This is a genomic window from Microbacterium sp. GQ128 (genome assembly GCF_059758615.1).
This window is the reverse complement of sequence record NZ_JCAXDY010000006.1, coordinates 112,225-168,823: the sequence shown is the minus strand read 5'-3', so window position 1 is coordinate 168,823 and position 56,599 is coordinate 112,225. Positions and strand designations below refer to the sequence as shown.

Here is a 56,599-nt window from a genome sequence, read left to right as displayed (position 1 = left end):
TCGTGCGCAACCTCGCCCCGCTCGGTTTCGACATCACCGTGTGCGCCTCGTCGTCGGAGGCGGCTGCGGGTGCGGACGTCGTCACGACCTGCACCGCCGACAAGGCGGTCGCGCAGGTGCTGGCCGACGCTGACGTCGTCCCCGGCATGCACATCAACACCATCGGCGGTGATTGCCCCGGCAAGACCGAGCTGGATCCGCGCATCCTCGACCGCGGGCCGGTCTTCGTCGAGTACACGCCGCAGACGCGGGTGGAGGGGGAGATCCAGAACGTCGCCCCCGAATTCCCCGTGACTGAGTTCTGGCGGGTGCTCGACGGCACCGCGCCCGGTCGCACGGCGGCGGACCAGGTCACGATCTTCGACTCGGTCGGTTTCGCGATCGAGGATTTCTCGGCTCTGCGGCACCTGCGCACCGACCTCACCGGGGCCGGCCCGGGTGTGGAGATCGACCTGGTCGCCGCCCCGGAAGACCCGAAGGACCTCTTCGGCTTCGCCACGGCGCCGGTCCCGGTCGCCTGAGAACACCCCCGCCTCCCCTCCTTCCTGATCGGAGCAGCATGACCGACCCCCTGACCCTCCGCGGCGTCCGTCCGTACGGCGGCGGCGACCCCATCGATGTCCTCATCCGCGACGGCCTGGTCGCCGAGATATCCCCGGTCGGCACGGCCGATCCGATCGGCGAGGTCGTCGACGCGGACGGGCGCTGGATCGGCCCCGGCCTCTGGGATTCGCACGTGCACTTCACGCAGCACGTGATCCGCCGTCGCCGGGTCGACCTCACCGAGACCCGCAGCGCGGCTGAGGTGCTCGCGGTGGTGCGCCGTGCCCGTGCGGAGGGGGCGCCAATGAGTAACGGGATGCTGATGGGGTACGGGTTCCGCGACGGACTGTGGCCCGAACCCGCATCGCTCGACGCGCTCGACGCGGCCGTGTCCGACGTCCCGGTCGTGCTGGTGAGCGGCGACCTGCACTGCGGATGGATGAACCGCGCGGCGGAGGCGGCCTTCGGGCTGCGCCTCGACGAGACCGGTCTGCTGCGCGAGGGGCCTTGGATCCAGCTGCTGCACTCGTTCGACCAGGCCGGCGAGCTGCCCCTCTCGGCGTATCGCGAGGCCACCGACGATGCCGCGGCCCGTGGAGTGGTCGGTGTGGTCGAGTACGAGAACGCCGACAACCTGCGCGACTGGCCGGAGCGCACCGCGCGGGGAGTGGATGCCCTTCGCCTCCAGATCGCCGTCTGGTCCGATCGCCTCGACGGCGTGATCGCGCGAGGGGTGCGCACGGGAGACATCGTCGACGAGCGGGGTCTGGTCGAGTTCGGTCGGCTCAAGGTGATCGTCGACGGCTCGCTGAACACCCGCACGGCGTGGTGTTGGGATCCGTACCCCGGCATGGACCCCGCCCATCCGCACGCCTGCGGTCTGGAGAGCGTGCCGATCCCGGAGCTGCGTCGGCTGCTCGAGGCGGCCGGGGCGGGCGGGATCGGCGCGGCCGTGCACGCGATCGGCGACCGGGCGAACACCGAGGTGCTCGACACGTTCGAGGAGCTCCGGATGACCGGCGTGATCGAGCACGCGCAGCTCGTGCGGGAGCAGGACTTCGCCCGGTTCGCGCAGCTCGGCCTGATCGCGAGCGTGCAGCCCGAGCATGCGATGGACGACCGAGACGTGGCCGACCATCACTGGGCGGGCCGCACCGATCGTGCCTTCGCCTACGGGTCCATGCACCGCTCGGGTGCCGAGCTGCGGCTCGGCTCCGACGCTCCGGTCGCGCCGCTGGACCCGTGGATCTCGCTCAGCGCCGCGACAGCTCGCAGCCGGGGTGGTCGTGACCCCTGGCATCCCGAGCAGCGGCTTCCGATCGACGTGGCGCTCGCGGCATCCTCGCGCAGCACCGTCTCGGTCGGACAGCGGGCGGACCTGGTGCTGACCGAGCGCGATCCCTTCGCCTGCGACGTCGATGAGCTGCGCGGGATGCCGGTCGCGGCGACCCTGCTCGGCGGCCGCTTCACGGCGAACAAGCTCTGAGCGGGCAGGGAACAGGCTTCGCCAGCGCCGCCCGGGGTTCGTCACCCCGGCGCTACAGCCGGTCCACGCCCGTCACGGTCACGACGGCCTGACCTGCTTCGTCGGAGGCAGCCAGGTCGATCGTCGCGGTGATGCCCCAGTCGTGGTCGCCGGCGGGGTCGTCGAAGATCTGCCGCGCGGTCCAGGCCGTGGCACCCTCGGTGAGGATGAGCAGCTTCGAACTGCGGGCATCTCCGCCGGTGAGGATCTCGTCGTGGTCGTCGTAGTAGCCGTCGAGGGCATCCGACCAGGCGTCGGCGCCGAAACCGGGGTCGAGCTCGGCCAGGGCGTCCACGTCTTCTCGCGCCGCGAGCTGCACGCGGCGGAACAGCTCGTTGCGCACCAGGATGCGGAACGCGCGGATGTTGCTCGTGAGACGCTTGGGGGCCGGGGGGACGATCGGCTCGTCAGGCGCGTGCGGATCGAAGCGGCCGTTGTCGACCCCGGCGATCAGCTCTTCCCACTCGTCGAGCAGGCTGGAGTCGACCTGGCGCACCAGCTCGCCGAGCCACTCGATGAGGTCGCGCAGATCCTCGTCCTTGAACTCCTCCGGGATGGTCTGCGAGGCCGCGCGGTAGGCGTCGGAGAGGTAGCGCAGCACCACGCCTTCGGAGCGAGCGATCTTGTAGTAGGCGACATATTCCCCGAACGACATGGCCCGCTCGTACATGTCGCGCACGACCGACTTCGGGTGCAGCTCGAAGTCGCGGATCCACGGCTGCGCGGCGCTGAACGTCTCGAATGCCGCTGTCAGCAGCTCGTCGAGCGGTTTCGGGTACGTGATCTGCTCGAGCAGCTCCATCCGCTCGTCGTACTCGATACCCTCGGACTTCATCGCGGCGACCGCTTCGCCGCGGGCGAGGAACTCCTGCTGGCTGAGCACGGCACGAGGATCGTCGAGGGTCGACTCCACGATCGAGATCATGTCGAGCGCGTACGAGCCGGTGCCAACCCCCTGGGTCGCTGAGCTGGTCGAAGCGTCGGGGTCGAGCAGCTCGAACGCGGCGAGGGCGAACGGCGACAGCGGCTGGTTGAGCGCGAAGTTCGGCTGCAGGTCGACCGTGAGGCGGATGTCGCCCTCCGGAGTCTTCTCGACGATGCCCGATTCGCGGAGCGTGCGGTAGATGCCGATGGCGCGGAGCGCGAGCTCGCGCTGCCGATTCCGCGGCTCGTGGTTGTCGTATACCAGCGATCGCATATTCGCGAAGACGTCACCGCCTCGCGCGATCACGTTGAGCATCATGGCGCTCGTGATCTGCATGTGAGAGGTCAGCGTCTCGGGGACGGCGTCGATGAGCTTGCGGAATGACGGCTCGCCCCACGAGACGAAGCCGTCGGGCGCCTTCTTGCGGACGATCTTGCGCTTCTTCTTCGGGTCGTCGCCGGCCTTCTTCACCGCGGCGACGTTCTCGCTCTCGTGCTCCGGAGCCTGGGCGACGACCGTCCCGGCGGTGTCGTACCCCGCCCGCCCGGCGCGACCGGCGATCTGATGGAACTCGCGGGCGTTCAGCTGCCGCATCCGGGTGCCGTCGAACTTCGTCAGCGCGGTGAGCAGCACGGTGCGGATCGGCACGTTGATGCCGACGCCGAGGGTGTCGGTGCCGCAGATGACGCGCAGCAGTCCGCGCTGGGCGAGCTGCTCGACCAGACGACGGTACTTCGGCAGCATGCCGGCGTGGTGCACGCCGATCCCGGCGCGGAGGAAACGCGAGAGGGTCTTGCCGAACGCGGTCGTGAAGCGGAACTCGGCGATCAGTGCCGCGATCGCGTCGCGCTGCTCACGGGTGGCGACCTTCGTGCTGGAAAGTGCCTGCGCCCGCTCCATGGCCGCAGCCTGCGAGAAGTGCACGACGTAGATCGGCGCCTGCCCGGTGTTCAGCAGGTCGTCGAGGGTCTCGTGGATCGGCGTGGTCTCGTAGAAGAAGTGCAGGGGGACGGGGCGCTCGACGCCGGTCACGGTCGCCGTCTCGCGGCCGGTGCGACGGGTCAGGTCGGCGGCGAGCTCGGTCACGTCGCCGAGGGTCGCCGACATCAGGATGAACTGCGCCTGCGGAAGCTCGAGCAGCGGCACCTGCCAGGCCCACCCGCGGTCGGGGTCGGCGTAGAAGTGGAACTCGTCCATCACGACCTGGCCGACGTCGGCATCCGTGCCCTGGCGCAGCGAGAGGTTCGCGAGGATCTCGGCGGTGCAGCAGATGATCGGGGCATCGGCGTTGACCGAGGAGTCGCCCGTGACCATACCGACGTTCTCGGCGCCGAAGACGTCGACCAGCGCGAAGAACTTCTCGCTCACGAGCGCCTTGATCGGGGCGGTGTAGTAGCTGCGCCGGCCGGCGACGAGAGCGGCGAAATGCGCGCCGATCGCGACGAGCGACTTCCCGGTCCCGGTGGGAGTGGAGAGGATCAGGTTGTTGCCGGAGACGATCTCGATGACCGCCTCGTCCTGCGCGGGGTAGAGGCTGATGCCGGTCGACTCCGCCCACTCGACGAAGGCGAGGTAGACGGCATCCGGATCCGCGGCGTCCGGAACGAGGGCGGGATCGAGCCGCGGTGGGGAAGTCATGGTCCTTCGATCATCCCCCATGCGCGTGCGCACCGCGTCTCACCCCTCCTGCGCCGGCCGCATCAGGCAATCGCGCGAGATCAGGAGGATATGCCGGTGGGTTGCCTGATGCGGCGGTTTCGCCTGATCTCGCTGACCGGCCGAACGGCCAAGCGCGGCGAATCGCGCGGGAGAGGAACGGTGCCGCGCTCGGCGGGGGAGGAACGGATGCCGCGCTACGCGGTCGCGGCACGCAGGGCGATGCGGATCATGTCGCCGAAGGTCTGCTCGCGCTCCTGCGCTGTGGTCTCCTCGCCCGTGACGATGTGGTCGCTGACCGTGCAGATCGCGAGGGCGCGCCGACCGTAGTACGCCGCGAGCGTGTAGAGCCCGGCCGCTTCCATCTCGACGCCGAGGATGCCGTGCTGCACGAACGGCTCCGTGAGCTCGGGACGGGTGCTGTAGAACTGGTCGCTCGAGAACAGCTGCCCGACATGCACGGTCGACTCGAGGTCTTCCGCCTCGCTCGCCTCCACGGCTGCGCGCAGGAGGCCGAAGTCCGCGACCGGCGCGTAGTCGAGCCCGTGGAAGCGCACGCGGTTGATGCCGGAGTCCGTGGACGCGCCGTTGGCGATGATGATGTCGCGCACCTTGACGCGCTCGGTCAGCGCCCCGCACGACCCGACCCGCACGATCGTCTGCACGTCGTAGGAGTCGAACAGCTCGTTCGCGTAGATCGCCATAGACGGCTGGCCCATGCCCGAACCCTGCACCGAGATGCGGTGCCCCTCCCAGGTGCCGGTGAAACCCAGCATGCCCCGCGTCTCGGAGTACAGCTCGGCGTCGTCGAGGAAGGTCTCGGCGATCCACTTCGCTCGCAGCGGGTCGCCGGGGAACAGGACGATGGGGGCGATCTGGCCGGGCTCTGCGGCGATGTGCGTGCTCATGGCCCCAGCGTAGCCAGCGACCGCAGGGCTAGCCGGGCACGCCGGCGAGCCCGAGGGCGGTGATGAGCTCGTAGGCCGCCGAGCGTGCCTGCACGATCACGGTGCCGACCTGGACTCCCGCCGCCGATACCGACAGGAGCAGTTGGCCGTAGGGTGCGAGGACGAAGCTGAGCAATGACAGCTGGCTCTGCCCGATCGACACCGAGACGACGGCCGACAGGCTCGGTTCCGTCCCGCCGGAGATGATCTCGGCCTCGGCCCTGGCGACGCCGAACAGCGAACCGTTGATCGCCGCCAGCCGCTCACCCGTCTCCTCTCGCGTGCCGACGGAGGCGATATGCAGGCCGTCGGCGGTCGAGAGGACGGCCGTCGTCAGCTCGGGGAAGCGCTCCTGCAGATGGCGCAGTCGGGTGAGTGCAGCCTGGCTGACGACGCTCGACCAGAGCTCCCAGTGGGCCGCGATCTCCGGATGCATGAGCACGGGGTCGCCTCCGTGGGTCGCGTCGTCCCGGCGCGCGGCGTCGTTCGGGAGAGGGGGTTCGTCTGTTCGGATGTGTGTGTTCACGACTCTTCTTCCGGAAGGTCAAGGGCCACGCACGCGACGCGCATCACGCTGTCACGATCGCGGGCGTCGGCGGCATGAACGCGATTCGCGGGGATCCCGTATCGCGCCAGGACCTCGGTGAGTTCCTGGCGTACTGTGCCCATCGCCTCTTCTGCGCAGTGGCTGACGGCGATGACCATTCGCTGACCGTCGCCGGCGAACCGAGGAATCCACGCGGCGGCGTCGGCGGCGAGGTGCGACCGGTCGGCCCGCAGCCAGAGAAGGATGCGCGTGTCTGCGGTCGAGGATCTTCGTCGGGCGGGAGCGAAACGGTCTTGCCCGGGAACCCCGATGAGGGTGACGGAGATCTCGGGCGTGGGTTTCCACGCGCCGTAGTCGAGGCCCACCGTGGTGGTGGTCTTCTCGCCGTCGCCGTACTCCGCCGATCCGGCCGAGATCGGAACGTCGGTGTCGACCGGAGGGACGTCGCTCAGTGCGCGGACGGCCGTCGTCTTCCCCGCGCCGACCGGCCCGGCGAAGATGAGCCGGTAGCGGTTCGGCAGATTCACGTGCCTCCAGCGTGCCCGCCGCATCGGCGTCTCCACCGACGCGGCACGCACCCACGAGATCTCCTCGAGGCCGTCGCTGCGCACGGCCTCGCCGGTCAAGCGTTCAGAGCCGCAAGATGGCGGTTCACTGCGGAGCGGAGAAGTGCGAGGTTCGTCGCCTGGCGATCCGCGGCGAGGTAGATGAACGTCTCATCGGTGATCATCTTGTGCAGGTGCAGCTGCGTGTCGAGGGTGAGCAGCATGTCCTCGAAGGTCGCATCGAGACCGAGCGCCTCGATCGTACGCATCTTGTTCTTGACGATCTCGCTGTTGTAGGCGCTGGCCACATCGAGGTCGAAGTCCGGTCGGACCGAGCTCGAGGCCAGTGGCATCCCGGATTCGAGATCGACGACGGAGGCGCCGATGAAACCGTTGATGTCGTGCGCGATGTCGGTGATGAGTGCGTTCAGTTCGTCTTGCGTAGCCATGATGCTCCCCAGGTCGTGTCGCACGCGCAGAGACCACCCTGTGCAGTCCCCCCAGAGCCCGCGCAACTCATAAAGTGTATAACGTTACTGTCTCATATGCGGAATCGTGGTGGGACACGCCTGTTGATCTCCCAGGCGGATGCCGCGCCCACCCGTTCCGAAGGAGATCTCACGAAATGAAGGAGCGGATCCCGGATGCTCTCCTTCAGAGCGTGAGATCTCCTTCGCGTCGTGTGCGCAGACGGCAGACCGGACGTGCGCTCAGCCCTCGCGGCGTCGCACGATCTCGTCGATCCACAGCGGCGCGAACGGCGAGGTGCAGCCCGGCGCGGTGGGGTAGTCCGCGAGGACCTGCAGGCGTTCGCCGATCTCCCGCGCCCTCGCGCGGTGCTCCGGGTGGAAGATGCCGATGTTGGCCAGAGTCTCGTTCATCGCCCACTGCAGTCGGGACGGCGCATCCTTCAGATCGCGTTCGATCAGGTCGAGCAGGTGCGAGAGGTCGAGGCCATCCGGGTCCTTCATCACGCGCACGGTCGTGAGCGACCAGGCGGCTGCGGCCACTGTGGGGTCGGCATCGTCGAACCAGCGCAGACGCAGCTCTTCGGCGAGCGGCGACTTCTTGGCGACGTAGTTCACGAACCAGTCGTTGACCTTCGGTGGACGGGTCTCGCGCAGCATGGCGTCGAGCTCGTCGGCGGTGAAGTCGCGCGGTCGGCAGATCAGCAGGGCGAGCAGTCGTGCCGGGGTCTCGCCGGTCGCCCACAGCTCCTGCGCGAGCGGCTGGTCGGTCTTGATCCGCTTCGCGAGCGCGCGCATCCGGCTGAGGTTGATGCCGTGGTCATCGCCGCGCTTCTCGTTGGCGGCGCGCATCTTCGGGTCTTCGAGCGCGGCGAGCTCGCCCAGCGCCTCCGCGACGGTCATGTCGGACATGTCACCAGGCTATCCACCCGCCGACCCTCCTCATGGTTCTCGGCGCGAACGGCCCCCTTGCGTTCGAACCGCCCCTTTGCGTGCGTCCATAAAGGGGCGGCTCGCACAGACAGGGGTGGGTCGACCGGAGAGGGAGAGGGGGAGAAGGGGAGATCAGTCCTCGTCGAGCAGCTCGCCCCGGATGCGGCGGAGATCCTCCATGAGCGAGCCGATCAGGATCCAGTGCTGCGACGCCGGCGGGCGGATCACGAGCGGTGCGGTGAGCGCGGGGATGGCGCTGGTCTCCGTGTCGGGCTCGGGCGACGCCTCGGCGACCTGCACGGCGAGGCGCACGTCGTGCCCGGCCCGCCGCAGCTGCTCGGCGATCGCGGCGACCGCGGGCTCCTCGCCGATCGTGTCGTCGTAGTGGTCGAAGTACGCGCGGGTCATGCCGATCGTCTGGGTCACGATCGGTGAAAGGCGCTCCAGCAGCTCCCGCAGCTCCTGCAGTTCGCTGCGATGATTCGAGCGCCGCGGGTTCAGGGTGAGCGACTCCTCACCGGCGGCGATGGATGCGTCGGCGGCATCCTTCATCGGACGCAGCAGCCGCACCTCGAGCATCAGCTCCTGCAGCTGGGCGGCCGTCTGCGGCTCCGGCAGCGCGACGGCGAGGCGGTCGAGGCTGGCGGCGAGCTCTCGCCCGAGCAGTCCGACGTCGCGCCGAGCGGGGGCGACCAGCACCGGAGGCACGATGAGCGCGTTCACGACGATGCCGATCACCACGCCGATCAGGGTCTCCACGATGCGCGCGAAGGCGTACTCCGGGCTGGACGATCCGAGTGCCAGCACGAGCATCGCCGAGATCGCGACCTGGTTGCCGGTTCCGGGCGAGGCGCGGAAGATCCACGCCACCAGCATCGCGACGACGATCGCCAGCAGCACGATCCAGCTCGGCGAACCCAGCAGCAGGCCGAGCGCGACGGCGATCACCACGCCGGCGATCACACCGATGCTGCGCTCGAGTGCCTTCGACAGCGACTGGTTCACGCTGGGCTGCACGACGAGGAGCGCGGCGATCGCGGCGAACACCGGCAGCTGCGCGGGGAACACCCATCCCGCGATGAGCCACGCCGCGATGGTCGCTGCGGCGGACTTCACGACCTGCAGCAGCGGGGAGCGCTGGGAGGCGCGGATCGCGGCGGGGATGCGCATGACCTCAACGGTAGCGCCGCGACGCCGCGGATGATCGACGTGCGATCACGCGGCTGTCAACCCCGTGGCCGATCCTCGCTGCTCCGGGCTGAATGGGACCACACGAACGACGAGAAGTGAGGAGCATCACATGGTGCAGATCATCGAGACCATCGACGTCGACGTCCCCGTCCGCACGGCGTACAACCAGTGGACGCAGTTCGAGAGCTTCCCGAAGTTCCTCGACGAAGTCGAGTCGATCACTCAGATCGACGACACCCACACGCACTGGAAGGTGAAGGTCGGCGGCGCGACCCGCGAGTTCGACGCTGAGATCACCGAGCAGCACCCGGATGAGCGCGTCGCGTGGAACAGCACCGGCGGCGAGACCGAGCACGCGGGTGTCGTGACGTTCCACAAGCTCGACGACACGTCCACGCGCGTGACCGTGCAGCTGGACTGGGCGCCCGAGGGGCTGCTCGAGAAGATCGGCTCCCTCGTGGGCGCCGGCGGGCACGCGGTGAAGAAGGACCTCCAGAACTTCAAGGAGTTCATCGAGGGCCGCGGCGTCGAGACCGGAGCCTGGCGCGGCGACGTCGACGTCTGACCTCGAACCCCAGGTGGCGAGGCCCGGATGCCGTTCAGGCGCCGGGCCTCGTCGCGTCGAGCGCTGTACGATCACGCCATGACGAAGACCACATTCAAGCCGGGCGACGAAGTCATCACTCCGCGTTCACGCGGAAAGGTCATCGACATCTGCGCGACGCCCTCGGGGCAGTTCATCTTCGGCATCGAGGATGAGACCGGAGAGGTCACCTACTTCACCCCCAAGGCTCTACAGCACGCCTGACGAGCCTTCCCCCGGGCTCGGGTCGCGGCCGGGATCTTCCGCGCGTCCGGGGTGCGTGCTTGCATGGGCGCATGGAGCGGGACGAGAAGCTGCGCGGCGAGACGAGGGCCGTCTGGGCGACCGCGGTCTGCTTCGTCGTCGGTGCCGTCGCGGGCATGCTGCTCCTTCGTGGTGACCCACGCCCGCTCACCGGTCCAGGATCGCTCGCGGTGCCGGTCGCGGCGGTCGCCGGCATCGTCGCCGCCGCCGCGTTCCTGACGAGCACGCTGATGCACCGTCGCGCGGAGACCGGGCCGATGCCGCGCTGGCAAGCTGTGGCCTCCGACCTCTCGACCGTCGCGCTCACCGTCGCTTTCGGAGCGGTCACCGTGATGGGTGTCCTGCTCACGGCCGAGATCCTCGCCGTCGGCCTCCAGGGGCTGCAGCTCGCGGCGGTCGGCGGGGGTCTGCTCGCGGGTGTCGCCTCGGCCGTCGGTGGCCGCTTCGCCTTCGGAGCCGGCATCGGACTGCGCACGGCCGACCTGTCTGCCCTCCTGCTCGGATTCCTCGTGATCGGCACGCTCTTCGCCATGGTCACGTCCGCCGACCCGCGCTGGTGGGAGGAGAACTTCTCGCAACTCGGATCCGGGTGGGCCTTCAACGGCACCCTCGTCGTGGCAGGGCTCCTGATCGCGACCGTCGGCTCGTACATCGGCCGTGACCTGCACCGGATGCTCGGCGACTCCGCTCTGCGGCGCATCGCCGCGGTGGTCGCGCTGTGGGCGGCGACCGGTGTCGCGCTCGCCGCCGTCGGCCTGCTGCCGCTGCACCGGCTGCCCCTCCCGCACGACATCGCCGCCTTCGCGACACTCGTCCTGTTCCTCGGTGCCGCGGCCGCCACCGTGGCCGCCATCCCCGGTCCTCCCCGCGCGTTGCTGATCACATCGGTCGGCGTCGGACTGCTCATCGTGGTGGCCGTCGTGCTGTGGGTGCCGTTCGGCCTGTACTCGGCCACGGCGGTCGAAGCCGTCGTCGTCGGGCTCGGACTGCTGTGGATGGCCACGCTCGTGCGGGTGATGGCGATCCTCGTGCCGGCGCAGTCGCGCCCCTCGGCGCGGCGGTCGCCGCTGCGCGCGGAGACGCCGCCCGCCTAGTCGTCGCCATCACCCGGGTGGCGGCATCCCTAGGCATCGGCACCCGAAAGATAGGGAATCCGTCCGATGTCGGTGGGGCACCTCAGAGCGGAGCGTAGGGATACACCACACCGACGAGGAGATCCCATGTTCGAGCACAGTTTCTTCACCGAGCAGTACACCGGTTACCAGCACGAGGAGCTGGAGCGCGCAGCCGCGCGTCGGCGCATGCTCATCGAGCGCGCCGACCAGATCGTTCCTCGTTCCCCGGGGGCGGTGCGTCGGATGCTGCGCCGCATCTTCCGTCCGGACGCGGGGCGATCCGTCACCAGCCAGACCGCGAAGACCCGACCCGTGACGTCCCGCGCCGCGACCGTGTCGACCTCGCATCCGGCCTCCGTCTGCGACCGGACGGCCTCCGTCGCACGGTGAGCGACGCGGCCGTTCGGACCGGATCACGGTCCGCCCCGAATGTCGGCGGAGGGTGGGATCATGAACCCATGCCTTCCTCCGCACCGAGCACCGTGATGGTCGGTCGTGCGGCCGAGCTCGCCGAAGTGCGCCGGCTGTTCGACGGCGTGCGTGAGGGGGTGCCGGCGGCGCTGCTCGTCGAGGGCGATGCGGGCATGGGCAAATCCCGGCTGCTGCGCGAGTTCACCGCCGAGATCGAGCACACCGCCGACGTCCATGTGGGGTGGTGCCTCGACCTCGGCGGTTCTCGCACGCCATACGGCCCGCTCACCGGCATCCTCCGCTCCATCGTCACGCGCATGGGCGTCGAGCGGGTGCGCGAGTCGGTCGGGGTGGGCGCCGAGGCCCTGGCCATGCTCCTACCGGAGCTCGTGGATGCACCGACCGACCGCGAGCGCACCAGCCCCGAGCGACTCCGCGACGCCATCGCCTCCCTGATCGAGGCAGCCGCCGAGCGGGCACCCCAGGTGCTCGTGGTCGAAGACCTGCACTGGGCCGACGATTCGACGCTCGCCATCTTGTCCTTCCTCCTGCGCGCGCTCGACCGTGGGCGCATCCTGCTGCTCCTCACCTGCCGGAGCGACGACGTGCGACGCGGAGACGCGGTGAGCCGTTTCATCGGCGAGGCCACGCGTGCGCGCCTGCTCGAGCGCCTCACGCTCGCCCGGCTCGACACAGCCGCGGTGCGGGAACTGGCCGAGCGGATCAGCGGCCGCCCACTCTCCGAGGCCGCCTTCGATCGCATGCAGGAGCGGGCCGAGGGCGTGCCGTTCTTTGTCGAGGAGATCGCGGGATGCGCGAACGGTCCCCTCCCCGACGGACTCCGCGACCTGCTACTGGCCCGGTTCGACCGTCTCGGCGACGATGCGCAGCACGTCGTCAAAGTCGCCTCCGGTGCTGAGCGTCCGCTGTCGCATCCGCTGATCACCCGCCTCGCCGATCTTCCGGAGCAGCGGCTCGACGAGGCGATCCGCGAGGCGACGCGCAGCGGCATCCTGGTCGTGGCCGATGACGACTACCGGTTCCGGCATGCCCTCCTGCGCGAGGCCGTGCACGACGACCTGCTTCCCGGTGAGCGTGCCCGCCTGCATCGCGCCTACGCTGAGGCCCTCGAGGCTTCGGCTTCGGGCAGCGACGGGGGCGACGACGCTGCCGCGCTCGCGTACCACTGGCAGCTCGCGCAAGACGATCGGAAGGCTCTCGTCGCCGCGGCCGATGCCATGCGCCACGCGAAGGCGCAGTATGCGTTCGCGACCGCCGCCCGCTTCGGCGAGCTCGCACTGCAGCTGTGGCCTCTCGTCGCCGATGCCGCCGATGCCGCGCGCCTCGAGCGCCTCGATCTGCTTCTGGTGCTGGGGTCGATCCTGCGCAACGCCGGCGACGGCGAGCGGGCGCTCGCTGTGGCGAACCTCGCGCTCGCCGAGGTCGACCCCGAGACCGTCGAGCCGCGTCTGCATGCGCGACTTCTGCGCAACAAGGCGCTGTACCTGGTCAACCTCGGCCGCCTCGGGGCGATCCCGCTGCTGCAACAGGCCCTGGCCATCGCCGAGGCGCATGTCGACGACGAGGTCTTCCGGGCCGAGCTGCTCAACCAGCTCGCGAGCCGGCGCATGATCGCGGGCGACCGTGAAGAGGCGATCCGGCTCGCGGATGAGGCCGAGCGTGGGGCCGCAGGGGCGCCGTCCACGGATCAGCTGTCGATCGCGGCGAATGTCCGCGGCGGCTCCCTCGCGCACCTGGGCGAGGTCGAGGCGGGCGTGCGCCAGTATGAACGCGCGCGCGACCTCGCGACGGGCTCGAATGCCGAGATGCGGTACCGCGTCAACTACTCCGACCTGCTGACCCTGCTCGGCCGCTACCGCGAGGCCGTCGAAGTCGCCGAAGAGGGCCTGCGCCGCGCGCGGGAGCTCCGCGTCGAGCGCACCTCGGGGTCGATCATGGCGCAGAACATGGTCGTTCCCCTGCTCGAGCTCGGTGAGATCGACCGGGTGGAGGAGATGCTGTCGCGCGACATGATGCAGGGAACCCTGCGCGTGTTCCGCATGTACATGAGCATGACCCGGGTGCGGGTTCTCGCCTGGCGGGGCAGGACGGACGAGGCCGACGAGCTGCTGCAGGAATGGCTTCCGGCTTTCCACGAGACCGGCATCTCCGAGCGGCAGATCTGGTACGACCGGGTGATGATGACGGTCGCGGTGGCCGAGAGCGCGGGCGACCTCCGCGGAGCGCTCGACACCATCCTCGAGATGCTTCGGGACGAACGGCCGGCCCTGCTGCACCAACGGCGGCTCCTGCTGCAGGGCGGGGCGCTCATCGCCGAGCTGCGGGCAGAGGGCGCCGATGTTGCGGCCGCCGTCGACGCGATCCGCACCGCCTGGCTCGCGCAGCCCGCACAGCTGCAAGACGATGCCTGGTCGACCATCCTCGACGCCCTGCTCGAACCGCACCCCGACTCGCTCGACGCGGCACTGCTGTGCGCCGACGGCGAAGACGTGCCCGTCACCTTCCGCGTCGTGCTCCGGCTCGAGCAGGCGCGCATGCGGGTGCACGAGGGTGACCGACCGGCGGCGTCGGTCGTGCTCGCCGAGGCGGCCGAGATCGCGGAAGCTCTGGGGCATGCGCACCTGCAGGCCGCCGTCGCGCGGTTCGCCACCGACGCGGGGTTCGGGGTGCGCCTCGCGTCGGTGGCGTCCGCCGGCGCCGACCCGCTGACCGCGCGCGAGAAGCAGGTGCTCGAACTCATCGCCGAGGGCTTGAGCAACCGCCAGATCGGCGAGCGGCTCTTCATCAGCGTCAAGACCGTGAGCGTGCATGTCTCGGCGGTGTTGCGCAAGCTCGGTGTGAGCACGCGCACCGAGGCGGCTCTTCTGCAACAGAATCCGACGTTCTCTGCTGCACGTCAGCCAGCCGTGGTACGTTGAGCAAGCGCGCGTATCGGATGTTCCGATTCCGCGTAGGCCGTGCAAACGGCTAAGTCAAATAGAAAGTAGAAACACATGGCCACTGGCACTGTGAAATGGTTCAACGCGGAAAAGGGCTTCGGCTTCATCGCTCCCGATGACGGCTCGGACGACCTCTTCGCCCACTACTCGGCTATCGCCGGCTCCGGTTTCAAGGAGCTCCGCGAGAACCAGAAGGTCGAATTCGACGCTGAGCGTGGCCCCAAGGGCATGCAGGCGGCGAACATCCGCGCTCTCTGAGCGCGCGCTGACTTCCTGAAGCCGGCCGGATCCTCACGGATCCGGCCGGCTTTTTCTGTACCCGCAGCTTTCGCTTCGCGCGAATGGTCCGATTCGGCGGCGATCTGCGACCATTCGCGCGATTCGAAACGAGGTCTGTGGCCAGGACTCGAAGTGAGGCGGACCTAACCTCCGTGTTAGATTAGGCCAGGCTTACCAAAGGCTGGGCGCACCTCTCGCGCCGCCCCCTCACCCCGAACCCCGAAGGGAACGCCTGTGCGCACCTCTCGAATCCTCGCCATCGGCGCGGCCGCTGCACTCGCCGTCGGCCTCTCCGCCTGCGCCTCCTCCGCCCCGGAATCGTCCGGGTCCGCCGGCGGCAACCCGGCCTCGGCCGATGCCTTCCCCGTCACGGTGGAGCACGTCTACGGCGAGACCACGATCACCGAGAAGCCCGAGCGCATCGCGACGGTCGCCTGGGCGAACCACGAGGTGCCGCTGGCCCTCGGCATCGTCCCGGTCGGCATGAGCAAGGCCGCCTGGGGTGACGACGACGACAACGGTGTGCTGCCCTGGGTCGAGGAGAAGCTCGACGAGCTGGACGCCGAGACGCCGGTGCTCTTCGACGAGACCGACGGCATCGACTACGAGGCCGTCGCCGACACCGAGCCCGACGTGATCCTGGCCGCGTACTCCGGTCTCACCCAGGAGGAGTACGACACCCTCTCCAAGATCGCTCCGGTCATCGCGTACCCCGAGGTCGCCTGGGGCACCTCGGTCGACGACATGATCGAGATGAACTCGAAGGCGCTGGGTCTCGAGGAGGAGGGCGAAGCCCTGATCGAGGACCTGCACGCCGACGCGGAGGCCGCTCTCGAGGAGAACAGCATCCTGAAGGACAAGAAGGTCCTGTTCGCGTACCTCGACCCGGCCGACCTGAGCCAGATCGGCTACTACACGGCGATCGACACGCGTCCCGGATACCTTCGCGACAACCTCGGCCTGCCCTTCCCGTCGATCGTGGAAGACACCGCCGACACCGAGAAGTTCGACCTCACGGTCAGCGCGGAAGAGGTCGCGAAGTTCGCCGACGTGGACGTGTTCGTCACCTACGGTGACGACTCGCTGATCGCGCAGCTGCAGGCGGACCCGCTGCTGTCGAAGATCCCGGCGATCGCCGAGGGACGCATCGCGATCCTCCCCAACGCGACGCCGATCGCGGCATCCGCGAACCCGTCACCGCTGTCGATCCCGTGGGGACTCACCGACTACCTCGCGATGCTGGCCGCGCCCCTGTCGAAGTAGCCATTCGATCCGCATCGGCGGAGTGAATCCCCCCGTGACCTCAGCAACCGTCATCGCACCCGCGCCGGGCGCCGCAGACCTGCGACGCCCGGTGCTGGTGCGCACCCTCTGGCTGCTCATCGGGGTCGCGGTGCTCGTCATCCTCAGCATCCTGTCGATCTCGTTCGGCGTGCGCGCCGTCTCGTTCGACGACATCGTCGCGGCGCTCGGCGGCCACACCGACACGATCGCCCAGGCCGCGATCGTCAAGCGCATCCCGCGGACGGTCCTCGCCCTCCTCGTCGGCGCCGCGCTCGCGCTCTCCGGTGCGACCATGCAGGCCGTGACCCGCAACCCCATCGCCGACCCCGGCATCCTCGGTGTCTCGAACGGGGCTTCGCTCGCGGTCGTCTGCGGCATCGCGTTCTTCGGGCTCAGCAACCCCTATGGACAGATGGGGTTCGCGATCGCCGGAGCCGGGATCGCCGCCGTCTTCGTCTACACGGTCGGCTCGCTCGGACGCGGGGGCGCGACGCCGCTCAAGCTCGCGCTCGCGGGTGCCGCCACCTCAGCCGCCTTCGCGTCGCTCATCAGCGCGGTCATGCTGCCGCGCGTCGACCTGCTCCAGACGTTCCAGTCGTGGCAGATCGGCGGTGTCGGCGGGGCGGAGTGGCCGCGCATCGCCCTCACCGCACCCGTGCTGGCCGTCGGCGCCCTGATCTGCTTCCTCAGCGCGCGCGGCATGAACTCCCTCGCCCTCGGCGACGACATGGCCAAGGGGCTCGGCGAGCACGTGTTCCGCACGCGCATGGTCTCGGCGCTCGGTGCGGTGATCCTCGCCGGCGCGGCGACCGCGATCGCCGGACCCATCGGCTTCGTCGGCCTCATCGTGCCGCACATGTGCCGGATGCTGGTGGGCACCGACCACCGCTGGCTGCTGCCGTTCTCGGCCATCGCCGGCGCCGCGCTGCTGACCGCGAGCGACATCATCGGCCGCGTGATCTCGCCGTCGGCGGAGGAGATCCAGGTCGGCATCATCACCGCCATCATCGGCGCCCCCTTCTTCATCTGGATTGTCCGTCGGCAGAAGGTGCGTGAGCTGTGAGCACGACCGAGCACACCGAGCACACCCTCGATCGCGTCGACGAGCCGGCATCCGCCCGCATCGCCCGGATCGTCGCGGGCCGTCGCTCGCGCCACCGCCGGCACGCGATCGCGACGATCGTGCTCGGCATCCTGCTGCTCGTGCTCTTCACGGTCGCCCTCATGGTGGGCAACACCTTCTACTCGCTGGATGAGGTCATCCGCGTGGTCCTCGGCGAGACCGTCCCGGGCGCCTCCTTCACCGTCGGCGACCTCCGACTGCCGCGCGCGGTGCTCGCGGTCCTCACCGGCATCGGCTTCGGCATGGCGGGCGTGTGCTTCCAGACGATGCTGCGCAACCCGCTCGCCTCGCCCGACATCATCGGCATCTCGAACGGCGCCGGGGCTGCCGCGGTGTTCGGCATCGTCGTGCTGTCGGTGAACGGGCCGGTCGTGTCGCTGCTCGCCCTCGGCGGTGCCATCGTCACCGCCCTCGCGATCTACCTGCTCTCGATCAAGGGCGGCTTCGCGGGCACGCGCCTGATCCTGATCGGCATCGGCGTCGCCGCGATGCTGCAGAGCGTCATCTCCTACATGCTGTCGCGCGCCGCGAACTGGGACATCCAGACCGCGATGCAGTGGCTGACCGGAAGCCTCAACAACGCGTCGTGGGAGCGGGTGCTGCCGATGGCGATCGCCGCGGCGATCATCGTGCCGCTGATGCTGTCGCAGGGCCGCGCGCTCGGCGCCCTCCAGCTCGGCGACGACTCCGCGGCCGGCCTCGGGATCCGTGTCGACGCGACGCGCCTGCTCCTCATCCTCGGCGCCGTCGCGCTGCTCGCGTTCGCCACGGCGGCGACCGGCCCCATCGCGTTCGTCGCGTTCATGGCCGGACCCATCGCCGCGCGCATCACCGGGCCGGGAGCGAACCTGCTCCTGCCGTCGGCGTTCGTCGGGGCCGTGCTCGTGCTCGGCGGCGACCTGATCGGCCAGTTCGCCTTCGGCACCCGCTATCCGGTCGGCGTCATCACCGGCGTGGTCGGCGCTCCGTACCTGATCTACCTCCTCATCCGCACCAACCGCTCCGGGGGTTCGCTATGACCGTCTCGCACAGCCTGTCGGCCGAAGGGGTCACGCTCGCCTACGGCGACCGCACCGTCATCGACGGCCTCGACCTGCAGATCGCGCCCGGGCGCATCACGACCATCGTCGGGGCGAACGGATGCGGCAAGTCGACGCTGCTGCGCTCGCTCGCCCGCCTGCTGTCGCCGAGCGACGGGCAGATCGTGCTCGACGGCAAGTCCGTGCACGCCCGACCCACCAAAGAGGTCGCCCGCATCCTGGGCTTGCTGCCCCAGTCTCCGGTCGCGCCCGAGGGCATCGCGGTGGCGGATCTGGTGGGCCGCGGACGGCACCCGCACCAGAAGATGCTCGCGCGCTGGAGCACCCACGACTACGAGGTGGTGGCCGACGCTCTCGACGCGACCGGCATCAGCGACCTCGCCGACCGCAGCGTCGACGAGCTCTCCGGCGGGCAGCGGCAGCGCGTCTGGATTGCGATGGCCCTCGCGCAGGAGACCGACATCCTGCTGCTCGACGAGCCGACCACCTTCCTCGATGTCGCGCACCAGGTCGAGGTGCTCGACCTGCTCACCGACCTGAGCGTCTCGCGCGGCACGACCATCGTCATGGTGCTACACGACCTCAACCTCGCCGCCCGCTACGCCGACGAGCTGGTGGCCATGAAAGACGGGCGTGTGCACGCGACCGGCGCCCCGCAGGACGTCGTGACCGCCGGGCTCGTCGAAGAGGTCTTCGGCCTCGCCAATCAGATCACCATCGACCCGGTCTCCGGCAAGCCGATGGTCACACCCATCGGGAGGCACCATGTCCGCTGAGACGACCACGACCGAGCGTCCGACCTACATCCTCACCCGCGCCGAGGTGCGGGCCGTCGCTCGGGTCTCGCCCTCGTTCGTGCGGGTGACGTTCGGCGGCGACGATCTGTTCGAGTTCGGCACGCCCGGCGAGGTGTTCGACAGCCGCATCAAGCTCGTCTTCCCGCCGGCATCCGGGGTGCTGCCCGAGCTCGACCGAGCCTCGGACAACTGGTGGCAGTCGTACCTCGCGGTGCCGGAGGGGGAGCGCGGCTCGATGCGCACCTACTCCGTGCGCGAGCTGCGGGTCGATCCCGCCGCGGGCACCGAGGTGGACGTCGACTTCGTCCTGCACCTCGAGCCGGGACTCACCGGACCCGCGTCGTTGTGGGCGAGCCAGGCCGCTGTCGGGCAGGAGCTGTACCTCGTCGGGCCGCGTCGCGGAGTGGACGTGGATGCGCACGGCGGGGCCGAGTTCGCGCCGGGACGGGCGGCGTCGGTCGTGCTCGCCGGCGACGAGACGGCTGCTCCCGCCATCGCCCGCATCCTCGAGGACGCGCCTCGCGACCTGCGCGGAGTGGCCTTCATCGAGGTGCCGTCGCCCGCCGACATCCTGCGCATCGACGTGCCCTCCGGTGTCGAGGTGCACTGGCTGCCGCGCGACGCGGGCGACCCGCACGGCCTGCGCCTGATCCCCGCGGTGCTCGCCTACCTCGGTGACGCCGACGCGGCGGACGAGATCCGCGTGAAGGACATCGACGGCGACGACCTGCTCTGGGAGACGCCGGATTACTCCGGTCTCGGCGAGGAGATCGACAGGGCGGATGCGCCGGCCGAGCGCTACTTCTGGATCGCGGGGGAGAGCGGCGTGGTCACCACCCTGCGCCGCCACCTCGTCAAGGACCTCGGCATCGACCGCGGGCAGGTCGCGTTCATGGGCTACTGGCGCCGCGGCGTCGCGATGCGGGGCTGACATGACGACGACAGCGCCCCACGCCCTGCAGGGCGAATCCCTCGTGCTCGGATACGGCCGTGCCCGGGTGGTGCACGACGTGTCGCTGCGCCTCGCGCCCGGGCGGGTGACCGCCCTCATCGGTCCTAACGGCAGCGGCAAGTCGACCGTGCTGCGCGCCCTCGCTCGCCTGCACCGCATCGAGGCGGGGAGTGTGCGCATCGGCGGAGACGAGACGCGCGACGCCACCGCCCTCTCGGCCAAGGAGTTCGCGAAGGCCGTCGCGATGCTCTCGCAGTCGCGGCCGCATCCCTCCGGCATCGAGGTGTCCGACGTCGTGGCGTACGGCCGCCACCCGCACCGGGGTCGCTTCTCCGGTGTCAGCGACGCCGACCGCGCCGCCGTCGCGCGGGCGCTCGAGCTGACCGGGCTCGCCGCCATGGCCTCCCGCCCCGTCGACCAGCTCTCGGGCGGCGAGCTGCAGCGCGTGTGGCTGGCGACCGCGCTGGCGCAGGAGACCGGCGTGCTGCTGCTCGACGAGCCGACGAACCACCTCGACCTGCGGTACCAGGTGGAGACGCTCGACCTGGTGCGCGAGCTCGCCGACGACCACGGCACCGCCCTCGGCGTCGTGCTGCACGACCTCGACCACGCGGCATCCGTTGCCGACGACGTGGTGCTGCTGCACGCCGGTCGGGTGCAAGCGGCCGGCACCCCCGCCGAAGTGTTGACGGGCGAGAACCTCTCGCACGTGTACGGCCTGCGCATCGACACCGAGATCGACGAGGAGACCGGCCTCGTGCGGGTGCTCCCGCGCGGGCGTCACCACGGTCGGCATCGCATCCCCGCGGCATCCTGAACCCCCTCACCCCTCCCGGAGGAAGAACCGAATGAAGAAGAAGCCCCTCGCCCTGATCGGACTGGGTGGCGCGCTCGTGATCGCCCTCGCCGGCTGCGGTACGACGCAGGCCCCCGCCGCCTCCGACTCCGACGCCTCGGCCTCGACGAGCGCGGGCTGCGGCGACGACACCACCGCGACCTCGACGGGTGCCGTCTCCGTCACGGACGACCTCGGCCGCACGGTCGAGCTCGACAAGCCCGCCGAGCGGATCGCGGTGCTGGAGTGGCAGCAGATCGAGGATGCGCTGTCGCTGTGCGTCACGCCGGTCGCGGTCGCCGACGCCGAGGGCTACAGCACGTGGGTCACCGCGGAAGAACTCCCCGAGGGCGTGACCGATGTCGGCACCCGGCAGGAGCCGAACCTCGAGACGCTGTTCGGCACCGAGCCCGACCTCGTGATCGTCGAGGTCAGCGCCGCGGACGACCCCATCGTCTCCCAGCTCGAGGCCTACGATGTGCCCGTGCTCGCGACCGTCGGTGCGGATGCCGCCGACCCCATCGCGAAGATGCTCGGCACGCTCGACCTCATCGCCCAGGTGACCGGCCGCGAGGAGCGCGCCGAGGTCGTCGCCGACGAGTTCCAGGCGCACCTCGACTCGGCCTCGGCCGAACTCGCCGATCTCGACCTGCCCACGAAGGAGTTCGTGTTCTTCGACGGCTGGGTCGACGGCGGCAACGTCGCGCTGCGTCCGTTCGGTCAGGGCTCGCTGGTCGGTGAGATCGGCGAGAAGCTCGGTCTCGAGAACGCCTGGACCGGCGAGGTCGACCCCACCTATGGCCTCGGGCAGACCGATGTCGAGGGCATGACCACGGTCGGCGACGCGAGCCTGTTCTACACGGGCACCGAGGACCCCGAGTCGGAGAGCTTCATCGACGCCCTGCAGGACAACCCGGCCTGGACCTCGCTGCCCGCCGTGGCCGACGACCGCCTCACCGCGTTCCCCGCCGGGATCTGGACGTTCGGCGGACCGCGTTCGACCCAGCAGATCATCGACGGCTACGTCGAGGTGCTCTCGAAGTGACGGGTGCCCTTCGCCTCGACGACGCGGCGGCCACGACGGAGTCGGTGCGCCCGGCTCCCGCCGTCGCGCCCGACGAGGCGGAGGGACGCCGGCCGGGCACCCTGCTGACGGGCATCGGCGTGCTCGTGGCTCTCGCCGTGGTGCTCTTCGCCGTCGCCTGCTGGCATCTCACGCAGGGCACGAGCGGTGCCGTGTTCGCCGACACCGAGGTGCTGTGGGGGTCGCGGGTTCCGCGCCTGGCCGCAGGCATCGCCGTGGGCGTCGCGCTGGGCGTGGCCGGCATCCTCCTCCAGTCACTCGCCCGCAACGCCCTGGCCTCGCCGGACACGCTGGGCGTGACCGCCGGTTCCTATCTCGCGGTCACGGCGCTCGCGGCGTTCGGCATCGCGGTGCCGGTGTGGGCCTCGGGTGCTGTCGCGTTCGCCGGCGGCCTCATCGCCGCGGGGATCGTGCTCGGACTCGCAGGCGGTGCGGGTTCGTCCACCACCCGCCTGATCCTCGCGGGCACGGCCCTGGCCCTCGCGTTCCAGGCCGCCACCTCGACCCTGCTGATCCTGTTCGACGAGGAGACCAAGGGCCTGCTCGCGTGGGGAAGCGGCAGCCTGTCGCAGCTCGGCCTGACCGCGTTCCTGCAGGCGGCCCCGGTCGTGGTCGTGGTGACCGCGGCTGCCCTGCTGCTGGCGCGACGGTTCGACATCCTGGCGCTCGGCGACGACACGGCATCCTCCCTGGGTGTTCCGATCCGCTCGACGCGGGCCATCGGCATCCTGCTCGCCGTCACGCTCACCGCGGTGTCGGTGACGCTCGCGGGGCCGATGGGCTTCGTCGGACTGTGCGCACCCGTTCTCGCTCGCTTGCTGTCTCGTGTGGTGCCGAGCCTGAATCGCCACCTGCTCCTGATCCCGGCCGCCGGGTTGCTCGGAGCGATCGTCGTGATCCTCTCGGATGCTCTGCTGCGGGCGATCATCGGAGCCGAGGCGGCGATCCTCATCCCGACCGGCGTCGCGACGACGCTGCTCGGTGCGATCGTGCTCGTGCTCATGGCTCGGCGCCTGCGTGACGCCGGTCCGACGCGAGAGCCTCCGCGGGTGCGCTTCGGCGTGCGCAGCCGCCTGCGGTTCCGCATCACCATGGTGGTCGTCGTGCTCGGGGTGGTCGGGGTGCTGCTCCTCGGCCTGCTCGCCGGGTACACGTGGCTGCTGACCGGCGACATCGCGCTGTGGGTGCAGGGCGAGGCGCCGGCCGCGATCGCCTTCGCGCTGGACGAGCGGGCACCGCGCATCGTGGCCGCGGTCGTCGCCGGCGGGGCGCTCGCGCTGTCGGGCGCCATCATCCAGGGGGTGAGCCGGAATCCGCTGGCCGACCCGAGCATCCTCGGCGTCACGGGCGGTGGCGGGCTCGGTGCGGTGCTCGTGATCACGAGCGCCGTCTCGTCCACCGCGGGCATGATCGCGGGTGCCATCGCCGGAGCGCTGCTGGCCTTCGCGCTCGTGTACCTGCTGTCGTGGCGCGGCGGGTTGAACGCCGACCGGTTCCTGCTGATCGGCATCGGCGTCTCCTACTTCACGGTGTCGCTCACGACGTTCTTCCTGCTGAGGTCGAACCCTTGGGACACCCCGAAGATCTACACCTGGCTGTCGGGCACCACGTACGGCCGCGTGTGGGAGCAGGTGCTGCCGCTGGCGATCGTGCTGGCCATCGCGCTGCCGTTCGTGGTGATGAGTCGTCGCGAGCTCGACGTGCTGTCCCTCGACGAAGACACCCCGCGGCTCGTCGGCATCCGGCTCGAGCCCGTGCGGCTGACGCTGTTGGTCGTGGCGGCGGTGCTCGCGGCGCTCAGCGTGACGGCCATCGGCGTGATCGGCTTCGTGGGGCTCGTCGCCCCGCACGCGGCACGGGCGCTCGTCGGCGCCAGGCACGCCAGGGTGATCCCGGTCGCGGTGCTTCTGGGCGGGCTGCTCGTCGGGGTCGCGGACACGATCGGCCGCACGGTCATCGCCCCCGCGCAGCTCCCGGCCGGACTCGTGGTGGCGCTGATCGGTGCGCCGTACTTCGTCTGGCTGCTCTGGCGCTCGCGCGACGCGTAGGTGAGGCCAGGGCGCAGCAGGGACGAGGCCCGGCATCCGTGTGGATGCCGGGCCTCGTCGTCACCGAGGGGTTACTTCGCGAGGAAGTCCTTCAGCGCGGCGTTGACCTCGTCGGCGTGCGTCCAGAGCAGGCCGTGCGGGGCGCCCTCGACCTCGACGTAGTCGGCATCCGGCACTGCCTGGTGGAAGCGGCGGGCGGTCGCGTCGATCGGGAGGATGTTGTCCTTCGTGCCGTGCAGGATCAGGGTGGGCTTCGCCGCGGCACGGACGGCCTCGACGTCTCCACGGAAGTCCTCGATCCAGGCCGAGACGACCGCGTAGGCGGCGACGGGCGCGCTGCCGACGGCGACGTTCCAGCTGCCGGTCACGGCCTGCTCGCTGATGCGCGAGCCCAGGTTCTCGTCGAGGTTGTAGAAGTTCTTGTAGAAGTCGGTGAACCACGCGAAGCGGTCGCCCTTGGCGGCAGCCTCGATGCCGTCGAAGACCTCCTGCGGCACACCCTCGGGGTTGTCGTCGCGCTGCACGAGGAAGGGCTCGAGCGAGGCGAGGAAGGCGAGCTTCGCGACGCGGTCGTGGCCGTACTTGGCGACGTAGCGGGCGAGCTCTCCGGTGCCCATCGAGAAGCCGACGAGCACGACGTCGCGCAGGTCGAGGGTCTCGAGCACCGTGTTCAGGTCGGCGGCGAACGTGTCGTAGTCGTAGCCGGCGTTGACCTTGGAGGATCCGCCGAAGCCGCGGCGGTCGTAGGTGATGACGCGGTAGCCCTGGGCGAGGAGCTCGCGGGTCTGACGCTCCCAGCTGTGACCGTCGAGCGGGTAGCCGTGGATCAGGACGACGGGCTGACCCGCACCCTGGTCTTCGTAGTAGAGCTCGATCGGGGTGCTGTTCTCGTTTCCGACGGTGATGTAGCCCATGATCCTGATCCTTTCGGTTGCGGTGAGAACGACCGTTCTCGCTCGATATGAACAATCTAGAGAACGTTCGTTCTCATGTCAAGTAAACTTCTGGGTATGACCGAAGACGAGGCTCGCGAGCGCATCCTGTCCGCCGCCGAAGAGCTCTACTACCGCAAGGGATACGCGGCCGTGGGCATGGACGAGCTGCGCGCCGCGGCCGGCGTGTCGCTGCGACGCCTCTACGCGCTGTTCCCCGCGAAGACCGACATCGTCACCGCCGTCCTCGCCCGCAAGCACGCCCAGTGGGAGTCCGGACTGTCGGGAGCCGTGACGGATGCCGGCGACGACCCGCGCACACGTCTCCTCGCGGTCTACGGGTACCTCGAGAACTGGTTCTGCGCCGACGACTTCCGCGGCTGCGCGTTCATCAACGCGTTCGGCGAGCTCGGGGGCACGAACCCCGAGGTCGCCGAGATCGTGCGCACGCACAAGGCGTCGTTCCAGGAGTACATGGCGGGGCTCGTCGCCGACACCGGTGCGCCCGCGGCACTCGCCGCACATCTGTCGATCCTCGCCGAGGGGGCGCAGAGCACGGCCGCGATCTCGAAGGACCCTTCCGTGGCGGTGCAGGCGCGCGGTGCTGCAGAGGTCTTGATCGACGCGGCCTTCGCCCGGGCCTGAGTCCCGCCCGTCGCTCGGAGCCCGTGCATCCGTAGGACCCGCACGCCTGTCGGAGCCCGTGCATCCGTCGGGAGAATTCGCGGGTGTCGGGGCATCCGACGGCGTTTCTCCCGACAGGTGTGCTTTCTCCCGACGGATGCATGCGTGCGGGCAGCGGCGGGACAGTTTCCTAACTTAGTTAGCGAAACCCTCGGCCGGTGTCAACCCCGATGCATGGCGGCCTCCCGCGCCGTAGGGTCGCGAGCATGGACTCACGTACGAAGGGCATCGGCCGGCAGACCCTGATCATCGCGGCGGCATCGTTCATGCTGATCGCGGCCGCCATCGGCGCGGGAGCCTTCGGCGGAGCATCCGTCGACGACCTGCAGGACGGCGCGCTCTCGGCGCAGGGCTCCTACCTCGCGCCCGCCGGCCCCGCATTCTCGATCTGGTCGCTGATCTACCTCGGGCTCATCGCCTACACGGTGTGGCAGGCGCTTCCGGCGCAGCGGCAGGATGCTCGGCAGCAGGCAGTGGGCGGATGGATCGCCGCGTCGATGGTGCTGAACGGGCTCTGGCTCGTGACCGCGCGCTATCTGACGCTGTGGCTCACGGTCGTCGTGATCGCCCTGCTGCTGGCCGTGCTCGCACGGGTGATCGTCGTGCTCGGGCGCTTCCCAGCACGCAACCTCGCCGACCGCATCCTCACCGACGGGGCGAACGGTCTGCACTTCGGCTGGGTGACGATCGCGACGGTCGCGAACACCGCCGCCTGGCTGACGCAGATCGCGCCCGAGAGCTGGGCGCAGGCGGCGGATGCCTGGGCGATCGCCGTGCTGGTGGTCGTGCTCGTGATCGGAGCCGCTGCCGCGTGGGCGACCGGTCGCATCGCCCCCGCACTCGCGACGGCCTGGGGTCTGGCCTGGCTCGCGGTCGGCCGACTCACCGGGGAGCCCGAGAGCACCCCGACGGCGATCACGGCGATCATCGTGGCCGTGCTGCTCGTCGTCACCGGGGTCGTGGCGGTGCTGCGTCGCGGTGCTCGCACGGCTCAGAGCACGAGCCGGTAGCCCATCCCCGCCTCGGTGAGCAGATGCACCGGCGCCCCCGGCTCCTGCTCGAGCTTCTTGCGCAGCTGCGACATGTACAGCCGCAGGTAGCCCGAGTCGGACACCTGCTCGCTGCCCCAGATCTCCTTCAGCAGATCCTGTCGGGTGACCAGGGCTCCCGGATGCCGTGACAGGTGCTCCAGCATCCGCCACTCGGTCGGCGTCAGGTGCACGCGCGTTCCGGCCCGGGTGACCGTCTTCGTCGCGAGGTCGACCACGACGTCGCCGAACGCCACGGTCGACTCCCCGTTCGCCGGCATCGACCGGCGGGAGAGGGCCCGCAGCCGGGCGAGCAGCTCGTCGACCTGGAAGGGCTTCGTCACGAAGTCGTCGGCTCCGGCATCCAGAGCCTCGACCTTGTCGGCCGACCCGGTGCGGCCGGAGACCACGATGATCGGCACGTTCGTCCACCCGCGCAGGGCCTGGATGACCTCGATGCCGTCGAGACGCGGCATCCCCAGGTCGAGCATGATGAGGTCGGGATGGGTCTGCGCGGCGGCGGCGATCGCGGCGGCGCCGTCGGCCGCCACGACGACCTCGTATCCGTGCGCGGCGAGCGTGATCCGCAGCGCCCGCACCATCTGCGGGTCGTCGTCGGCGATGAGGAGCTTCACTCCGTGCCCTCCGTGTCGGGAAGCCCTGCGCCGAGCGGCAGGGAGATGACCATGGTGAGGCCTCCGCCCGGGGTGTCCTCGGGTGTCAGGGTACCGCCCATGCCCTCGGTGAACCCGCGCGACAGGGCGAGCCCGAGCCCGAGCCCTGTGGTGTTGTCGGTGTCGCCGAAGCGCTGGAACGGCTGGAAGATGCGGTCCCGTCGCTCGGGGGAGATACCGTCGCCGCGGTCGATCACCCGGATCTCTGCGCGATTGCCGAGTGTGCTGGTCGACACGATCACCCGGCTCCCCTCGGGCGCGTGGCGGTGCGCGTTGGCGAGCACGTTCACCAGCACCCGCTGCAGCAGCACCGGGTCGGCGAACACCGGCGGCAGCTCGGGGTCGAGGGCGAGTTCGACGTCGGCCGGGCCCAGCCCGAGCTCGTCGATGGCCGCGAGCACCGTGCCGGCGGCATCCATCCGCGAGGAGGAGACCGCGAGCACGCCGGCCTGCACGCGGCTGACGTCGAGCAGGTCGGTGACCAGCGTCGACAGGGTGGCGAGGCTCTCGTCGGCGGTCGCGAGCAGCTCCTGACGATCGGATGCCGACAGCTCGTGCGCACCGCGGAGTCCGCCGATCGCGGCGACGGCCGAGGCCAGCGGGCGCCGCAGATCATGACTCACCGCCGACAGCAGCGCGCTGCGCACCTGGTCGGTCTCGGCCAGCGCTTCGGCTTCGCTCGCGGTCGCCCGCAGGTCGGTGTGCTCGATCGCGGCCGACAGCTGCGCCACGATCGCGTCGAGCAGCCGACGTTCCGGCCCCGCCAGCGGCTCGCCGTTCAGCTCCAGCACCGCGCGCGGGCCGCCGCCGGGGCGGACGCCGACCGGGATGTTCGTGGCGCGGCCGTCGGCGACCGGCTCCCAGTCGCTCGCGAGCACCTCGCCGTCGGGGGAGAGCACGCGCACGCCGCTGAGTCCGAACGCCTCCCTGGTGCGGCTGACCATGGCCAGTACGGCGTTGTCCCCCCGCAGCACGTTGCCGGCGACCGCGGCGAGCAGCTCGGCCTCGGCGGTGGCGCGTTGCGCGGTGCGGGCGCGTCGGGCGGCCTGGTCGACGATGATGCTCACCAGGATCGCGATGAGCACGTACAGCGCGAGGGCCAGCACATGCAGCGGGTGCGCGATCGTGATGGTGAACAGCGGCGCGACGAAGAGGAAGTCGAGCGTGACCCCCGACAGCACCGCCGCGAACACCGCAGGGCGGATGCCGCCGATGAGCGCGACCACGACCACGAGCAGCTGATAGGCGAGCACCTCGGCCGTGATCGACTCGGGGCTGCGGAAGGTGAACATCAGCCACGACAGCAGCGGTCCGAACACGAGGGCGACCGCGAAGCCGAGCAGCTGCCGCCGCCACCCGAGGGCCCCGCCGGTCATCCGCGGCAGGGCGAGTCGCCCTCCCGCCGCGGCGTGGGTCACGATGTGCACGTCGATGTCGCCCGAGCGCCGGATCACCTCCGAGCCGATGCCGGGACCGGTGAGCGCGGCGGCGAGTCGACTGCGACGGCTGACTCCGATGACGAGCTGCGTGGCATCCACCCCCTGCGCGAACTCGACCAGGGTGGCGGGGATGTCGTCGCCGACGACCTGGTGGTAGCTGCCGCCGAGAGATTCGACGAGGGTGCGCTGCGCGGCGAGCGCCCCCGGAGTCTCGTTCCTCAGCCCGTCCTGGGCCGAGATGTGCACGGCCAGCAGCTCTCCGCCGGCCGAGCGGGCGGCGATCCGCGCACCGCGGCGCAGCAGGGTCTCACCTTCGGGGCCGCCGGTGAGGGCGACGACGACGCGCTCCCTGGCCTGCCAGGTGCCTTCGATCCCCTGCTCGGCTCGGTAGCTGCGCAGGGCGCTGTCGACCTCATCGGCCAGCCAGAGCAGGGCGAGCTCCCGCAGAGCGGTGAGGTTGCCGAGGCGGAAGTAGTTCGACAGCGCGGCGTCGATCCGCTCGGCGGGGTACACCAGCCCCGCGGAGAGCCGGTCCCGCAGCGACTGGGGCGCGAGGTCGACGACCTCGATCTCGTCGGCGGCCCGCACCACGGCATCCGGAATGGTCTCCTGCTGCGCGATGCCGGTGATCTTCTCGACCACGGCGTTGAGCGACTCGATGTGCTGCACGTTGACGGTGGTGACGACGTCGATGCCGGCGGCCAGCAGGTCGTCCACGTCCTGCCAGCGCTTCGGATGCCGCGAGCCCGGGGTGTTCGTGTGTGCGAGCTCGTCGACGAGCGCGATCTCCGGGGCGCGGGCGAGCACCGCGTCGAGGTCGAGTTCGGTCAGGGTGACGCCGCGATGGTCCTCGACGCGGCGGGGCACCTCCGGCAGTCCGACGGTCTGCGCCAGGGTGGCCGCGCGCTCGTGGGTCTCGACGATGGCGATGACGACGTCGTGTCCCTCTTCGCGCAGGCGTCGCCCCTCGGCGAGCATCTCGAACGTCTTGCCGACACCGGGAGCGGCACCCAGCAGCACGCGCAGGCGGCCGCGTCGGGGGTGTTCCGGTGCCGGGCGCTGCGTCCGATCTGCGCTCATTCGCCCTCCTGGCCGTCCAGCGCGAGGTTGAGTTCGGCGACGTTGATGCGCTCCTCGCCGAGGAATCCCAGATCCCGCCCTTGAATCCTAGACTCCACCAGGTCGCGCACCTGCTGTTCGGGCATGCCGCGTTCCTCGGCCACCCGCGGCACCTGCAGCAGGGCGTAGGCGACGCTGATGTGCGGGTCGAGTCCGGAGCCCGAGGCGGTGACCGCGTCGGCCGGCACCTCGGAGGCATCCACACCCTCGCGCTCCGCGATCGCGGCCTTGCGGTCGGCGATCGAGGCGACCAGGTCGGGGTTCTCCGGGCCGAGGTTGCTGCCGCTGGAGCCGGCCCCGTCGTAGCCGTCGCCGGCCGCGGAGGGGCGGGACTGGAAGTACTGCGGCTGGGCATCGCCGTCGGCATCCGTGAAGGACTGACCGATCAGTGCGCTGCCCCTGTCGTCGGGAAGGGGGGAGCCGTTCGCCTGCCCGGGGAGTGCGAGCTGCCCGATGCCCGTGACGAGGAGCGTGTACCCGATGCCGAGGATCAGCGTGAGGACGAGCATCGCGCGGACGGCGACCCCGGTGGTGCGGAGGGCGGTGCGAGTGGAGGACATGAGTGGGTTCCTTTTCCGATCCGGGTCAGAAGCCCGGGATGAGGCTGACGACGAGGTCGATGAGCTTGATGCCGATGAACGGGGCGATCACACCGCCGAGGCCATAGATCAACAGGTTGCGCTGCAAGATCTGCGAGGCGCTCGCCGGGCGGTACTTCACTCCGCGGAGGGCCAGCGGGATCAGGAACACGATCACGATCGCGTTGAAGATGATCGCGCTGGTCACCGCGGATGCCGGTGAGTGCAGCTGCATGATGTTGAGCGCGGCGAGCCCGGGGAAGACGCCCATGAACATCGCCGGGATGATGGCGAAGTACTTGGCGACGTCGTTCGCGAGCGAGAACGTGGTGAGCGCGCCGCGGGTGATGAGCAGCTGCTTGCCGATGCGCACGATATCGATCAGCTTGGTCGGGTCGGAGTCGAGGTCGACCATGTTGCCGGCCTCCTTCGCGGCCGAGGTGCCGGTGTTCATCGCGACTCCGACATCGGCCTGCGCGAGGGCGGGGGCGTCGTTCGTGCCGTCGCCGGTCATCGCGACCAGACGCCCACCCTCCTGCTCGCGCCGGATCAGGGCCAGCTTGTCCTCGGGCGTCGCCTCGGCGAGGAAGTCGTCGACCCCGGCCTCCGCGGCGATGGCCTGGGCGGTCAGCGGGTTGTCGCCCGTGATCATCACCGTGCGGATGCCCATGCTGCGCAGCTCGTCGAACCGCTCGCGCAGCCCGTCCTTGACGATGTCCTTGAGGTGCACGACGCCGAGGATGCGGCCTTCGGCGGCGGGTTCGCCGGACACCTGTCGGGAGTTTGCACGGATGTCGGTCCGTTCCGCGGCGTGTCCGCCGACATCCGTCCGTTCTCCCGACAGGTGGACGGATGCCGGGGCCGGGGCGGGGGCGGATGCGGATCCGGGGGCGGATGCGGCCGGTGTCCGCACGGCCACCACGAGCGGGGTGCCGCCGCTTTCGGCGACGGAGTCCGTGCGGGCGGTGAGCTCCGCATCCTCGGCGTCGAGCCCGAGCCAGGCCCGAACAGCGGAACCGGCGCCCTTGCGAATCTGCGTGCCGTCGGCGAGGTCGAGCCCCGACATGCGGGTCTGCGCGGTGAACGGCACGACCACGGCATCCTCCGGAGCGGTCACGCGGATGCCGGCGGCGGTGGCGAGCTCGACGATCGAGGCACCCTCGGGGGTGGGGTCGGCGAGCGAGGACAGCGCCGCGACCCGCAGCAGCTCGTCGGCGTCGACGCCCGGGAGCGGCAGGACCTCGTGTGCGCGGCGGTTGCCGTACGTGATGGTTCCGGTCTTGTCGAGCAGCAGGGTGGTGACGTCGCCCGCGGCCTCGACCGCACGCCCCGACATCGCGAGCACGTTGCGCTGCACGAGACGGTCCATGCCGGCGATGCCGATGGCCGAGAGCAGCGCGCCGATGGTGGTCGGGATCAGGCAGACGAGCAGGGCGATGAGCACCGGGATGCTGACGGGCGAGGCTGCGTACGAGGCGATCGGGTTGAGGGCGAGCACCACGACCACGAAGATGATCGACAGGCTCGCGAGCAGGATGTTCAGGGCGATCTCGTTCGGGGTGCGCTGGCGGCTGGCGCCCTCGACCAGGGCGATCATCCGGTCGACGAACGTCTCGCCCGGCTTCGAGGTGATGCGCACCACGATCCGGTCCGACAGCACGCGGGTACCGCCGGTGACGGCGCTGCGGTCGCCGCCCGACTCGCGGATCACCGGAGCGCTCTCGCCCGTGATGGCCGACTCGTCGACGGTCGCGATGCCCGCGATGATGTCGCCGTCACCGGGGATCAGCTCACCGGCGGTCACGACCACGACGTCGTCGCGCTGCAGTTCGGCGGAGGAGACCTCAAGGGTCTCGGCGCGCTCGGCGGCGGCATCCGAAGCCGCGTCGTAGCCGACCACCCGACGGGCCATCGTGCTGGTGCGGGTCTTGCGCAGGCTCGCGGCCTGGGCCTTGCCGCGGCCCTCGGCGACCGACTCGGCGACGTTCGCGAACAGCACGGTCAGCCAGAGCCACACCGCGATGCCCCAGGTGAACGGCGCCGGCACCGGGGTGCCGCCCGAGTCGGCGGGGCCGCCGAGGAACGGTTCGGCGATCGCGAGCACGGTCGCGAACGCGGCGCCGACCCACACCAAGAGCATCACGGGGTTGCGGACGAGGGCTGCGGGGTTCAGCTTGCGCAGGGCGCCGGGCAGGGCCGCGACGAGCTGCGACCAGCCGAAGGAGCGCGTCGGCTGCGCGGGGGCGGATGCCGCGGCATCCTGCTGTTCGGAGGGGGATTCAGAAGGCGTGGTGATGAGGGTCATGGTCAGACGAGTCCTTCGGCGAGGGGTCCCAGCGCGAGCACGGGGAAGTAGGTGAGGGCGGTCACGACGACCGTCACGGTGAGGAGGAGGCCGACGAACTGCGGCCGGTGGGTGGGCAGCGTGCCCGAGGTGGCAGGGACCCGCTCCTGCGCCGCGAACGATCCGGCGAGGGCCAGGACGAGCACGATCGGAAGGAAGCGTCCGAGCAGCATCGCGATCCCGAGCGCGGTGTTGAACCACGGGGTGTTCGCGGTGAGCCCGGCGAAGGCGGAGCCGTTGTTGTTCGCGGCCGACGTGAACGCGTAGAGCACCTCGCTCATGCCGTGCACGCCCGGGTTCAGGATGCTGGTGGACTCCACGTCCTCCCGGATGCCGGGGATCGCGAAGCTCAGGGCCGTGCCGCCGAGGACGAGCGCCGGGACGACGAGGATGTACAGGCTGGCGAGCTTGATCTCCCGCGGACCGATCCGCTTGCCGAGGTACTCGGGGGTGCGGCCGACGAGGAGTCCGCCGACGAACACGGCGATGATCGCGAGCACGAGCATGCCGTAGAGGCCCGAGCCGACGCCGCCGGGGGCGACCTCGCCGAGCATCATGTTCAGCATCGGCATCATGCCGCCGAGTGCGGTGTACGAGTCGTGCATCGAGTTGACGGCGCCGGTCGAGGTGAGCGTGCTGGCGCTGCCGAACAGGGTGGACCCGAGGATGCCGAACCGCACCTCCTTGCCCTCCATCGCGGCTCCGGCGAGTTCGGGGGCGCTGCCGCGTCCGGCGAGTTCGAGTGCCGAGAGGGCGAACGTCGAGATCAGGAAGATCGTGGCCATGACCGCGGCGATCGCGTAGCCCTGGCGGTGGTCGCCGACCATGCGTCCGAAAGTGCGGGGGAGGGAGAACGGGATCACGAGGATCAGCAGCACCTGCAGCAGGTTCGTGAAGCCGGTCGGGTTCTCGAACGGGTGCGCGGAGTTGGCGTTGAAGAAGCCGCCGCCGTTCGTGCCGAGGAGCTTGATCGCCTCCTGTGACGCGACGGGGCCGCCCGGGATGGTTTGGGTTCCGCCCGACACCGTGGTCACGTCGGTGAAGCCCGCGAAGTTCTGGATCACGCCGCCCGCGAGCAGCGCCACCGCGCCGATCAGGGCGATCGGCAGGAGGATGCGGCCGAGGCCGCGGATGAGGTCGACCCAGAAGTTGCCGATGGTCGCCGACCCCCGGCGGGCGAGGCCGCGGATCAGGGCGATCGCGATGGCGAGGCCGACCGCGGCCGACACGAAGTTCTGCACGGTGAGGCCCGCGAGCTGCGCGGTGTAGCCCATGGTCTGCTCGGGCGAGTACGACTGCCAGTTGGTGTTCGCGACGAAGGATGCCGCGGTGTTGAAGGCCAGTCCCTCGGGCACGGCCGGGAGACCGAGCGACTGGGGCAGGAATGCCTGGAGTCGCTGCAGCCCGTAGACGAGCAGGAGCCCGACGACCGAGAACGCGAGCACGCTGCGGGCGTAGGCGCGCCAGGTCTGCTCGGAGGAGGAGTCGACGCCGATGAGCCGGTAGACGCCGCGCTCGACGCGCAGGTCCTTCGCCGAGGTGTACACCCGGGCGATGTAGTCGCCGAGGGGGCGGTAGAGGAGGACGAGCACGACCACGACGGCCGTGAGCTGCAGGGTGCCGAACCAGATCGCCGCGCCCATCAGAACCGCTCCGGGGCGACGAGCGCGACCACGAGGTAGACGACGGCGGCGACGGCGAGGACGGCCGCGATGATCTCGAAGACGATCATGCGCGGTCCACCGCCTTGGCGACCAGGGAGACGAGGGCGAACAGCGCGAGAGTCAGCGCGATGTAGATGATGTCGAGCACGGATCCGATCCAACTCCCGCGGGCGGGTGGATCCGGCGATCCTCACGGTTCCCCTACGCCCCCGGTGCGGATGCATGCGGGTTGCTCACAGCATCCGCCTTCCTTCCCGCCGCACTTTCTGTCGCTTTCCCGCGGCGGGAGCGACAGAAAGTGCGACGGGAAGGTGTCGGCAGGGGTCAGACCCGTCGCATCTCCGCCGCGAGCGCGCTGTTCGTCTCGGCGAACCGCGCGGTGATGTTCTCGCGCACCTCCGGCGGCTTGTTCTGGCTGAGCTTGGCGCGCGCGTCGAACCGGGTGACCCGCATCCGCAGGCCGACCGTCCCCTTCGCCGCCCGGCGGGTGCCCGGCTCGTCCTCCGACAGGTGCCGACCGTGCTCGCGTCCGTCCTCGAAGTGGTCGGTCAACCGCGTGAGCATGGCGTAGTTCTCCTCCTCGCTGAGGATCTCGGGGGTGCCGTGGAGGTGCGCGGTCACGTGGTTCCACGTCGGGACCAGGTCGCCCGGCGCATACAGGCTCGGGGAGACGTAGTCGTGCGGCCCCTGGATGATCACGAGCACCTCGTGCCGACCGAGTTCGTGGAGCTCATCGTCGGGGCGTCCGAAATGGCTGGCGATCACGATGTCGTCCTCGTCCTCGATCAGCAGCGCGGGGTAGTGCGAGGCGACCAGTCCGGTGCTCGCCGGGGAGACGAACGTCGCCCACGGGTTGCCGCGGATGAGGCGCTTGACCTCGGCGGGGTCGGTCATCAGGTAGCGGGGGGTGTGGCGCATCAGGACTCCTCTTCTCGGGGCGGTCGGTCGGTTCGGGGGCGGTCTTTCAGGCGGGTGCGCACCGCGAGTGCGGCGCAGAGGATCACGGCGAGTCCGCCGACGGCGGTGGCCCAGCCGATCGGCTCGTGCAGCAGGAGGGCGGCCCACGCGATGCCCATCACGGGCTGGACGAGCTGGATCTGACTCACCTGCGCCATCGGTCCGATCGCCAGCCCGCGGTACCAGGCGAAGAATCCGAGGAACATGCTCACCGCGGCGAGGTAGCCGAAGGCGAGCCACTGCACGGGGTTCGCCGCGGGTGGCTGCTGGATCGCCGACACCACGGTGAGCACGGTCATGAGGGGAGCGGCGACGACGAGCGCCCACGACACGGTCTGCCAGGAGCCGAGTTCGCGGGCGAGCAGACCCCCCTCCGCGTAGCCGATCGCCGCGGCGAGGACGGCCCCGAACAGCAGCAGGTCGGCGGGGGTGAGGGATCCGAGTCCGCCGTTCTGCAGCGCCGTGAACACGACGGCGGCGACGGCGCCGAGGATCGCGAAGACCCAGAAGGAGCGGTTCGGGCGCTCGCCGGTTCGGAGCACCACGGCGACGGCGGTCGCGGCGGGGAGCAGTCCGACCACGACGGCGCCGTGACTGGCCGGGGTCGTGGTCATCGCGAACGAGGTGAGCAGCGGGAATCCGGCCACGACCCCGCCGGCGACGACGGCCAGTCGCCCCCACTGCACCCTGGTCGGGATGCGCTGACGCGTCGCGGCCAGGGCGATGCCCGCGAGGAGGGCCGCGACGACCGCGCGCCCCGCGCCGATGAACAGCGGCGAGAGGCCGTCGATGGCGATGCGCGTGAACGGGAGGGTGAACGAGAAGGCGACGACGCCGAGGAGTCCCCATCCGAGGCCGGCGCCCGTCGATAGCACTGTTGCGCGCGGAGCGATAACGCTACTCTCTACTTTCATGAGTCAGGATAGCAGTGACCGGATCGTCGCCGGTGTCCGTGCATGGATCACCTCCGCCTCCCCGGGCGCGCGAGTGCCGTCGAACCGTGCGCTGATGGCCGAGTATGGCGCGAGCCCGGTGACCGTGCAGAAGGCGATGCAGCAGCTCGTCCGGCTCGGGCTGGTGGAGTCGCGTCCGGGGGCCGGAACCTTCGTCCGCGCACTCCGCACCGCGCGACCGGCCGACTACGGCTGGCAGACCGCCGCACTCGGCACGGCCCCGGCGGGACTCGTGGGCCTGTCGTCCACGCAGCGCACTATCTCCCCCGATGCGATCGGACTCCACTCCGGCTACCCCGCGGTCGAACTGCTCCCGGAGCGGTTGGTGCGACAGTCGCTCGTGCGGGCCGCGCGCACCGACGCGGCGTTGACCCGCTCGCCTGCAGCCGGCCTTCCCGAGCTGCAGGCGTGGTTCGCCGGAGAGCTCGCCTCCACCGCTCCCGCCGGGGTCACGCCCGCGTCGGCGCGCGATGCCCTCATCATCTCGGGCAGTCAGAGCGGGCTGAGCTCGATCTTCCGCGCGGTCGTGGGCCCGGGGCAGCCGCTGCTCGTCGAGTCACCCACCTACTGGGGCGCACTGCTCGCCGCCGCGCAGGCGGGTGTCGTGCTGGTGCCGATCCCCTCCGGGCCGCAGGGCCCCGATCCGGATGACGTGGAGCGGGCGTTCGCGCAGACCGGCGCTCGCGCCTTCTACGCGCAGCCGACGTTCGCCAACCCGACCGGCGCGCAGTGGCCGATCGCGACCGGGGAGGCCGTGCTCGACACCGTCCGCCGACACGGCGCGTTCCTGATCGAGGACGACTGGGCGCACGACCTGGGGATCGATGCCGAGCCGCGCCCGGTCGCCGCATCCGACGACGACGGTCATGTCGTGTACCTGCGCTCACTCACCAAGAGCGCCTCCCCCGCACTGCGCGTCGCGGCCGTGATCGCGCGGGGGCCGGCGCGGGAGCGGATCCTGGCCGACCGCGCGGCCGAGTCCATGTACGTCAGCGGGCTGCTGCAGGCCGCCGCGCTCGACGTGGTCACGCAGCCGGGCTGGCGCACCCACCTGCGCGGGTTCCGCGAGCACCTGCGCGCGCGCCGCGACCTGCTGGTCTCGAGCCTGACCGAGCACGCCCCGTCTGCGCAGGTCGAGAGCGTTCCGGCGGGTGGCCTGAACCTGTGGGTGCGGCTGCCCGAGGGGACGGATGTCATGCAGGTCGTCCGCGACTGCGAGGTGCGGGGCGTGATCATCTCCCCGGGATCCGAGTGGTTCCCCGCCGAGCCCTCCGGCTCGTACGTGCGGCTCAACTACGCGAACGCCGACCCCGCGCGCTTCGCCGAGGCAGCCGGCATCCTCGGTTCGGTGCTCGACGTCGGCTGACGGCTGACGGCTGACGGCTGACGGCTGACTCCGGTCGCACTTGATGCCGGAATTGCTGCGTCAATGCGACATAAAGTGCGACCGGAACGGAGGAGGCCCGGAACGGAGGAGGGCGCCGGGTCACTCCTGCGGCGGACCCGCGGGACGATGCGCGCGGCGTCCGCTCACGACCACCGGCCGCCCGGCGCGCTCCTGACCGGGGAGCGGACGGGAGCGGCGACCGTAGATGAGCTCCGACGAGTCGAGCAGCCAGGGCACGAGGGTGATCGAGACGCCGTGCACGAGCATCAGCTGATTCGCGAGGCGGCGGGCGCGACGGTTGTGCAGGAACGACTCCCACCAGTGCCCCACGATGTACTGCGGCAGGTACACGGTCACGACGGAGGAGCCGTGCTTCTCGCGGTACTGCTTGATGAACTGGGTGACCGGCTGCGCGAACGAGCGGTAGGGAGACTCGACGATCACGAGCGGGATGGGCACGAGGTGGTCGGCCCACTCCTGCTGCAGCGTGGCCGCGTCATCCGACGCCACGGCGACGTGCACCGCGAGCGTCTTGCCGTGCTTGGCCGCGATCGCGTAGTCGATGGCCTTCATGACGGGCTTCTGCAGGCGGTTGACGAGGACGATGGCCACATCGCCGGTGGCGCCGAACTTCGTCGTGTCGTCGATCGCGATCTCGTGTTCGACGTCGCGGTAGTACCGCTTCACGCCCAGCATCAGGAACGCGAGGATCGGGATCGCGAAGAACACCAGGTAGGCGCCGTGCGTGAACTTGGTGACGGTCACGATCAGCAGTACGGCCACCGTCATCACCGCGCCGGCGGAGTTGACGATGAGTCCGACCTTCGCGGAGCGGCGGTCGGATGCCGATGCCCCGTCGATGCCGGAGCCGGCCTTGTCTGCGATCGGCCCCCGCAGCACCCGCCGCCAGTGCCGCACCATGCCGATCTGCCCGAGCGAGAACGACACGAACACGCCGATGATGTACAGCTGGATCAGGGTCGTCAGCTTCGCCTGGAACACCACGAGCACGGCGATCGCCGCGATGCCGAGCAGGATCATGCCGTTCGAGAACACGAGGCGGTCGCCGCGGGTGTTGAGCGACTTCGGGGCGTAGCCGTCGCGGGCGAGCACCGCCCCCAGCAGCGGGAAGCCGTTGAAGGCGGTGTTCGCGGCGAGCAGCAGCACGCACGCGGTCGCGGCCTGCACGATGAAGAAGGCGATGCTCCCGCCGCCGAACGTCGCCGAGGCGATCTGCGCCATCAGGCTCGGCTGCGGGTTCGTGCAGTCGAAGCCGATCAGGTCGCACGGGTTCTCGGCGTAGTGCACGCCGGTGATGAGGGCGAGCGCGGTGAGCCCGGCGAACAGGCAGGCCGCGATCGACCCCATCAGCACGAGCGTCGACTGGGCGTTGCGCACCTTCGGAGCCCGGAACGCCGGCACCCCGTTCGACACGGCCTCGACGCCGGTGAGGGCGGAGCATCCGCTCGAGAACGCACGCAGGATCAGCAGGATCACGGCCGCCTGGCTGAGGCTCTCCGCCTGCACGGAGAACTCCGCGCTCGAGGCGACGGGTGCATCGCCCAGGAACGTGCGGATGAGGCCGGTGACGATCATGATGCCGACCGAGCCGATGAAGACGTACGTCGGGATCGCGAAGACGAGCGAGGCCTCGCGCACCCCGCGCAGGTTCACGACGATGATGAGGATCACGAAGCCGACCGCGAGCTCCACGCGGAACGGGTCGAGCCCGGGCACCGCCGAGATGATGTTGTCGACACCGGATGCGACCGACACGGCCACGGTCAGCACGTAGTCGACCAGGAGCGCTGCGGCGACGATCACCCCGGGGATCTCGCCGAGGTTCTTCGATGCGACCTCGTAGTCGCCACCGCCCGAGGGGTAGGCCTTGATGAGCTGCCGGTAACTGAGCACGACCACGATCAGCAGCACCACGACCGAGATCGCGACGAGCGGTGTGAACGAGAGGAAGGTGAGCCCGCCGATGAGCAGGATCATCACGAGCTCCTGCGGCGCGTAGGCCACCGAGCTCAGCGCATCCGACGCGAAGATCGGCAGCGCCATGCGCTTGGGGAGCAGCTGGTCGTCGACCTGCTGGCTCGTCAGGGGTTCCCCGATGATGATGCGCTTCGCGCGCGGCGGCGCGTCCGCGCCTTCCCTGTTTTCGACTGACACGTCCGGCGACACTACGCCCGGCGACGGCATCCTCACGCGATCCTCACGGAATCCCTACGGCCGGATGCGCGACCCTCACGGAATCCTTACGCCCGCGGGAGGAGGACGGTGAGGGGGAGTGGATCACCGTCCCCCGGTCCGAGGGGCACTGCTGCTGCCGAACGGAAGAGCGGTGCACCTCGACACTCTCGGTCCCGGTGTCCCGGGCGCGAGGGGCCGTCGTCCCGAGCACGGGGGAGACCACGTCCGGGCGCCCGACGGCGCCGCCCGTCGAGTCGTGACGCCCGCCCCTCGCGCCCGGGATGGCCGGACGCCGAGAGTGGCGGCGTGCCCGCTCGGGGCTCACCGACAGAACAGGAGAGACGGATGTCTCAGATCACCGCCGCGCGAACCCGCGGCTCACGCCCACCGGCCGCACCCCGTGCAGGTCGCCTCTGGCTGCTGTGGGGTGTCGCCGCCGGCCTTCTCGGCTTCGCGGCGACGATCCTCTTCGACGTGCGGCCGTGGACCGAGGCCGACTACGAGCGCGGCGGTGTGCTCATCGCCGCCGCCGAGGATATGCCCAACCTCGATCCGATGGGCAACCAGCTCGGCTTCCTCCTCGGGTTCGCCGCCGTCGCCTGCCTTCTCGTGCTGCACGGCGCCTGGCGCGTCCGCACGGAGCGGGTCCGGAATTCGGTGGCCTCCCGCGTCTTCTCCGCGGGACTCGTCACCTCGGCGGCGGGGCTCACGTTCGGGTACGGGTGGAAGGGGTCGCTCGCCCTCTACGGTCACGGCGGCCCGGAGTTCGGGAGCTTCGGCGACGAAGGGCTCCTCGTCTTCTACGCGCTGACCGACTTCGGCGCCTTCATCCCCTGGTTCGGGGTGCTCGTGTCGCTGGGAGCGCTCGCCGCGATGGCCTGGGTCGAGCGCTCGGTGTCGCGCATCCTCGGCACTCTGCTCGCGGGGCTGGTGCTGCTGGTGGTGGCCGGCTACATCGTCACCGGCGTCCCCGGGCTCGCGGGCCCCGTGGGCGGTCTCGGCCTCGCTTTCGCGTCGCTGTGGATGCTGGTCGGCCGCCGCGGCGTCGCGATCGGAGACCACGTGGCGACCCGCCAGGACCTGGCGACCTCCGCGGCATCCGACACCGAGTCCGGCGCGGAGCAGCGGCGCTGATCATCTCAGCCGTGGGTCGGCGGCACGCACCAGCACGAGCGTGCCGCCGTCCGCCGGCTGCTCCCAGGCGATGCGGAGCCCCGCCTCCTGCGCCCACTCGCGCATCGACGCGAGACCGACGCCCGCGCCCGAGGCCTCGCGCATGCCGCGTCCGTCATCGCACACGCGCAGGATCACGCCCTCCTGGCCGCCGAGAGTGACCTCGACGGACGCGGCCTCGGCGTGGCGCACCGCGTTCAGGAGGGCCTCGGCCGCGATGCGCAGCAGGATGCCGGAGCGGCCGGGATCGAGGACGAGGGTGCCCGCGACGGAGAGATGCACCGTGCTTGCCGCCCCGGTGAACGACGTCACGAGGCTGTGCAGCTCGGCCGCGAGGTCGTGCACCTCAGTCGTGCCTCCGCGCGCCAGTCCGGTCAGCGTCACGGTCTGCGCGTCCAGCAGTGCGTCGACTCCGCGCGCGGCGTCCTCCGCTGCCGCGCGATCACCGCGTGCCAGGAAGTTGGATGCGGCGGCGAGTGAGAATCCGGCACCGGCGAGTGCGGGCCCCAGGCCGTCGTGCAGCTCGCGGCGGAGCGCCCGACGCTCGGCATGCCGCGCCTCCGCCGCCCTCCCCCGCGCCTCGTCCAGTGCGGTCGATGCGATGGCGAGGCGCACGACGACGCCGATCACGGGGACGAGATCGGCGATGGCTTCCCGGGCTCGTCGCCCCACGGGCAGCTCCGGGTCCGGGCCGGTGACGGCGAGCACCGTCGTCGCCCCGCTCTGCCCTCCGGGGCGCAGGGTGAAGAGGGAGGGGACGCCCTCCGGTGTGCCGACGAGCACCCCCACGGCGTCATCGCCCGCCGACGGCGCCCCCGGGTCGGCGGTGGTGCTGATGCGCACCGAGCCGAGTCGCAACGTGCGGCGCAGCGCCGAGGCCAGCGCGCGCAGTCCATCGGCGCCGGTGGCGATCTCGCCGACCTCGGCTCCGAGAGTGCGCACGAGACGTTCCGGCGCTCCGGATTCGCCGTAGACGAGCCGGTCGACGCGGCGGTGGATGAGGCGCCTGGCGGGGAGCAGGCCGATCGCGATCACGGCGGCCGTCGTGAAGACCGCGATCGGGGTCGGCGGCGCGATGGTCTCGAGCGTCGTGACGATGAGCAGGTATCCGCCGGCGGCCAGCACCGCGAGGATGCTGGTGGTCAGCACGGCACTGACGGCCACGTCGATGCCGCGAAGACGGTGTTGCAGGCCCATCACCAGCACGGCGGAGGGATAGAAGATCTGCCCGACGATCGGGGCGATGGTGCCGAAGACCCAGATCGGCGCTGCGAGCTGCAGCGACGCGGGCAGCACGGTCACCACGTAGGACGCCGTGAGGAACACGTGGCCGACGAACAGCCACAGCAGCGGCGACCTCTCGTCGCGCTGCGCCCGCATCGCCTGGCGCGCCAGGATCCCGGCGACCACGAGCGACGAGCACAGTGTCAGCGCCGCCGCGACCGCGTACGTGCCCGGGAGCAGGCTCTGATAGTCGGGCCAGGGTGGCGCGAGTGGGTTCTCGAGGGGGCCGTCGCCCTGCTGCGTCAGGGACGACACGGTCGCCACGGCGGCGGCGGCCACGACCACGCGCACCAGCACCCGGCGGAGCACGGATCGTCGTCTGGGCAGGAGCAGCACCGGCACGATCGCCGTCAGGAAGGTCCCCGGCACGAAGGCCCACCCGCCGGCATACGCGAGCAGTCCCGCTCCGGGGAGCGAGGGATGCGCGAGCGACAGCAGACCGTACTGCACCCCGAACGCCGCGAGTCCGGAACCGACCGCGTGCACACCGAGCAGGATCGCCACCGGCTGCGGGCGGCGCAGCAGCAGCACGGCGGCGAGCGGCGCGTAGACGACCGCGACGGTGACTCCGATGTCGTCGAAGCGCGCCTGAGCCTCCGGCGGCGCCGGGGAGAGGAAGGTGCCGGCGACGGGGGCGGCGGGGAGCTGGAAGATCCAGGCCAGGGCGACCGACGCGGCAGCCAGTCCCCACGCCGGGATCAACACGGCGAGTGCGGCGAGGGTCCGTGCCGGTGCGGGGCGGTTCATGCCTTCCCCGTCACGGTCAGAGTGGTGGTCGACCCGTCGCCGCCGTCGTCGCCGTCGGTGCGGTATCCGGCCTCTTCCGCCCGTGCTCGGATCGCACCGAGTATCGGTCGGACGTGCTGTCGGGCGCCGAGCAGCCGCAGCTGCCACCGGTCGTCGGAGTCCACGACGACTTCGATGCGCTCGATGCCCCCGCGTCGCCGCGCGCGCAGGACCGCCTCCGCGACGAGGTGGTACACCGCCTCCGGGCGCTCGGGCTCCTGTCGCACATCCGCGAGAAGGGCTGGGTGTTCGAAGCGTGCCGCAAGATCGGCGAGGGCGCCCGGCAGGTCGCCGGCATCCAGCGATCCGGGCAGGAGCGTACGTGCGAGGTCTCTCACGTCGGTCGTGGCCGCCTGCAGCGCCACGGTGGTCCGGGTAAGGAGCGCCCCGGGATCCGCGGCTCCCGGCAGGCCCTGCAGGTCGCGGCGGATGCTCGCGAGCGCCGGAACGATCCCGGCCTCGATCTCGGCGCGGGCGAACCGGCGCTCGCTCGCGGCGATGCGTCGGGCCCGGTCCCGCGCCTCGCGAAGCCCCTCGTTGACCTCGGCGAGGAGCACGGCGACGCTCAACACCCCGCCGATCCGGCGCAGCGCATCGATCGTCCGCGGCTCGGGGCGACGACCTGCGGTTCCGCACACCTCCACCGTTCCGCATGGTCCGTCTGCCGCGACGAGGGTGATGGTCTGCCGGGTCGCCGGATCGATGCGCCCGGCCTCGACCCGGGACCCCTCTCCCGTCGAGGAGGTGATGGCGACCCCGCCGAGCCGCAGGGACTGCCGGAGGGCAGCAGCCAGGGCGCCGAGCGACCCGGTGTCCCCTCCCACGATCTCCTCGCTGACCGTCCGGAGCAGTGCGCGGGGATCGGCCGATCGTCCATAGAGCAGCTGGTCGACCGCACGCTGGATGCCGCGGCGGGCAGGCTCGGCGCCGACGGCCAGGAGCACGACGGCGATCATCCCTCCACTGGTGGGAGTGAGCGGGGCCAGTTGGGCGGCGCTCGCCGCGACCGCGCCGTACGCGACGAGCAGGGCGGACACCAGCAGCACCCCGACCGCGAAGCGCGCACGCGGCGGGTCGACGGCATCGGGAGCACGCGCGATCGCCGTGAGGAGGAAGGATGCCGCCGCGAACAGCACGCCGGCGGGGAGGAACGCTGCGGCGAACGCCGTGCCGATGAGGGAGGGTCCGCTCTCGTCGCCGACGATGTAGCCCCCCACGCCCGAGAGCAGGAGTGCGAAGTGCGCGATGGCGAGCCAGAGCGCGGCTTCTCGATCCGGGGAGGGACGACGAGCCGCCGCCCACAGGATCATCAGCCCGGATCCGAGCGCGAGCGCGAGCCACACGATCCACAGTGCTGCGGCGAGCGGGACGGGCCGACCCTGCTGGAGCTCCGCGGCGCTCGTGACACCGATCGCGGTGGAGAGCAGGGCCCCGGCGACCAGCAGCGAGCGTGACCGGAGCATGACGGCCGCTCCGAGAACGCCCGCGACCGTGAGGCCCCCCGGCATCCAGGCGACGCCGAGGATGTCGAGCCAGGCGCCGCCGTCGATCCCGGTCGCGCGGAGTCCCGAGGCGAGGGTGGACAGTCCCGCACCGACGGCCGTCACCGCCAGGGCGATCGGGAACAACGGACCGCCGCGCCCCCCGTGTCCGCCTCGGGCCGGGAGCAGGGCTGCGGCACCGCCGAATCCGAGCGCGGCGCTGAGGGTGCCGACGGCCTCGATGCCGGAGGCCGAGAGCAGGCACAGCGCCATGCCGGCGAGGGCGGGCAGCCACGAGAACACGAGCAGGAGAGCGACGGGCAGCGTGCGGGTGGCGCGCGGCGGTGCCTCCGTCGTCGTGCGTGCGGCGGCCGTCATGGGCACGGGCGCTCCTCTCTGCGCCTCAGTGTGCCCGAGCGATGGCCGGCGAATCCAGCATCCGACGCGTCCCGGGTCGCATCTCCCGTGACGTCGGGACGCGGCCCCCTCTCGATCGGGACATCGGGACGCCTATCGTCGGCTCTGGTCGACGATGTCACGTCGACGCGAGGAGGGACCATGCGCGGTCGAGCGGGGCGAACCGTGCCAGAGCGGACGCAGACCGCGGTCGGCGTCCGTCGGCGTGCTGGGGGACGCCGATCCGGGTGGCTCTCGACGGCTTCGAGCCGGTCGGGCGACAACGGGGACTCGGCGGGAGCAGATGGGGCTGCTCCCGCCGAGGATGCTCCGAGCCCGAGCCCGCGCCGGCAGCCACCGGAGCGCAGCGGTGATGCGCGACGGACGGGGGACCGCTAGCGTGAGCGGCATGCCGGAGCAGCCGATCGATGCGGATGCGTCGGAGCTCGAGGGCTCCGTGCGCATCTTCGTGGTCGACGACCATCCCGTCTTCGCGTACGGCATGTCGAGCTTCCTCGAATCGATCGAGGGCTTCGAGGTGGTCGGTCGGGCGGGCACGGAAGACGACGCCGTCGAGGGGGTCCTGGCCGCGCAGCCGGACGTCGTGCTCATGGACGTCGATCTCGGCGCGGGGTCGGGTGTCGAGGCCACGCGCCGCATCGTCCGCGCCGCCCCCGGTATCGGGGTGCTCATCGTCACGATGCTCGGCGACGACGACTCCGTGTTCGCCGCGCTGCGCGCCGGAGCCCGCGGCTACCTGCTTAAGAGCGCTCTGCCCGACGAGATCGAGCGCGGGTTGCGGGCGGTGGCTGCGGGCGACGTGCTGCTCACCGCGGAGGTCGGGCGGCGGGCGATCGACCTGCTCTCCGGGGCACGCACGACCGGGCCGGTGGTGTTCCCCGAGCTCACGCACCGGGAGCGCGAGGTGCTCGACCTCATCGCCCGCGGGCTCGACAACCAGGCGGTCGCCCGCCGGCTGGTGCTCTCCTCGAAGACGGTGCGCAACTATCTGTCCGGTATCCTCGCGAAGCTCGCGGTCTCTGATCGCAGCGCGCTCATCGTCCGGGCGCGCGAGGCCGGACTCGGCCAGGACGCCGCCGCGCCGCATCCCGACCCGGACTGAACGCGCAGCTACACTGGCACGCTGTGGAAGATCAGGTGCTGCTCGGGTTCATCGCCATCGCGATCGGAGTGGCTTTCGGCATCCTCCTGTTCGTGCCGTTCGTGGCGATCAGCTACCGCCGGCGCGGGCGGCTCGGCCTCGGGCGCACGCTGCTCTGGCTGTCGGCCCTGATCTACTTCTGGGCGATCTGGACGTACACCCTGCTTCCGCTGCCCGACCCCGACATGATCCGCTGCATCGGGGCGATCACCGATCCGATGTCGGTCGTGCGCGACGTGCAGAAGGCGTTCGCGGCGCCGGGCAACCCGCTGCGGCAGCCCGCCCTGCTGCAGCTGGTGTTCAACGTGCTGCTGTTCGTGCCGCTCGGCTTCTTCGTGCGGGTGCTCGCCGGCCGCGGCATCCTGACGGCGCTCGTGGCCGGGTTCGGACTCTCGCTGCTGGTCGAGACGACGCAGCTGACCGGCGTGTGGGGCGTCTACCCCTGCGCGTATCGCTTCTTCGACGTGGGCGATCTGATGACGAACACCCTCGGCGCCGTCGTCGGCTGCACCGTGGCGCTCATCGTTCCGCGGTCGATGCGCGGCGCGGAGGCGCGCCCCGACGCCGACCTGCCCCGTCCGGTCACCCGAGGCCGCCGTGTGCTCGCGATGCTGTGCGACTTCCTCGCCTACGGGTTCGTGAGCATGGGAGCGGGCGTGATCGTGCAGGTGTGGCTGGAGTTCGTCGTGGAGGATCGCGCCGCGGTTCTCGACGGCAGCCTCGCGTCGGCGGCGGCCACGATCGTCCCGTCCGCGCTGTTCCTGGTGCTCATCCTCATCGGCGGGCGTTCGATCGGCGACGTCGCCGTGCAGCTCCGCTACGCCGGGTCGCGTCTGCCGGCACCGTTCGCACGTCTTCTGCGCTGGGCGGGTGGCATCGGCGGTATCAGCGCTCTTCAGCTGCCGGGCGGGATCTTCGGGTTCGCGGCGGCCGTCCTGTTCCTCGCCGCGGTCATCCTGCCGTTCACCACCCGCGCCGGGCGCGGGCTCCCCGGCATCCTCTCCGGCCAGCACCTGCAGGATGCCCGAACCCCCGCCTCCTAACCCCACCCCCATCCCTCGCCCCACCCCGCCCCATCCCTCGCTTCCGGTCGCAGTTTGTGTCGGAACGGCGGCTCGATACCGACAGAAAGTGCGACCGGAGCGCCCGGCGGCGCACCCGCATGGGAATCGTGAGGACATCGGACTTCCACAGCGGTTTCCGATCACGAACGCGTAACGTCGATGCCATGTCGACCGTTCACGTCACCGAGGACACGATCAACCAGGCCCGCGAGTTGCGTGACGAGCTGCAGCGGTTCCTGCGCGAGTACGAGTTCGGGATGCGCGAGGTCGAGACGAAGATCTCGATCCTCCGCGACGAGTTCACGCACGACCACGCGTACAACCCGATCGAGCACGTGAAGAGCCGACTGAAGTCGCCGGACAGCATCGTCGAGAAGATCGCCCGCAAGGGGATCGACGAGCCCGACTTCGACCGCATCCGCGCCGAGATCACCGACATCGCCGGCGTTCGCGTGACCTGCAGCTTCGTCGCCGACGTGTACCGTCTGTTCGACCTGCTCACCGCGCAGGATGACGTCACCGTGCGCACCGTCAAGGACTACATCGCGCACCCGAAGGACAACGGCTACAAGAGCCTGCACGCGATCATCGAGGTTCCCGTGTTCCTGTCGACGGGCGCGCTGTCGGTCCCGGTCGAGGTGCAGTTCCGCACGATCGCGATGGACTTCTGGGCGAGCCTCGAGCACAAGATCTACTACAAGTTCTCGAACCAGGTGCCCTCTCACCTGGTCGACAGCCTGTCGGATGCCGCGGATGCCGCCGCCGAGCTCGACAGCCGCATGGAGCGCCTGCACCGCGAGGCGCACGGCATCCCCCTGCGCCAGCTCGCCCCGCCGCCCCCTGCGCCGCGGGGTCCCGCCGCGCCTCCCGCCTCCCGGGTCGTCGGGGTCTAGTCCGCGGTACGGTCGATCTCGATGACTTCGACGACTTCGACCGCTCCGCCCGACTCCTCTCTGCGTGAGGATGTCGGAGAGCTCCCGCTGCTCGACGGCGGCGACCCGCGCTGCGAGTGCGACCACGGCGCCGGTGACGATTATGCGGCGTGTGGAGCCAAAGCCCGCTGGCGGGTCACGGTCGAATGCACGTGTGGCGGCGCGCATCCGCGCCGCGTCGAGCTGCTGTGCACGCAGTGCCTGGCCAATCGGCGCCGTGAGCTCGAGCGCGAGTCGATCACGATCCGCGCCATCTGACGCCTGCCGCGGCCGATCGCATTTCCCGCGGATGTTTCGCGGCAGAACGGCCGACGGAAGTGCGAATCACCGACGGGAGCGCAACCCGCGCTGGCTCGGATGAGGGGGCGAGGTCTCGACCTGGGTGGTCGCGGGGGCGCGACCCGGCGGTGCCCCCGACTCAGAGGATCGTCGTGAGCGTCCCGCCGTCGGCGCGCAGCGCGGCGCCGTTCGTCGCCGAGGCGCGCGGGCTCGCCAGGTACGCAGCCAGGTGCGCGATCTCCTCGGGCTCGATGAACCGCTCCAGCAGCGAGGTGGTGTTGCGTGCGGCGATGGCCTGCTTGAGGTCGGCCGGATCCATGCCCTGGGCGCGGGCGATCTGCTCGACGGCGCGTGCGACGCCCTGCGAGTAGGTCGGTCCGCCGACGATGCTGTTGACGGTCACGCTGGTGCCGCGCGTCGACTTGGCCAGGCCGTTCGCGAGGGCGAGCATGGCCGCCTTGGTCGCGCCGTAGTGCGTCATGTCGGCGGGGACGTCGATCCCCGACTCGCTCGACACGAAGAGGATCCGCCCCCAGCCGCGGGTGAGCATCCCGTCGAGTACGTGGCGGGAGAGGCGGACCCCGCTCATGACGTTCACGTCGAAGTACCGCTGCCACTCGTCGTCCGAGATCTCGGTGAACGTCCGCACGTCGAAGATCCCGACGTTGTTGACGAGGATGTCGATCTCGCCGAGCTGGCCCACGAGGTGCCGCACCTGAGCGGCGTCGGCGAAGTCGGCCGCGATCCCCGTGACGTCGACACCGGGTCGGAGGGCGCGCAGTTCCTCGGCCGAGGTGTGCATGCGCTGAGCATCGCGGCCGCTGATCACCACGTCGGCGCCGGCGCGGACGAGTTCCGCCGCGATCGCGTATCCGATCCCCTCGGTCGATCCGCTGATGAATGCGCGCTTGCCGGTGAGTTCGAGTTCCATCTGGGTCTCCTCTGTGGATTGACTTTCCTGAGCAAGTCAAAATGACTTTCCTGGTCAAGTCAAATCGCGAGAACCTATACGCTGAGAAGATGACGACGAACGGTGCGATCCCGCCACTGACGGGCGAGGAGCTCGACACCTGGTCGGCCGTGGCGACGGTGCTCGAGTGGCTGCCTGCGGCGCTCGACGCCCAGCTCCAGCGCGATGCGCAGCTCACGCATTTCGAGTTCGGCGTGCTCTACGCGCTCGCCCATGCCGAGGAGGGTCGACTGCGGATGAGCGTGCTTTCGTCGTACGCGAACAGCACGCTGTCACGGCTCTCCCGTGCGGCCACGCGCCTCGAGACGAAGGGATGGATGCGGCGCACCCCCGACCCGAGCGACGGCCGATTCACCCTCGCGGTCATCACCGAGAGCGGTCGCGCCAAAGTCGACGAGGCGGCTCCCGGTCACGCGGAGCTGGTGCGCGAACTGGTCCTCGATCGGATCACGGCAGCGCAGCGCCGGCAGCTGCGGGAGATCTCGCGGCGGATCGCCGGTGCACTCCGCGACGAGGGTGGATGGCGCCCGCCAGCCTCTCCCGACTCGGCCTGACGCCCACTCTCGCGGGGCGCCTGCCGCGGCCGATCGCACTTCCCGAGGCCGTTTCGTGGCAGAACGGCAGACGGGAGTGCGATTCACCGACGGGAGTGCGAATCACGCGCGCCCGCTCTCGCGGGGCGCCTGCCGCGGCCAATCGCACTTCCCGCGGCCGTTTCGGGGCAGAACGGCCGACGGAAGTGCGAATCACCGACGGGAGTGCGAATCACGCGCACCCGGGGCGTCGCAGCCCTCACTCTCCAGACGCCGCACCGAGCTCGGCCGGGTGGGTGAGCCGCCACCACTCGGTCGGCGGATCGATGCTGCCCGTGATCGCGACCGGGGCGGTCACGGTCTGCGGCCCGGCGGTCCAGGTGATGCTCCCCACGACCGTGCCGTCGCGGTAGGTCGGCGGAGTCTTGATGTCCATCGTCGCGACGATCGGGGTGTCCGACCAGGTGAAGATCGTGGCATCCTCGCCGATCACGAGCTGGGCCGTGGATCCCCAGGGTGTCGTGATCGTGCCGATCTCCTGTCCGGATGTCGCGACGGGCACCTCGTGGAAGCCGGCACGGATGCTGTCCAGCGCGGCGAGCACGCTGCTGTTCACGGACTCGCGCGTCGGTCCTCCGAGGATGACGCCGGTCACCGCGAGCGGGTCGGCGGTGCCCACGACGAGTGTCGCGGTGTAGAGCAGGCTGTACGTGCCCTGGCCCAGGGTGCCGGTCTTCAACCCCGTGATGCCGCTGGTTCCGAGCAGGCCGTTGGTGTTGTACAACTGGCCGGCGCCCGGGAGCGAGATCGACGGGGTCGCCACGATCTGAGCGATCGTCGGATTCGCCGCGGCGAGCTTCCCGATGGCCAGGAGGTCGGCGGTCGTGCTCGTGTTGCGCGGGCTGATGCCGGTGGGCTCGGTGATCGTGGTGCCCGTCAAGCCGTGGGCGGAGAGCCAGTCGCGCGTCGCGCCGAGGAACGCGTCCTGCGATCCGAAGATCCGGGACGACAGCGCCTCGGCGTAGTTGCTCGCCGAAGGGATCAGCATCGCGGCGAGGGCATCATGCAGCGACATCGAGGTGCCCGTGGGCATGGGGGCGATGGTCGCGCCGAGCACGTAGTACTCGTCGTAGAGATCATTGTCGGACTCGTCGAAGGTGATCGTGGGTCCGGGGTCGTCGGCGGAGGAGAGCGGCACGGCATCGAGGATGACCAGCGCGGTGATGAGCTTCGTGATGCTCGCGATGGGGAGCGGGTCGCCGGTTCCGCTCGACGACCAGATTCCGCTCGCCCCCTCGCCCAGATACGCGTCCGCGCCGGAGATGCTGATCGCCGATGAAGCGGCGGGGGCCGCGGCGATGGACGCGGCCGCGCCGGCAGGCACCGGCGGAATCTGCGAGGTCACCTTCGGCGGATTCACGGGAGCGGCGAGAGCCCACGCGATGTAGCCTCCGGTCGCGGCCAGCAGCAGGACGAAACAGGCGGCGGTGATGATGAGCCCCCGGCGTCTGCGTCGCCTGTGCGCCTCCGGGTCGCGATCACGAGGGGAGACGAACTCCTGCTCGTGGGTCATCAACTCCGCGAAGTCGGACAGCTCGTCCGTCGGTCGGTCCGGCCCCGTCAACGAGAGAGCCCGTCACCGAGCGCGTCCGGCATGAGCACGAGGTACCTCCATGAAAGTCCGCTCCGACCTCGAGGCAGAGCCCTTCCGAGGAACCATGTGTGGTCATCATGGCGGACATCCGCCGCCCCGCGCTATCCGCCATTCGGGGGACACGCGCTCCGGCCCTGGGTCTGAGTCCGGATCGGGGGTGCACCGGTTGCGGCCATCCGCGCTTCCGTCGGCCGTTTCGCGCCAGAACGGCCGACGGAAGCGCGATCCACCGACGGAAGCGCGGGCCGGGCCGGGCCGGGCCGGGCCGCGGTCCGCAGCCGCAGCCGAGCCCGCGGCTCTAACCCAGGAACTCCCGCGCCGCGGCCGACAGTGCCGTGACGCCGACCTCGATGGTCGGGTGGATCTCCGGGGCGAAGAACGGGGAGTGGTTGGTCGGGATGTCCTTCTCCAGGCGCCCGGCCGCGCTCGCCTCGGCGAAACGGACCGGGTCGATGCCGCCCCAGAACCAGAACACCAGCGGCACCCCGGCATCCCGCGCGAACCACGACACGTCCTCGCTGCCGGTGAACATGCCGGGGTCGATGACGGATGCTTCGCCCAGGGCACGCTGGAGCGCTGCGGTCACGCGTGCCGTGGCATCCTCGTCGTTGATCGTGGCCGGAAGCGTGTGGTCGGTGCGGATCTCGGGCTCCCGCTCCGCGCCGGAGGCGGTGGCCTCGGCCCGCACGATGCGCTCGACGCTCGCGAGCACCTTCTCGCGCGCCTCTTCGTTCGGGTAGCGCAGGCTGAGTTCGAGCTTCGCCTCCGCGGGGATGATGTTGTTCTTGAGGCCGGCGTGGATCGAGCCGACCGTCACGACGGCGACGCCCTGCGGGTCGATCTCGCGCGAGGTGATGGTCTGCAGGCGCATGACGGTCGCCGCGGCCATGACCACCGGATCGATCGTGGCGTGCGGGCGGGAACCGTGGCCGCCGCGTCCGTGCAGCGTCACGGTCAGGCCGTCGGATGCCGCCATCTGCGTGCCGCTGCGCACACCGATGATGCCGGCGGGCAGCGGGGTCACGTGCTGGCCGAGCACGACGTCGGGCTTCGGGTAGCGGTCGAGGATGCCGGCGTCGAGCATCGCGCGCGCGCCGGCGCCGTACTCCTCGGCGGGCTGGATCACCACGACGAGGGTGCCCGACCACTGATCGCGTTTGGCGACGAGCTTCTCGACCGCGCCGATCATGGCGGTGACGTGCATGTCGTGGCCGCAGGCGTGCATGACGGGAACGGTCGTGCCGGCGGGGTCGACGCCGTGGGCGGTGCTCGCGTAGGCGAGACCGGTCTGCTCCTCGACCGGCAGCGCGTCCATGTCGGCGCGCACCCACACGACCGGCCCGTCGCCGTTGCGCAGCACGCCGATGACGCCCGTGACGCCCACGCCCTCTTCGACCTCGAGCCCGAGGTCGCGCAGATGCTGGGCGGCGATGCCGGCGGTGCGCGTCTCCTGGAACGAGAGCTCCGGATGCTGATGCAGGTCGATGTACAGCGCTTCGAGGTCGATCGTCATGGCCCGAGCCTAGCCGTGGCGGCTCGCCTCGCCGAGACCCCTGGTTCCCGCCGACACCCCGTTTCCGCGACAGCGCCAGGGCGGGGTCTCGACGAGAAGTCGGGGTCTCAGCTCGTGGAAGCCGCGTACGTCGACAGCTCCGGCCCGGGGTGCAGCACGCCGTTCACGATCGCGCGGATCGCGAACTCGCTCGCGCGGCCCAGCTCGACGGTTCCGGGGTGCAGGAGCCACTGCAGCTGCAGCCCGTCCATCACGGCGAGGATCGCGGCTGCCGCGTCGGCGATCGTGTCGGGATCGCGCACGCCCTCCTGGGCGCACAGCTCGTGGAACGCCGCGGTGACCTCGCGCCGGAGCGTCGTGTACCGGTCCTCGAAGTACTCCCGGCCGGGGTGGTCGTCGGTCACGGATTCCGACGAGAGCACGGTGTACGCCTGCACGATGCCGGGGCGGCGCTCGTTGGCGTAGGCCGTGCGTACGAGGTGCAGGAACAGCTCGGGGCCGCCGGGGATGTGCTTCTCGGCGAGCTCGGCGACGTCGGTCTGATCGCGATACGAGAGTACTTCGAGCAGCAGCTTCTGCTTCGACCCGAAGTGATGGAGCACCCCGGCGTGGGTGATCCCGACCTGGTCGGCGACGTCGGCGAGGGTGCCGTTGGTCGAGCCCTTGTTGCCGAAGATCTCCACCGCAGCCTTGAGGATCTGCTCGCGTTTCGCGAGGGTCGCCGGGCGCACGCGGACGGTCTGGTCGCTGTCTGCCACCGCGGCCTCCTCTCTCTCGCAAGCCGTGCTTGCGATCCAACTTACTCCTCGGTAACCTCACGGAAGCTTACTTTCTCGACAGTAAGCAAATCACGACGGCCGGCGGACCCCCATCCACCGGCGACACAGCACAACGACCGTGCCCAAGGAGAAGCAATGAAGCTCAGAAAGTCTCTGATCGCGGCGACCGCGATCACCGCCCTCGGTATCTCGGCCCTCGCCGGATGCTCCGCAGGAGGGAACGACGACTCCGGCAGTGCCGCCGGCGGTGCCGCCCTCACGATCGCGAAGCCGGACGGCGCGATCACCACCGAATCCAACAACCCGTACGTCGGCGACTCGTCCGCATCGAAGTACGGCTACGGCAAGGTGATCTTCGAGACCCTCGCCCTCGTCAACCAGACCGGCGACCGCGGAGTCACGCCGTGGCTCGCCGAGAGCCTCGAGTGGAACGACGACTACACGCAGCTCACGGTCGTCCCGCGCAAGGACGTCACCTGGAGCGACGGCGAGCCGTTCACCGCCGACGACATCGTCTACTCGTACGAGCTCGCCTCCACGCCCGCGCTGGACACCGCCGGCCTCCAGCTGGACAGCGCCGTGGTCGAGGGCGACACCGTCGTGCTGACCTTCGCCGCGTCGAAGTACGTCAACCTGGGCCGCGCCCTGCACGTGCCGATCGTCCCGAAGCACATCTGGGAGAACCTCGACGACCCGGCCACCGACCCCGTCAAGGGCGACGACCTGGTCGGCACCGGCCCCTACGTCCTGTCGAACTGGTCGACCGAGTCGGTCACCCTCGAGGCCCGCGACGACTACTGGGGCGGCGACCTCTCGGTGCCCGAGCTGCACTACGTCTCGTACGGCGACAACACCGCGCTGACCACCGCTCTCGCGAACGGCGACGCCGACTGGGCGCAGGCGTTCATCCCGCAGATCGAGGAGCAGTTCCTGTCGGTCGACCCCGAGCACAACAAGTTCTGGGCAGCCCCCACCACCGGCTCGGCGACGCTGTTCATGAACCTGCAGCAGAAGCCGTTCGACGACCCGGCCTTCCGTCAGGCGCTCGCCTGGGTGATCGACCGCGACGCCTACGTCGACATCGCCCGCGAGGGCGCCAGCGAGGCCGTCTGGTCGGTGACCGGTCTGTCGTCGATCCTCGAAGACGAGATCCAGCCCGAGTTCAAGGATGTGGACTACTCGGTCGACGCCGAGAAGGCCCGCGATCTGCTGGAGACCGCCGGCTACACCTGGAAGGACGACGCGCTGATCGACCCCGACGGCGCACCCGTCTCGTTCACGCTCTCGGTCCCCTCGGGGTGGAGCGACTGGAACACCGCGCAGGAGCTCATCGCCGAAGACGTGACGGATGCCATCGGCGCCGAGGTCAAGATCGACATGCCCGACTGGGGCGGTTGGGCGGACCCTCGCGACAACGGCACCTTCTCGGCGATCATCCACTGGCTCGAGGACAGCGGCACGGCCTACGGCCTCTACACCTCGACCATGGACCCGCGCTGGATCTCGGACGGCAAGGCCGGCTTCAACTTCGGCCGGTTCGAAGACCCCGAGGCGACGGCCGCGCTGAACTCGTACGCCAACGCCTCGTCGGATGAGGAGCGCACCGCGGCACTCGACACGCTGCAGACGATCTTCTCCGAGCAGGTGCCGGCGATTCCGCTGGGTGCGCACCCGCTGCTGGGCGAGTTCAACACCCGCAACTACGTGGGCTGGCCGTCGGAGGAGGACCCGTACGCGTCCGCCGACCCGACGCAGCAGAACATCGTGCAGATCCTCACGAAGCTGAAGCCCGCCGAGTAGGACTTCGACAGGCTCAGCCACCCGCGGCCGGACTTCGACAGGCTCAGCCACCCATCTGGGTCCCTGAGCCTGTCGAAGGGCCCGCCCCCCACGAAGGACACCCCATGCCAGACCCCCTGCTCAGCGTGCGCGACTTCTCGGTCGTGTACGACGTCGATCCGCCCGTCGAGGCGGTGAAGAACGTGACCCTCGAACTGCAGCGCGGCGAGATCCTCGGTCTCGCCGGCGAGAGCGGATGCGGCAAGACCACGCTCGCCTACGGGGTGCAGCGCCTGCTCCGCGCCCCGGCCGTCATCACCGGCGGAAGCGTGACGTTCCACGATGCGACCGGCGTCGACATCGACATCAACGCGCTCGATGTGGATGCCATGCAGCGGTTCCGCTGGGACAAGGTGTCGATGGTGTTCCAGGGCGCGATGAACGCCCTCAACCCGGTCGCGACGATCGGCTCGCAGCTGGAGGACGTGTTCGAGATCCACCGCCCCGACATGAACCGCAAGCAGCGCCGCGCTGAGGCCGAGGAGCTGCTCGAGATCGTCAAGGTCGGCCGCCAGCGCATCCGCTCCTTCCCGCACGAGCTGTCCGGCGGCATGCGCCAGCGCGTGATGATCGCGATGGCCCTCGCGCTGCGCCCGCAGCTCATGGTCATGGACGAGCCCACCACCGCGCTCGACGTGCTGGTGCAGCGGGAGATCCTCAAGCAGATCTCGCAGCTGCGGCACGAGTTCGGCTTCTCGGTGATCTTCATCACCCACGACCTTCCCCTCCTCCTGGAGATCAGCGA

The 56,599-nt window shown here is 70.4% G+C and carries 50 protein-coding genes (2 of these 50 running past the window's edge); 27 read left to right on the top strand and 23 right to left on the bottom strand.

Annotated elements, in window-relative coordinates:
- Nucleotides 1-521: the 3' portion of an ornithine cyclodeaminase gene (gene ocd, locus AC6CHX_RS18345; protein ID WP_498274000.1), read on the top strand. Its footprint begins 508 nt before the window's first position; 521 of the gene's 1,029 nt are visible here — the last part of the coding sequence; its start codon lies off the left edge, out of view; it ends in the stop codon at nucleotides 519-521.
- Nucleotides 522-559: 38 nt separating this feature from the next.
- Nucleotides 560-2,029, top strand: coding sequence for an amidohydrolase (locus AC6CHX_RS18340; RefSeq protein WP_498273998.1), 1,470 nt, complete (start codon nucleotides 560-562; stop codon nucleotides 2,027-2,029).
- Nucleotides 2,030-2,081: 52 nt separating this feature from the next.
- Here the strand turns inward: AC6CHX_RS18340 and AC6CHX_RS18335 are convergent, their stop codons facing one another.
- The 7 genes from AC6CHX_RS18335 to AC6CHX_RS18305 form a co-directional block, all read right to left on the bottom strand.
- Nucleotides 2,082-4,631, bottom strand: a complete 2,550-nt coding sequence (locus AC6CHX_RS18335) for a DEAD/DEAH box helicase (RefSeq protein WP_498273996.1) — start codon at nucleotides 4,629-4,631, stop codon at nucleotides 2,082-2,084.
- Between the two features lie 215 nt (nucleotides 4,632-4,846).
- Complete coding sequence (gene deoD / locus AC6CHX_RS18330) at nucleotides 4,847-5,557, bottom strand: purine-nucleoside phosphorylase (RefSeq protein WP_498273994.1); 711 nt, start codon at nucleotides 5,555-5,557, stop codon at nucleotides 4,847-4,849.
- Nucleotides 5,558-5,585: 28 nt separating this feature from the next.
- A complete protein-coding gene (locus AC6CHX_RS18325) occupies nucleotides 5,586-6,122 on the bottom strand; it encodes a roadblock/LC7 domain-containing protein (RefSeq protein ID WP_136041407.1) in 537 nt (178 codons plus the stop codon).
- Nucleotides 6,119-6,769: a hypothetical protein gene (locus AC6CHX_RS18320; protein ID WP_136041406.1), complete on the bottom strand. Its 651-nt coding sequence runs from the start codon at nucleotides 6,767-6,769 to the stop codon at nucleotides 6,119-6,121. Before AC6CHX_RS18320 ends, AC6CHX_RS18325 begins: the two co-directional genes overlap by 4 nt.
- Nucleotides 6,766-7,137, bottom strand: a complete 372-nt coding sequence (locus tag AC6CHX_RS18315; protein WP_498273992.1) for a roadblock/LC7 domain-containing protein — start codon at nucleotides 7,135-7,137, stop codon at nucleotides 6,766-6,768. Before AC6CHX_RS18315 ends, AC6CHX_RS18320 begins: the two co-directional genes overlap by 4 nt.
- A 261-nt stretch (nucleotides 7,138-7,398) precedes the next feature.
- A complete protein-coding gene (locus tag AC6CHX_RS18310; RefSeq protein WP_498273990.1) occupies nucleotides 7,399-8,067 on the bottom strand; it encodes a DNA alkylation repair protein in 669 nt (222 codons plus the stop codon).
- A 153-nt stretch (nucleotides 8,068-8,220) separates the two neighbouring features.
- On the bottom strand, nucleotides 8,221-9,258 hold the full coding sequence (locus tag AC6CHX_RS18305) for an FUSC family protein (protein ID WP_136041403.1): 1,038 nt from the start codon (nucleotides 9,256-9,258) through the stop codon (nucleotides 8,221-8,223).
- Between the two features lie 130 nt (nucleotides 9,259-9,388).
- Here AC6CHX_RS18305 and AC6CHX_RS18300 point away from each other — a divergent pair, with 130 nt between their 5' ends.
- The 14 genes from AC6CHX_RS18300 to AC6CHX_RS18235 all read left to right on the top strand — a co-directional run bounded on the left by AC6CHX_RS18300 (nucleotide 9,389) and on the right by AC6CHX_RS18235 (nucleotide 24,054).
- The gene (locus tag AC6CHX_RS18300) at nucleotides 9,389-9,844 is read left to right on the top strand and encodes an SRPBCC family protein (protein ID WP_498273988.1); all 456 of its coding nucleotides are present in this window, start codon (nucleotides 9,389-9,391) and stop codon (nucleotides 9,842-9,844) included.
- A gap of 78 nt (nucleotides 9,845-9,922) precedes the next feature.
- Complete coding sequence (locus AC6CHX_RS18295; protein WP_168429539.1) at nucleotides 9,923-10,087, top strand: single stranded DNA-binding domain-containing protein; 165 nt, start codon at nucleotides 9,923-9,925, stop codon at nucleotides 10,085-10,087.
- 71 nt (nucleotides 10,088-10,158) lie between these two features.
- Nucleotides 10,159-11,220 carry a DUF998 domain-containing protein gene (locus AC6CHX_RS18290; RefSeq protein ID WP_498273986.1) on the top strand — a complete coding sequence of 354 codons (1,062 nt, stop codon included), beginning with the start codon at nucleotides 10,159-10,161 and terminating at the stop codon, nucleotides 11,218-11,220.
- Nucleotides 11,221-11,346: 126 nt separating this feature from the next.
- Nucleotides 11,347-11,631 carry a hypothetical protein gene (locus AC6CHX_RS18285; RefSeq protein WP_498273984.1) on the top strand — a complete coding sequence of 95 codons (285 nt, stop codon included), beginning with the start codon at nucleotides 11,347-11,349 and terminating at the stop codon, nucleotides 11,629-11,631.
- A 68-nt stretch (nucleotides 11,632-11,699) separates the two neighbouring features.
- Complete coding sequence (locus tag AC6CHX_RS18280; protein ID WP_498273982.1) at nucleotides 11,700-14,591, top strand: helix-turn-helix transcriptional regulator; 2,892 nt, start codon at nucleotides 11,700-11,702, stop codon at nucleotides 14,589-14,591.
- A gap of 75 nt (nucleotides 14,592-14,666) precedes the next feature.
- On the top strand, nucleotides 14,667-14,870 hold the full coding sequence (locus tag AC6CHX_RS18275) for a cold-shock protein (RefSeq protein ID WP_017831237.1): 204 nt from the start codon (nucleotides 14,667-14,669) through the stop codon (nucleotides 14,868-14,870).
- 255 nt (nucleotides 14,871-15,125) lie between these two features.
- Nucleotides 15,126-16,154, top strand: a complete 1,029-nt coding sequence (locus AC6CHX_RS18270) for an iron-siderophore ABC transporter substrate-binding protein (protein ID WP_498273980.1) — start codon at nucleotides 15,126-15,128, stop codon at nucleotides 16,152-16,154.
- A gap of 34 nt (nucleotides 16,155-16,188) precedes the next feature.
- Nucleotides 16,189-17,238 carry a FecCD family ABC transporter permease gene (locus tag AC6CHX_RS18265; protein ID WP_498273978.1) on the top strand — a complete coding sequence of 350 codons (1,050 nt, stop codon included), beginning with the start codon at nucleotides 16,189-16,191 and terminating at the stop codon, nucleotides 17,236-17,238.
- Complete coding sequence (locus tag AC6CHX_RS18260) at nucleotides 17,235-18,317, top strand: FecCD family ABC transporter permease (protein WP_498273976.1); 1,083 nt, start codon at nucleotides 17,235-17,237, stop codon at nucleotides 18,315-18,317. The genes AC6CHX_RS18265 and AC6CHX_RS18260 overlap by 4 nt, the downstream gene beginning before the upstream one ends.
- Nucleotides 18,314-19,114 (top strand): ABC transporter ATP-binding protein, encoded by an 801-nt coding sequence (locus tag AC6CHX_RS18255; RefSeq protein ID WP_498273974.1) that lies wholly within the window; start codon nucleotides 18,314-18,316, stop codon nucleotides 19,112-19,114. Before AC6CHX_RS18260 ends, AC6CHX_RS18255 begins: the two co-directional genes overlap by 4 nt.
- Nucleotides 19,104-20,066: a siderophore-interacting protein gene (locus tag AC6CHX_RS18250; protein ID WP_498273972.1), complete on the top strand. Its 963-nt coding sequence runs from the start codon at nucleotides 19,104-19,106 to the stop codon at nucleotides 20,064-20,066. Before AC6CHX_RS18255 ends, AC6CHX_RS18250 begins: the two co-directional genes overlap by 11 nt.
- Nucleotide 20,067: 1 nt before the next feature.
- Entirely contained in the window at nucleotides 20,068-20,904 is an 837-nt protein-coding gene (locus AC6CHX_RS18245) for an ABC transporter ATP-binding protein (protein WP_498273970.1), read from the top strand.
- 31 nt (nucleotides 20,905-20,935) lie between these two features.
- Nucleotides 20,936-21,967: an ABC transporter substrate-binding protein gene (locus AC6CHX_RS18240; RefSeq protein ID WP_498273968.1), complete on the top strand. Its 1,032-nt coding sequence runs from the start codon at nucleotides 20,936-20,938 to the stop codon at nucleotides 21,965-21,967.
- Entirely contained in the window at nucleotides 21,964-24,054 is a 2,091-nt protein-coding gene (locus AC6CHX_RS18235) for an iron ABC transporter permease (RefSeq protein ID WP_498273966.1), read from the top strand. Before AC6CHX_RS18240 ends, AC6CHX_RS18235 begins: the two co-directional genes overlap by 4 nt.
- 71 nt (nucleotides 24,055-24,125) lie before the next feature.
- Here AC6CHX_RS18235 and AC6CHX_RS18230 read toward each other — a convergent pair whose 3' ends face one another.
- Nucleotides 24,126-24,968, bottom strand: coding sequence for an alpha/beta fold hydrolase (locus AC6CHX_RS18230; protein ID WP_498273964.1), 843 nt, complete (start codon nucleotides 24,966-24,968; stop codon nucleotides 24,126-24,128).
- A 96-nt stretch (nucleotides 24,969-25,064) separates the two neighbouring features.
- On the opposite strand from AC6CHX_RS18230, the gene AC6CHX_RS18225 reads away from it, so the two are divergent.
- Together AC6CHX_RS18225 and AC6CHX_RS18220 are read left to right on the top strand one after the other, a co-directional pair.
- Nucleotides 25,065-25,631: a TetR/AcrR family transcriptional regulator gene (locus AC6CHX_RS18225; RefSeq protein WP_498273962.1), complete on the top strand. Its 567-nt coding sequence runs from the start codon at nucleotides 25,065-25,067 to the stop codon at nucleotides 25,629-25,631.
- A 245-nt stretch (nucleotides 25,632-25,876) separates the two neighbouring features.
- The gene (locus AC6CHX_RS18220) at nucleotides 25,877-26,680 is read left to right on the top strand and encodes a TspO-related membrane protein (protein ID WP_498273961.1); all 804 of its coding nucleotides are present in this window, start codon (nucleotides 25,877-25,879) and stop codon (nucleotides 26,678-26,680) included.
- On the opposite strand, the gene AC6CHX_RS18215 is transcribed toward AC6CHX_RS18220, so the two are convergent.
- From AC6CHX_RS18215 to AC6CHX_RS18180, 8 genes are all read right to left on the bottom strand, one after another.
- On the bottom strand, nucleotides 26,662-27,333 hold the full coding sequence (locus AC6CHX_RS18215) for a response regulator (protein WP_136041388.1): 672 nt from the start codon (nucleotides 27,331-27,333) through the stop codon (nucleotides 26,662-26,664). The two genes, AC6CHX_RS18220 and AC6CHX_RS18215, sit on opposite strands and share 19 nt — an antisense overlap.
- Nucleotides 27,330-29,891, bottom strand: coding sequence for an ATP-binding protein (locus AC6CHX_RS18210; protein WP_498273960.1), 2,562 nt, complete (start codon nucleotides 29,889-29,891; stop codon nucleotides 27,330-27,332). The genes AC6CHX_RS18215 and AC6CHX_RS18210 overlap by 4 nt, the downstream gene beginning before the upstream one ends.
- On the bottom strand, nucleotides 29,888-30,490 hold the full coding sequence (gene kdpC / locus AC6CHX_RS18205; protein ID WP_498273959.1) for a potassium-transporting ATPase subunit KdpC: 603 nt from the start codon (nucleotides 30,488-30,490) through the stop codon (nucleotides 29,888-29,890). The genes AC6CHX_RS18210 and kdpC overlap by 4 nt, the downstream gene beginning before the upstream one ends.
- A 25-nt stretch (nucleotides 30,491-30,515) precedes the next feature.
- The gene (gene kdpB, locus AC6CHX_RS18200) at nucleotides 30,516-32,813 is read right to left on the bottom strand and encodes a potassium-transporting ATPase subunit KdpB (RefSeq protein ID WP_498273958.1); all 2,298 of its coding nucleotides are present in this window, start codon (nucleotides 32,811-32,813) and stop codon (nucleotides 30,516-30,518) included.
- A 2-nt stretch (nucleotides 32,814-32,815) separates the two neighbouring features.
- A complete protein-coding gene (kdpA, locus tag AC6CHX_RS18195; RefSeq protein ID WP_498273957.1) occupies nucleotides 32,816-34,495 on the bottom strand; it encodes a potassium-transporting ATPase subunit KdpA in 1,680 nt (559 codons plus the stop codon).
- The gene (locus tag AC6CHX_RS18190; protein WP_036303189.1) at nucleotides 34,495-34,584 is read right to left on the bottom strand and encodes a potassium-transporting ATPase subunit F; all 90 of its coding nucleotides are present in this window, start codon (nucleotides 34,582-34,584) and stop codon (nucleotides 34,495-34,497) included. Before AC6CHX_RS18190 ends, kdpA begins: the two co-directional genes overlap by 1 nt.
- Nucleotides 34,585-34,840: 256 nt before the next feature.
- A complete protein-coding gene (locus AC6CHX_RS18185; RefSeq protein WP_498273956.1) occupies nucleotides 34,841-35,434 on the bottom strand; it encodes an FMN-binding negative transcriptional regulator in 594 nt (197 codons plus the stop codon).
- On the bottom strand, nucleotides 35,434-36,387 hold the full coding sequence (locus AC6CHX_RS18180) for a DMT family transporter (protein WP_498273955.1): 954 nt from the start codon (nucleotides 36,385-36,387) through the stop codon (nucleotides 35,434-35,436). The genes AC6CHX_RS18185 and AC6CHX_RS18180 overlap by 1 nt, the downstream gene beginning before the upstream one ends.
- On the opposite strand from AC6CHX_RS18180, the gene AC6CHX_RS18175 reads away from it, so the two are divergent.
- Nucleotides 36,386-37,792 (top strand): aminotransferase-like domain-containing protein, encoded by a 1,407-nt coding sequence (locus AC6CHX_RS18175; RefSeq protein WP_498273954.1) that lies wholly within the window; start codon nucleotides 36,386-36,388, stop codon nucleotides 37,790-37,792. The two genes, AC6CHX_RS18180 and AC6CHX_RS18175, sit on opposite strands and share 2 nt — an antisense overlap.
- 120 nt (nucleotides 37,793-37,912) lie before the next feature.
- Here the strand turns inward: AC6CHX_RS18175 and AC6CHX_RS18170 are convergent, their stop codons facing one another.
- Nucleotides 37,913-40,000: an APC family permease gene (locus AC6CHX_RS18170; protein WP_498274131.1), complete on the bottom strand. Its 2,088-nt coding sequence runs from the start codon at nucleotides 39,998-40,000 to the stop codon at nucleotides 37,913-37,915.
- A 354-nt stretch (nucleotides 40,001-40,354) separates the two neighbouring features.
- On the opposite strand from AC6CHX_RS18170, the gene AC6CHX_RS18165 reads away from it, so the two are divergent.
- Nucleotides 40,355-41,143, top strand: a complete 789-nt coding sequence (locus tag AC6CHX_RS18165) for a hypothetical protein (RefSeq protein WP_498273953.1) — start codon at nucleotides 40,355-40,357, stop codon at nucleotides 41,141-41,143.
- Here AC6CHX_RS18165 and AC6CHX_RS18160 read toward each other — a convergent pair whose 3' ends face one another.
- Nucleotides 41,144-43,213, bottom strand: a complete 2,070-nt coding sequence (locus AC6CHX_RS18160; RefSeq protein ID WP_498273952.1) for a sensor histidine kinase — start codon at nucleotides 43,211-43,213, stop codon at nucleotides 41,144-41,146. It abuts the gene before it with no gap.
- Nucleotides 43,210-45,111 (bottom strand): sensor histidine kinase, encoded by a 1,902-nt coding sequence (locus AC6CHX_RS18155; RefSeq protein WP_498273951.1) that lies wholly within the window; start codon nucleotides 45,109-45,111, stop codon nucleotides 43,210-43,212. The genes AC6CHX_RS18160 and AC6CHX_RS18155 overlap by 4 nt, the downstream gene beginning before the upstream one ends.
- Before the next feature lie 427 nt (nucleotides 45,112-45,538).
- On the opposite strand from AC6CHX_RS18155, the gene AC6CHX_RS18150 reads away from it, so the two are divergent.
- The 4 genes from AC6CHX_RS18150 (at nucleotide 45,539) to AC6CHX_RS18135 (ending at nucleotide 48,545) form a co-directional block, all read left to right on the top strand.
- On the top strand, nucleotides 45,539-46,252 hold the full coding sequence (locus AC6CHX_RS18150) for a response regulator transcription factor (RefSeq protein WP_498273950.1): 714 nt from the start codon (nucleotides 45,539-45,541) through the stop codon (nucleotides 46,250-46,252).
- A 23-nt stretch (nucleotides 46,253-46,275) separates the two neighbouring features.
- The gene (locus tag AC6CHX_RS18145) at nucleotides 46,276-47,334 is read left to right on the top strand and encodes a VanZ family protein (RefSeq protein WP_498273949.1); all 1,059 of its coding nucleotides are present in this window, start codon (nucleotides 46,276-46,278) and stop codon (nucleotides 47,332-47,334) included.
- 185 nt (nucleotides 47,335-47,519) lie between these two features.
- Entirely contained in the window at nucleotides 47,520-48,248 is a 729-nt protein-coding gene (locus AC6CHX_RS18140; RefSeq protein ID WP_498273948.1) for a GTP pyrophosphokinase, read from the top strand.
- A 21-nt stretch (nucleotides 48,249-48,269) separates the two neighbouring features.
- The gene (locus tag AC6CHX_RS18135; protein WP_498273947.1) at nucleotides 48,270-48,545 is read left to right on the top strand and encodes a hypothetical protein; all 276 of its coding nucleotides are present in this window, start codon (nucleotides 48,270-48,272) and stop codon (nucleotides 48,543-48,545) included.
- A 160-nt stretch (nucleotides 48,546-48,705) separates the two neighbouring features.
- On the opposite strand, the gene AC6CHX_RS18130 is transcribed toward AC6CHX_RS18135, so the two are convergent.
- Entirely contained in the window at nucleotides 48,706-49,497 is a 792-nt protein-coding gene (locus AC6CHX_RS18130) for an SDR family NAD(P)-dependent oxidoreductase (protein WP_498273946.1), read from the bottom strand.
- Nucleotides 49,498-49,586: 89 nt separating this feature from the next.
- On the opposite strand from AC6CHX_RS18130, the gene AC6CHX_RS18125 reads away from it, so the two are divergent.
- Nucleotides 49,587-50,090 carry a MarR family winged helix-turn-helix transcriptional regulator gene (locus AC6CHX_RS18125; RefSeq protein WP_498273945.1) on the top strand — a complete coding sequence of 168 codons (504 nt, stop codon included), beginning with the start codon at nucleotides 49,587-49,589 and terminating at the stop codon, nucleotides 50,088-50,090.
- A 238-nt stretch (nucleotides 50,091-50,328) separates the two neighbouring features.
- Here AC6CHX_RS18125 and AC6CHX_RS18120 read toward each other — a convergent pair whose 3' ends face one another.
- The 3 genes from AC6CHX_RS18120 to AC6CHX_RS18110 all read right to left on the bottom strand — a co-directional run bounded on the left by AC6CHX_RS18120 (nucleotide 50,329) and on the right by AC6CHX_RS18110 (nucleotide 53,994).
- Complete coding sequence (locus AC6CHX_RS18120) at nucleotides 50,329-51,693, bottom strand: D-alanyl-D-alanine carboxypeptidase family protein (protein ID WP_498273944.1); 1,365 nt, start codon at nucleotides 51,691-51,693, stop codon at nucleotides 50,329-50,331.
- Nucleotides 51,694-52,021: 328 nt separating this feature from the next.
- Nucleotides 52,022-53,236 (bottom strand): amidohydrolase, encoded by a 1,215-nt coding sequence (locus AC6CHX_RS18115; RefSeq protein ID WP_498273943.1) that lies wholly within the window; start codon nucleotides 53,234-53,236, stop codon nucleotides 52,022-52,024.
- Nucleotides 53,237-53,343: 107 nt separating this feature from the next.
- Nucleotides 53,344-53,994 carry a TetR/AcrR family transcriptional regulator gene (locus AC6CHX_RS18110; RefSeq protein WP_498273942.1) on the bottom strand — a complete coding sequence of 217 codons (651 nt, stop codon included), beginning with the start codon at nucleotides 53,992-53,994 and terminating at the stop codon, nucleotides 53,344-53,346.
- Between the two features lie 156 nt (nucleotides 53,995-54,150).
- On the opposite strand from AC6CHX_RS18110, the gene AC6CHX_RS18105 reads away from it, so the two are divergent.
- Both AC6CHX_RS18105 and AC6CHX_RS18100 read left to right on the top strand, forming a co-directional pair.
- A complete protein-coding gene (locus AC6CHX_RS18105) occupies nucleotides 54,151-55,815 on the top strand; it encodes an ABC transporter substrate-binding protein (protein WP_498273941.1) in 1,665 nt (554 codons plus the stop codon).
- Nucleotides 55,816-55,919: 104 nt separating this feature from the next.
- Nucleotides 55,920-56,599 carry the 5' portion of an ABC transporter ATP-binding protein gene (locus AC6CHX_RS18100; protein WP_498273940.1) on the top strand. The gene runs 145 nt beyond the window's last position, so 680 of the gene's 825 nt are visible here — the first part of the coding sequence; the start codon lies at nucleotides 55,920-55,922; the stop codon falls past the right edge of the window.

Bases quoted from the DNA above. Each gene is read 5' to 3' on its own strand.
- AC6CHX_RS18255 (WP_498273974.1), top strand. From the start codon at position 18,314: ATGACCGTCTCGCACAGCCTGTCGGCCGAAGGGGTCACGCTCGCCTAC.
- AC6CHX_RS18105 (WP_498273941.1), top strand. From the start codon at position 54,151: ATGAAGCTCAGAAAGTCTCTGATCGCGGCGACCGCGATCACCGCCCTC.
- AC6CHX_RS18115 (WP_498273943.1), bottom strand. From the start codon at position 53,236: ATGACGATCGACCTCGAAGCGCTGTACATCGACCTGCATCAGCATCCG.
- AC6CHX_RS18250 (WP_498273972.1), top strand. From the start codon at position 19,104: ATGTCCGCTGAGACGACCACGACCGAGCGTCCGACCTACATCCTCACC.
- AC6CHX_RS18210 (WP_498273960.1), bottom strand. From the start codon at position 29,891: ATGAGCGCAGATCGGACGCAGCGCCCGGCACCGGAACACCCCCGACGC.
- AC6CHX_RS18220 (WP_498273961.1), top strand. From the start codon at position 25,877: ATGGACTCACGTACGAAGGGCATCGGCCGGCAGACCCTGATCATCGCG.
- AC6CHX_RS18280 (WP_498273982.1), top strand. From the start codon at position 11,700: ATGCCTTCCTCCGCACCGAGCACCGTGATGGTCGGTCGTGCGGCCGAG.
- AC6CHX_RS18130 (WP_498273946.1), bottom strand. From the start codon at position 49,497: ATGGAACTCGAACTCACCGGCAAGCGCGCATTCATCAGCGGATCGACC.
- AC6CHX_RS18315 (WP_498273992.1), bottom strand. From the start codon at position 7,137: ATGGCTACGCAAGACGAACTGAACGCACTCATCACCGACATCGCGCAC.
- AC6CHX_RS18340 (WP_498273998.1), top strand. From the start codon at position 560: ATGACCGACCCCCTGACCCTCCGCGGCGTCCGTCCGTACGGCGGCGGC.
- deoD (WP_498273994.1), bottom strand. From the start codon at position 5,557: ATGAGCACGCACATCGCCGCAGAGCCCGGCCAGATCGCCCCCATCGTC.
- AC6CHX_RS18140 (WP_498273948.1), top strand. From the start codon at position 47,520: ATGTCGACCGTTCACGTCACCGAGGACACGATCAACCAGGCCCGCGAG.
- AC6CHX_RS18175 (WP_498273954.1), top strand. From the start codon at position 36,386: ATGAGTCAGGATAGCAGTGACCGGATCGTCGCCGGTGTCCGTGCATGG.
- AC6CHX_RS18275 (WP_017831237.1), top strand. From the start codon at position 14,667: ATGGCCACTGGCACTGTGAAATGGTTCAACGCGGAAAAGGGCTTCGGC.
- AC6CHX_RS18185 (WP_498273956.1), bottom strand. From the start codon at position 35,434: ATGCGCCACACCCCCCGCTACCTGATGACCGACCCCGCCGAGGTCAAG.
- AC6CHX_RS18190 (WP_036303189.1), bottom strand. From the start codon at position 34,584: ATGATCGTCTTCGAGATCATCGCGGCCGTCCTCGCCGTCGCCGCCGTC.
- AC6CHX_RS18245 (WP_498273970.1), top strand. From the start codon at position 20,068: ATGACGACGACAGCGCCCCACGCCCTGCAGGGCGAATCCCTCGTGCTC.
- kdpB (WP_498273958.1), bottom strand. From the start codon at position 32,813: ATGACCCTCATCACCACGCCTTCTGAATCCCCCTCCGAACAGCAGGAT.
- AC6CHX_RS18165 (WP_498273953.1), top strand. From the start codon at position 40,355: ATGTCTCAGATCACCGCCGCGCGAACCCGCGGCTCACGCCCACCGGCC.
- AC6CHX_RS18155 (WP_498273951.1), bottom strand. From the start codon at position 45,111: ATGACGGCCGCCGCACGCACGACGACGGAGGCACCGCCGCGCGCCACC.
- AC6CHX_RS18180 (WP_498273955.1), bottom strand. From the start codon at position 36,387: ATGAAAGTAGAGAGTAGCGTTATCGCTCCGCGCGCAACAGTGCTATCG.
- AC6CHX_RS18295 (WP_168429539.1), top strand. From the start codon at position 9,923: ATGACGAAGACCACATTCAAGCCGGGCGACGAAGTCATCACTCCGCGT.
- AC6CHX_RS18310 (WP_498273990.1), bottom strand. From the start codon at position 8,067: ATGTCCGACATGACCGTCGCGGAGGCGCTGGGCGAGCTCGCCGCGCTC.
- AC6CHX_RS18240 (WP_498273968.1), top strand. From the start codon at position 20,936: ATGAAGAAGAAGCCCCTCGCCCTGATCGGACTGGGTGGCGCGCTCGTG.
- AC6CHX_RS18305 (WP_136041403.1), bottom strand. From the start codon at position 9,258: ATGCGCATCCCCGCCGCGATCCGCGCCTCCCAGCGCTCCCCGCTGCTG.
- AC6CHX_RS18150 (WP_498273950.1), top strand. From the start codon at position 45,539: ATGCCGGAGCAGCCGATCGATGCGGATGCGTCGGAGCTCGAGGGCTCC.
- kdpC (WP_498273959.1), bottom strand. From the start codon at position 30,490: ATGTCCTCCACTCGCACCGCCCTCCGCACCACCGGGGTCGCCGTCCGC.
- kdpA (WP_498273957.1), bottom strand. From the start codon at position 34,495: ATGGGCGCGGCGATCTGGTTCGGCACCCTGCAGCTCACGGCCGTCGTG.
- AC6CHX_RS18135 (WP_498273947.1), top strand. From the start codon at position 48,270: ATGACTTCGACGACTTCGACCGCTCCGCCCGACTCCTCTCTGCGTGAG.
- AC6CHX_RS18160 (WP_498273952.1), bottom strand. From the start codon at position 43,213: ATGAACCGCCCCGCACCGGCACGGACCCTCGCCGCACTCGCCGTGTTG.
- AC6CHX_RS18285 (WP_498273984.1), top strand. From the start codon at position 11,347: ATGTTCGAGCACAGTTTCTTCACCGAGCAGTACACCGGTTACCAGCAC.
- AC6CHX_RS18125 (WP_498273945.1), top strand. From the start codon at position 49,587: ATGACGACGAACGGTGCGATCCCGCCACTGACGGGCGAGGAGCTCGAC.
- AC6CHX_RS18335 (WP_498273996.1), bottom strand. From the start codon at position 4,631: ATGACTTCCCCACCGCGGCTCGATCCCGCCCTCGTTCCGGACGCCGCG.
- AC6CHX_RS18300 (WP_498273988.1), top strand. From the start codon at position 9,389: ATGGTGCAGATCATCGAGACCATCGACGTCGACGTCCCCGTCCGCACG.
- AC6CHX_RS18225 (WP_498273962.1), top strand. From the start codon at position 25,065: ATGACCGAAGACGAGGCTCGCGAGCGCATCCTGTCCGCCGCCGAAGAG.
- AC6CHX_RS18290 (WP_498273986.1), top strand. From the start codon at position 10,159: ATGGAGCGGGACGAGAAGCTGCGCGGCGAGACGAGGGCCGTCTGGGCG.
- AC6CHX_RS18230 (WP_498273964.1), bottom strand. From the start codon at position 24,968: ATGGGCTACATCACCGTCGGAAACGAGAACAGCACCCCGATCGAGCTC.